Origin of the sequence: Desulfosporosinus cupriresistens (assembly GCF_001707885.1) — a bacterium.
Taxonomy (GTDB): domain Bacteria; phylum Bacillota; class Desulfitobacteriia; order Desulfitobacteriales; family Desulfitobacteriaceae; genus Desulfosporosinus.
Genome location: NZ_MASS01000014.1, coordinates 1 through 57,671 on the forward strand (window position 1 = coordinate 1; position 57,671 = coordinate 57,671).

49 protein-coding genes, 5 tRNA genes and 1 other RNA gene (1 of these 55 running past the window's edge) are annotated in these 57,671 nt (G+C 40.1%); 38 read left to right on the plus strand and 17 right to left on the minus strand.

The window, feature by feature from the left end; genetic code table 11:
• Positions 1–189: 189 nt before the first annotated feature.
• The 3 genes from DSBG_RS07620 to DSBG_RS07630 form a co-directional block, all read right to left on the minus strand.
• Positions 190–1,350, minus strand: coding sequence for an ABC transporter substrate-binding protein (locus DSBG_RS07620; protein WP_068963575.1), 1,161 nt, complete (start codon positions 1,348–1,350; stop codon positions 190–192).
• Positions 1,351–1,596: 246 nt separating this feature from the next.
• Positions 1,597–3,492, minus strand: coding sequence for a selenocysteine-specific translation elongation factor (selB, locus tag DSBG_RS07625; RefSeq protein ID WP_068963576.1), 1,896 nt, complete (start codon positions 3,490–3,492; stop codon positions 1,597–1,599).
• Positions 3,493–3,763: 271 nt separating this feature from the next.
• Positions 3,764–4,795, minus strand: a complete 1,032-nt coding sequence (locus tag DSBG_RS07630) for a YkvI family membrane protein (RefSeq protein ID WP_068963577.1) — start codon at positions 4,793–4,795, stop codon at positions 3,764–3,766.
• 162 nt (positions 4,796–4,957) lie between these two features.
• Between DSBG_RS07630 and yyaC the strand changes: the two genes are divergently transcribed.
• A complete protein-coding gene (gene yyaC / locus DSBG_RS07635) occupies positions 4,958–5,530 on the plus strand; it encodes a spore protease YyaC (protein ID WP_009619716.1) in 573 nt (190 codons plus the stop codon).
• A 4-nt stretch (positions 5,531–5,534) separates the two neighbouring features.
• Here yyaC and DSBG_RS07640 read toward each other — a convergent pair whose 3' ends face one another.
• The 13 genes from DSBG_RS07640 to rpmH all read right to left on the minus strand — a co-directional run bounded on the left by DSBG_RS07640 (position 5,535) and on the right by rpmH (position 17,566).
• A complete protein-coding gene (locus tag DSBG_RS07640; RefSeq protein ID WP_242877471.1) occupies positions 5,535–6,038 on the minus strand; it encodes a DUF4446 family protein in 504 nt (167 codons plus the stop codon).
• A gap of 65 nt (positions 6,039–6,103) precedes the next feature.
• Positions 6,104–6,805: a DUF554 domain-containing protein gene (locus DSBG_RS07645; protein ID WP_068963632.1), complete on the minus strand. Its 702-nt coding sequence runs from the start codon at positions 6,803–6,805 to the stop codon at positions 6,104–6,106.
• A gap of 689 nt (positions 6,806–7,494) precedes the next feature.
• Positions 7,495–8,343: a ParB/RepB/Spo0J family partition protein gene (locus DSBG_RS07650; protein ID WP_068963578.1), complete on the minus strand. Its 849-nt coding sequence runs from the start codon at positions 8,341–8,343 to the stop codon at positions 7,495–7,497.
• Positions 8,336–9,097, minus strand: a complete 762-nt coding sequence (locus tag DSBG_RS07655; protein WP_068963579.1) for a ParA family protein — start codon at positions 9,095–9,097, stop codon at positions 8,336–8,338. The genes DSBG_RS07650 and DSBG_RS07655 overlap by 8 nt, the downstream gene beginning before the upstream one ends.
• 134 nt (positions 9,098–9,231) lie before the next feature.
• Positions 9,232–10,683 (minus strand): VanW family protein, encoded by a 1,452-nt coding sequence (locus DSBG_RS07660; protein ID WP_068963580.1) that lies wholly within the window; start codon positions 10,681–10,683, stop codon positions 9,232–9,234.
• A 151-nt stretch (positions 10,684–10,834) separates the two neighbouring features.
• Entirely contained in the window at positions 10,835–11,575 is a 741-nt protein-coding gene (gene rsmG, locus DSBG_RS07665) for a 16S rRNA (guanine(527)-N(7))-methyltransferase RsmG (protein ID WP_068963581.1), read from the minus strand.
• Positions 11,576–11,578: 3 nt separating this feature from the next.
• Complete coding sequence (gene mnmG / locus DSBG_RS07670) at positions 11,579–13,480, minus strand: tRNA uridine-5-carboxymethylaminomethyl(34) synthesis enzyme MnmG (protein ID WP_068963582.1); 1,902 nt, start codon at positions 13,478–13,480, stop codon at positions 11,579–11,581.
• A gap of 8 nt (positions 13,481–13,488) precedes the next feature.
• A complete protein-coding gene (gene mnmE / locus DSBG_RS07675) occupies positions 13,489–14,853 on the minus strand; it encodes a tRNA uridine-5-carboxymethylaminomethyl(34) synthesis GTPase MnmE (RefSeq protein WP_068963583.1) in 1,365 nt (454 codons plus the stop codon).
• Positions 14,854–15,412: 559 nt separating this feature from the next.
• Positions 15,413–16,039 (minus strand): RNA-binding cell elongation regulator Jag/EloR, encoded by a 627-nt coding sequence (gene jag, locus DSBG_RS07680; protein ID WP_068963584.1) that lies wholly within the window; start codon positions 16,037–16,039, stop codon positions 15,413–15,415.
• A gap of 30 nt (positions 16,040–16,069) precedes the next feature.
• Positions 16,070–16,744: a YidC/Oxa1 family membrane protein insertase gene (locus DSBG_RS07685; protein ID WP_009619736.1), complete on the minus strand. Its 675-nt coding sequence runs from the start codon at positions 16,742–16,744 to the stop codon at positions 16,070–16,072.
• A gap of 11 nt (positions 16,745–16,755) precedes the next feature.
• Positions 16,756–16,962, minus strand: a complete 207-nt coding sequence (gene yidD, locus DSBG_RS07690; protein WP_009619737.1) for a membrane protein insertion efficiency factor YidD — start codon at positions 16,960–16,962, stop codon at positions 16,756–16,758.
• Positions 16,959–17,303 (minus strand): ribonuclease P protein component, encoded by a 345-nt coding sequence (gene rnpA, locus DSBG_RS07695; protein WP_068963585.1) that lies wholly within the window; start codon positions 17,301–17,303, stop codon positions 16,959–16,961. The genes yidD and rnpA overlap by 4 nt, the downstream gene beginning before the upstream one ends.
• 128 nt (positions 17,304–17,431) lie before the next feature.
• Positions 17,432–17,566 carry a 50S ribosomal protein L34 gene (rpmH, locus tag DSBG_RS21725; RefSeq protein WP_083236774.1) on the minus strand — a complete coding sequence of 45 codons (135 nt, stop codon included), beginning with the start codon at positions 17,564–17,566 and terminating at the stop codon, positions 17,432–17,434.
• Between the two features lie 357 nt (positions 17,567–17,923).
• On the opposite strand from rpmH, the gene dnaA reads away from it, so the two are divergent.
• The 19 genes from dnaA to spoIIR all read left to right on the plus strand — a co-directional run bounded on the left by dnaA (position 17,924) and on the right by spoIIR (position 36,185).
• A complete protein-coding gene (dnaA, locus tag DSBG_RS07700; RefSeq protein ID WP_068963586.1) occupies positions 17,924–19,285 on the plus strand; it encodes a chromosomal replication initiator protein DnaA in 1,362 nt (453 codons plus the stop codon).
• Positions 19,286–19,555: 270 nt separating this feature from the next.
• Positions 19,556–20,659 (plus strand): DNA polymerase III subunit beta, encoded by a 1,104-nt coding sequence (gene dnaN / locus DSBG_RS07705; RefSeq protein ID WP_068963587.1) that lies wholly within the window; start codon positions 19,556–19,558, stop codon positions 20,657–20,659.
• Positions 20,660–20,667: 8 nt separating this feature from the next.
• Positions 20,668–21,762, plus strand: a complete 1,095-nt coding sequence (gene recF / locus DSBG_RS07710; RefSeq protein WP_068963588.1) for a DNA replication/repair protein RecF — start codon at positions 20,668–20,670, stop codon at positions 21,760–21,762.
• On the plus strand, positions 21,763–22,020 hold the full coding sequence (remB, locus tag DSBG_RS07715; protein ID WP_009624679.1) for an extracellular matrix regulator RemB: 258 nt from the start codon (positions 21,763–21,765) through the stop codon (positions 22,018–22,020).
• A 212-nt stretch (positions 22,021–22,232) separates the two neighbouring features.
• Positions 22,233–24,167 (plus strand): DNA topoisomerase (ATP-hydrolyzing) subunit B, encoded by a 1,935-nt coding sequence (gene gyrB, locus DSBG_RS07720; protein ID WP_068963589.1) that lies wholly within the window; start codon positions 22,233–22,235, stop codon positions 24,165–24,167.
• A 14-nt stretch (positions 24,168–24,181) separates the two neighbouring features.
• Positions 24,182–26,665 (plus strand): DNA gyrase subunit A, encoded by a 2,484-nt coding sequence (gene gyrA, locus DSBG_RS07725; RefSeq protein WP_068963590.1) that lies wholly within the window; start codon positions 24,182–24,184, stop codon positions 26,663–26,665.
• A gap of 173 nt (positions 26,666–26,838) precedes the next feature.
• Complete coding sequence (pdxS, locus tag DSBG_RS07730) at positions 26,839–27,723, plus strand: pyridoxal 5'-phosphate synthase lyase subunit PdxS (protein WP_009624675.1); 885 nt, start codon at positions 26,839–26,841, stop codon at positions 27,721–27,723.
• A gap of 2 nt (positions 27,724–27,725) precedes the next feature.
• Entirely contained in the window at positions 27,726–28,313 is a 588-nt protein-coding gene (gene pdxT / locus DSBG_RS07735) for a pyridoxal 5'-phosphate synthase glutaminase subunit PdxT (RefSeq protein ID WP_068963591.1), read from the plus strand.
• A gap of 119 nt (positions 28,314–28,432) precedes the next feature.
• Complete coding sequence (locus DSBG_RS22990; RefSeq protein WP_176716219.1) at positions 28,433–28,573, plus strand: hypothetical protein; 141 nt, start codon at positions 28,433–28,435, stop codon at positions 28,571–28,573.
• A 213-nt stretch (positions 28,574–28,786) separates the two neighbouring features.
• A complete protein-coding gene (gene serS / locus DSBG_RS07740) occupies positions 28,787–30,052 on the plus strand; it encodes a serine--tRNA ligase (protein WP_068963592.1) in 1,266 nt (421 codons plus the stop codon).
• A 102-nt stretch (positions 30,053–30,154) separates the two neighbouring features.
• Positions 30,155–30,244: transfer RNA gene (locus DSBG_RS07745), tRNA-Ser, on the plus strand.
• A 70-nt stretch (positions 30,245–30,314) separates the two neighbouring features.
• Positions 30,315–30,391 (plus strand) — tRNA-Arg (locus tag DSBG_RS07750).
• Between the two features lie 121 nt (positions 30,392–30,512).
• Positions 30,513–30,591: transfer RNA gene (locus tag DSBG_RS07755), tRNA-Arg, on the plus strand.
• A gap of 14 nt (positions 30,592–30,605) precedes the next feature.
• Positions 30,606–31,052: a tRNA adenosine(34) deaminase TadA gene (tadA, locus tag DSBG_RS07760; RefSeq protein ID WP_068963593.1), complete on the plus strand. Its 447-nt coding sequence runs from the start codon at positions 30,606–30,608 to the stop codon at positions 31,050–31,052.
• 50 nt (positions 31,053–31,102) lie between these two features.
• Positions 31,103–31,195, plus strand: a tRNA-Ser gene (locus DSBG_RS07765).
• Between the two features lie 154 nt (positions 31,196–31,349).
• Positions 31,350–31,832, plus strand: coding sequence for a hypothetical protein (locus DSBG_RS21730; protein WP_176716220.1), 483 nt, complete (start codon positions 31,350–31,352; stop codon positions 31,830–31,832).
• A 547-nt stretch (positions 31,833–32,379) separates the two neighbouring features.
• Complete coding sequence (locus DSBG_RS07775) at positions 32,380–34,719, plus strand: PAS domain S-box protein (protein ID WP_242877472.1); 2,340 nt, start codon at positions 32,380–32,382, stop codon at positions 34,717–34,719.
• Positions 34,720–34,845: 126 nt separating this feature from the next.
• Positions 34,846–35,322 carry a DinB family protein gene (locus tag DSBG_RS07780; RefSeq protein ID WP_242877474.1) on the plus strand — a complete coding sequence of 159 codons (477 nt, stop codon included), beginning with the start codon at positions 34,846–34,848 and terminating at the stop codon, positions 35,320–35,322.
• Positions 35,323–35,513: 191 nt separating this feature from the next.
• Positions 35,514–36,185 (plus strand): stage II sporulation protein R, encoded by a 672-nt coding sequence (gene spoIIR / locus DSBG_RS07785; RefSeq protein WP_068963595.1) that lies wholly within the window; start codon positions 35,514–35,516, stop codon positions 36,183–36,185.
• 8 nt (positions 36,186–36,193) lie between these two features.
• Here the strand turns inward: spoIIR and speD are convergent, their stop codons facing one another.
• On the minus strand, positions 36,194–37,009 hold the full coding sequence (gene speD / locus DSBG_RS07790; protein ID WP_068963596.1) for an adenosylmethionine decarboxylase: 816 nt from the start codon (positions 37,007–37,009) through the stop codon (positions 36,194–36,196).
• Positions 37,010–37,289: 280 nt separating this feature from the next.
• On the opposite strand from speD, the gene DSBG_RS07795 reads away from it, so the two are divergent.
• The 18 genes from DSBG_RS07795 to DSBG_RS07880 all read left to right on the plus strand — a co-directional run.
• A tRNA-Ser gene (locus tag DSBG_RS07795) sits at positions 37,290–37,381 on the plus strand.
• Positions 37,382–37,473: 92 nt separating this feature from the next.
• Positions 37,474–37,739: signal recognition particle sRNA large type (ffs, locus tag DSBG_RS07800), an RNA gene on the plus strand.
• Positions 37,740–37,818: 79 nt separating this feature from the next.
• The gene (dnaX, locus tag DSBG_RS07805; protein ID WP_068963597.1) at positions 37,819–39,492 is read left to right on the plus strand and encodes a DNA polymerase III subunit gamma/tau; all 1,674 of its coding nucleotides are present in this window, start codon (positions 37,819–37,821) and stop codon (positions 39,490–39,492) included.
• Positions 39,493–39,564: 72 nt separating this feature from the next.
• The gene (locus DSBG_RS07810) at positions 39,565–39,909 is read left to right on the plus strand and encodes a YbaB/EbfC family nucleoid-associated protein (RefSeq protein ID WP_009624684.1); all 345 of its coding nucleotides are present in this window, start codon (positions 39,565–39,567) and stop codon (positions 39,907–39,909) included.
• 7 nt (positions 39,910–39,916) lie between these two features.
• Complete coding sequence (gene recR, locus DSBG_RS07815; RefSeq protein ID WP_068963598.1) at positions 39,917–40,513, plus strand: recombination mediator RecR; 597 nt, start codon at positions 39,917–39,919, stop codon at positions 40,511–40,513.
• Positions 40,514–40,684: 171 nt separating this feature from the next.
• On the plus strand, positions 40,685–40,939 hold the full coding sequence (locus tag DSBG_RS07820) for a pro-sigmaK processing inhibitor BofA family protein (protein WP_068963599.1): 255 nt from the start codon (positions 40,685–40,687) through the stop codon (positions 40,937–40,939).
• Between the two features lie 357 nt (positions 40,940–41,296).
• Complete coding sequence (gene nifJ / locus DSBG_RS07825) at positions 41,297–44,827, plus strand: pyruvate:ferredoxin (flavodoxin) oxidoreductase (RefSeq protein WP_068963600.1); 3,531 nt, start codon at positions 41,297–41,299, stop codon at positions 44,825–44,827.
• A 468-nt stretch (positions 44,828–45,295) separates the two neighbouring features.
• A complete protein-coding gene (nifJ, locus tag DSBG_RS07830; protein WP_068963601.1) occupies positions 45,296–48,826 on the plus strand; it encodes a pyruvate:ferredoxin (flavodoxin) oxidoreductase in 3,531 nt (1,176 codons plus the stop codon).
• A gap of 405 nt (positions 48,827–49,231) precedes the next feature.
• Entirely contained in the window at positions 49,232–49,525 is a 294-nt protein-coding gene (locus tag DSBG_RS07835; protein ID WP_176716221.1) for a hypothetical protein, read from the plus strand.
• Positions 49,526–49,764: 239 nt separating this feature from the next.
• Positions 49,765–51,339, plus strand: coding sequence for a spore germination protein (locus tag DSBG_RS07840; protein ID WP_141694260.1), 1,575 nt, complete (start codon positions 49,765–49,767; stop codon positions 51,337–51,339).
• Position 51,340: 1 nt separating this feature from the next.
• Entirely contained in the window at positions 51,341–52,435 is a 1,095-nt protein-coding gene (locus DSBG_RS07845) for a GerAB/ArcD/ProY family transporter (protein ID WP_068963602.1), read from the plus strand.
• Positions 52,432–53,637, plus strand: coding sequence for a Ger(x)C family spore germination protein (locus tag DSBG_RS07850; protein ID WP_068963603.1), 1,206 nt, complete (start codon positions 52,432–52,434; stop codon positions 53,635–53,637). The genes DSBG_RS07845 and DSBG_RS07850 overlap by 4 nt, the downstream gene beginning before the upstream one ends.
• A 50-nt stretch (positions 53,638–53,687) precedes the next feature.
• Positions 53,688–53,951, plus strand: coding sequence for a sigma factor G inhibitor Gin (locus DSBG_RS07855; RefSeq protein WP_068963604.1), 264 nt, complete (start codon positions 53,688–53,690; stop codon positions 53,949–53,951).
• Between the two features lie 254 nt (positions 53,952–54,205).
• Positions 54,206–55,630, plus strand: coding sequence for an aminotransferase class I/II-fold pyridoxal phosphate-dependent enzyme (locus DSBG_RS07860; protein WP_176716222.1), 1,425 nt, complete (start codon positions 54,206–54,208; stop codon positions 55,628–55,630).
• 9 nt (positions 55,631–55,639) lie between these two features.
• Positions 55,640–55,963: a cyclic-di-AMP receptor gene (locus DSBG_RS07865; RefSeq protein ID WP_282434204.1), complete on the plus strand. Its 324-nt coding sequence runs from the start codon at positions 55,640–55,642 to the stop codon at positions 55,961–55,963.
• Positions 55,964–55,967: 4 nt separating this feature from the next.
• Positions 55,968–56,846 (plus strand): DNA polymerase III subunit, encoded by an 879-nt coding sequence (locus DSBG_RS07870; RefSeq protein ID WP_068963606.1) that lies wholly within the window; start codon positions 55,968–55,970, stop codon positions 56,844–56,846.
• Positions 56,839–57,651: a PSP1 domain-containing protein gene (locus DSBG_RS07875; protein ID WP_068963607.1), complete on the plus strand. Its 813-nt coding sequence runs from the start codon at positions 56,839–56,841 to the stop codon at positions 57,649–57,651. The genes DSBG_RS07870 and DSBG_RS07875 overlap by 8 nt, the downstream gene beginning before the upstream one ends.
• Positions 57,648–57,671 carry the start of an initiation-control protein YabA gene (locus tag DSBG_RS07880; RefSeq protein WP_009624702.1) on the plus strand. 282 nt of this gene lie beyond the right edge of the window, so 24 of the gene's 306 nt are visible here — the first part of the coding sequence; the start codon lies at positions 57,648–57,650; the stop codon falls past the right edge of the window. Before DSBG_RS07875 ends, DSBG_RS07880 begins: the two co-directional genes overlap by 4 nt.

The following is a 57,671-nucleotide window of genomic DNA, read 5'->3' on the forward strand; positions in this document are numbered from 1 at the left end:
TCTTTTATTAAAAGCCCCAGTCAACGCTAAATCTTCGTGACTGGGGCTTCATTGCCTTGTCGAGGAGTATTCAAGACTTAGACTCTAAGTTTGAATAATAATTCAATGCTAAGGATATTTTAGCTTTTGTACATGATTTAGTCAATTAAAATTCTGTTATAACATAATATTTCGTCTGAAATGTTCGAATTATGGATTAACATGAGTGAGCAGGGTCTTCTTGCCGTCAACTAATTTAATAATAACCGCACTCTTCACAGGATTATGTGTTTTTGGATCAACCGTGATGACTCCAGTAACCCCTTGAAAATCCTTGGTGTTTTCTAAGGCTGATCTGAGTTTTTCAGGTTCCGTACTGCCTGAGGTTTTGATTGCTGCAATAAGCATTTCAGCCGCATCATAACCCAATGCTGCTAAAGCATCTGGTTCTGCATTATATTTTGCTTTATAGGCATCTGCGAAAGGTTTTGTAGCCGGATCTTCCGCCCACATATGGTTAACATAATACGTGTTATTTAGATTCGCAGGACCAGCTAACTCTGGTAATTTCTCAGAATCCCAGCCATCTCCTCCAACGAAGGGAACTGTTATTCCTAATTCTCGAGCTTGTTTGACAATCAGTCCCACCTCATTGTAATAGCCAGGGACAAATACAACTTCAGGATTACTAGCTTTGATTCTGGTCAAGGTAGATTTGAAATCCTTATCTCCGCCAACATAATTCTCGGTATCGGTAATAGTTCCTCCAGCACCGGTAAGGACTTTACTAAACTCCGCAGCTAAACCTTTTGAGTAATCATCTTTTTGATCGATAAATACTGCCGCCTTATTTACCTTAAGCGTGTTCATTACGAAATTCGCAGCAACCTTTCCTTGGAAAGGATCTAAAAAGCAGCTTCTGAAAACCCATGAATTCAGTGATCCATCTTTGTTAATTGTAACTTCTGCATTTGTTGCAGTTGGCGTAATCAACGGGATTTTATTGTCCGCAGAAACAGGCACAGCTGCCTTCGTATTTGAACTAGTTACTGCTCCTAGAACAGCTACAACTTTATCTTGAGTGATTAGCTTTGTTATGGCTGACGTGGACTCTCCTGCTTCTGATTTATTATCTGCTGTAATGAATTTGAGTTGTTTTCCCAGGACGCCACCTTTTTTATTTTGATCTTCAAAAGCTAGATTCACTGAATTTAAAACTGATTGACCATAAGTTGCTACGCCACCTGATAATTCAAGGTCGCCACCAATCTTAATTTCCTCAGAAGCGGCTGGTGCTGCTGAACTACCACAACCTGAGATCAAGCCTAACATTATAACTGCTATGCCTAACACGACTTTACTTTTTCTCATTTGTTTACCCCCATCACTAAAATAAAATTCTATGTTGCAGTTTAAATAGAAACTTAAGGAATTACTAACGACACCTCCGCTTCACATATTAAGAATTTACCTTGGTCTAAGCAAAGCTTGATGCCAAAATAAACCCCGCTTAATAGTTATAATACAGATCTCGACACATTTTTGCTTAACAACGATTAATTTTATATCTGTTACACCATTGTGTCAATTAATAAATTCTGTGTCACTACATAGATTTTAGTACAAACGTCTTTTGTCACCAGAGCGCTTAGTTAGCTTCTGATTATCAAAAAATTCTAGTAGGGGAACCGCATATTTTCTTGAAGTACCCCACGTTTCACGCGCCTCTGCGACACCTATTTCACCATGATCCTTTAGAAACTCTGTTAAGAGTTTTTGGGCCTTAGCTAGCTCTTTTTGGCTATAATAAAATTGATCTATATGTACCCATTCTCCAATTTCACACAAGTACTGAGCATACTCTGGCGCTTCAGATTTAGGAATTGCACATTCTTCTGCTGTCATTGCCAAGTCAGGCGGCATAAGTGCAACATTTTGCCATTTAACACGTAATGCTTCTAACCGTTTCAAAATATTCGCAGGAATTTCTGCTCCTTCATTTGTTTGGACTTTACTTCCTGATATATTATAGAAGCCTCGAATAGACCCTTGTTCTAGTATTGTCTGCCAACGTCGATGTGTCCACGATATTCCTAAACGAGTTTTTAGTTCCTCTCGGCTAATTCCTCTGCGCAGAGGATTTACTTTTTCATAAGACTTGACGGTGTCTATCAATTTTGACCGCCAAAGTTCCGCCGGCACTTTTCCCCAGTAGAGCTTTGTTTCATCTTCCATCCAAATTTCCATTCGTCCCAATTGCTCTAGTGATATCAAACTTTCCTCCAGTTCTTCTGAACTGACATGCAGACGTGCAGCTAAATCCTTATCCGTTCGAGGTTCGATCATTTCTTTTTCCAATAGGTCAAGGGGGTCGCCTTGGTCTTTCATCTTCATCTGTGCAAGAACATTTTCTTTAAACCGTTTATTCTTAAACTCTGCCACACCTAGAACTTTTCCGCCTGCAATTGTATGGGCAGGGGAATAGAACCGAAGTACAAAACGATCTCCTGGTACTGCAACAACAGGTTCTTCCAATAGTATCTGGGCGAATCCCTCTTGTCCAGGCACCAGTTCTTCCTGCTCCAGAAGATGAATGCGGCCGAGGATCTCTGTGGTTCCAAGGTGAAAACGAACTCTTTGTCTTTGTATAATAGGTTTATTAGCCGAGAATAGGTTTAAAACCTTCAAGTCTAAGATTTTTCCGACCTTAAACGCATTTGGCATAACAAGTACTGAACCTCGCTCAACTTCAGCAACATCCACCCCAGTTAGATTTATGGCTACTCGTTGCCCAGCCTCTGCAGAATTCACTTTGTTTTTATGAACTTGTAGGGAGCGAACCTTAGTAAGAATATGAGTTGGCTCAATCGCCAGCTCCTGTCCCATTTTCACTGTCCCACTGTGAAGCGTTCCAGTAACAACGGTGCCGAATCCCTGAATACTGAAGACCCGATCAAGTGGCATACGAATAGGTCCGGTCGCTTTTTTTCCCTCAACCTCCGAAAGCAGTCCATCAATGACTTGACGCAAGTTGAGAATCCCTTCACTTGTCAGTGCTGAAACTCGACAAATGGGTGCTTTTTGAAATGCCGTATCATTAAGTTCCTCGCGTATCTCTTCTTCTATCAGTTCAAGCCACTCTTCGTCCACAAGGTCTATTTTATTAATAACAACAATTCCTCGCGGTATACCCAGTAATGTCAAGATGTCCAGATGCTCCTGAGTCTGTGGCATAATCCCTTCATCTGCGGCAATGACGAGTAACACTACATCCATTCCGCTTGCTCCTGCCAGCATTTGGCGGACAAACCGTTCATGCCCAGGAACATCTACAATTCCAACTTGTCGCCCACTGGGCATTGTCATATGAGCAAATCCCAGCTCAATTGAGATTCCCCGTTGCTTCTCCTCTTTTAAACGGTCCGTTTCCATACCTGAAAGAGCATGAATCAGTTGCGTTTTCCCATGATCAACATGTCCTGCTGTACCTACTAAATAGTGTCGTTCACCCATTTTTCTTCCCCTTATTACGTGATTTTGGCCAAAATCTGTCTAGATCATCTTTGCAGGTAGGTTTCTCTTTGTAATTAATAACCCTTCTGTACTCTAAGTATTCATTCGCTTGTTTATTTTGGCCTCTTCTCAAGGTATTTAATCTGTTTTCGTTTCTATCAATCTCATATTCGGCTATTACTACTTCAGATTCTTCCCATAAATTTTCAAGACAAATTTATCTTCAGCCTACCAGCCATTTGAAAACTTCGACAATCAAAGTAAATATCCTTTATGTTCTACGCCAAAAGTATAAAATTGTCGGTAAGAAGACAAGTCCTAAATAACCAAACAAAGGATATACGAACTGTACAATTTGGGAGAATCTTACCCCTGCTATTGGTAACAACAAGAGCAATATTAAGAGTGTGGCATTTCCATAACTCAATTTATTTGTTTGTACCACTCTACTGACAAGACTAAAGCCATTTCCTATCGCTGCTGTGATCATAGTCAACCATAATACGACTACATAGAAAAAGGCTGGCCAATCTCCTAACTTACCTGCAACTGCAACCATTGGTATTTCTAACCCTATTACCTCTGGAAACCTGAGTAATGCAGACCCTATAAAGAAAGCAAATATTCCAAGTGATACACCGCCAAGAACTGCCCCTATGCGTGCTCCTGGCCGTTGGACATCACGGCCAAGTGAAGCGAACACTACCATAGCTAGAGTGAAATTAAACGATACATATAATATAGCTGAGAGAGCCCAATGTTGAACAATTGGGTTAGGCAACACAACAATGCCTTCACCATCTCCAGAAGCTGCAAAAAATACAGCCGCAGTTGCGATACCTAAGCAAATGATAAATTTCAATGGGATTAGGACAGAATTAATCCATAAAACTCCCTCTCCGCGAAACCATAAAGCTAAAGCTATTACAGTTCCTGTCAATATAATACCTAACCACCTGGTGAATCCGAAATATTCGTAAAAGAGTGCCCCGCTGCCCGAAATCATCGCCAGCATTCCTAGAAATAAGAGTATACTTACGAGTCCATCTGCCCATAGACCCCACCTATTCCCTAATAGACGTTTAAAAAACTCTGAATAGGATGTTATCTTCCAGCGCGCCTGCAAATCCAACATACTCCAACCCATAAGTGCAAACAATACTGCACTGACAATAATTCCGACTAAACCCCAACGACCATAGCGAGAAAAAAATTGCTGTATTTCTTGACCTGATGCAAATCCTGCCCCCATAACGGCACCTACGTAAGTTGCGGCAACTTGTAATGTTGTTTTCCAGTTCATAACACTTCCCTCCTCGCCATCATGCTTATGGCTGGAAAAGGAATCTCATGCATAAAAAGGTCAGGAATTGGGAAATATTTATATATATATTATTGAACTGGAATTTACTAGGCGTTTATAAGTTCATAGGTATTCAAGTTCTTAATTCTTAGGGGGTAACTCGTGAGTCTATTTTCTTTATGGACTGAACCTCAAAAAATAAAAGCCCACGTTGATGACTATTCCGCCAAGGCGAAATTAGAAACGCGGCTTTCTGATCTCTTCGTATCAACTCGTAAGCGCCCTGCAGTTATTCTTTGCATTGGAACTGATCGATCTACGGGAGACGCCTTAGGTCCTTTAATAGGAACACATCTTTCGCGCCTTAAACTACCTCAGCTTCATGTCTACGGTACGCTCGATGAACCTGTACATGCTACTAATCTGGGACAAAACATCGAATTCATCAAACAATCCTTCGTGAATCCTTTTATTATTGCAATTGATGCCTGCCTCGGACGTATGGATTCTATAGGGTGTATCATACTAGCTAATGGGCCTTTAAAACCAGGCGCTGGTGTCCATAAACAGCTTCCTGAAGTAGGAGAGGCTCATTTGACCGGAATCGTAAATGTCGGTGGTTTTATGGAATACATGGTATTGCAAAACACCCGCCTTAATCTGGTGTGGCGGATGTCCGAAAATATTAGTTCTCTCATAACGCATTCATATTTAAAAATGCGTTATGAGAAATAAGTTGTTATATTTTCTCTCCTAGCATTGCTTTTCTAATAACTTCAACTTCTTCATCGGTCAATGAATACGAAGACTGCCCTTTAGCAATGGGTTTAGCGTATACTCTTGATTCTTCACGGCTATGAATAGCACTGAGCACAACTCCACTTCCCTCTTGATTCAAAAGCGCAAAGGCAAAACTTAAATCGCTCCCTACGTTATCAAAGGCTCTAAATCGCAACAATTCTGCACGATCAACGGCAGCGCGCAATTTCGCTTCGATCTGTGCAAGCCGTATTTCACAAGTTTTTATTTCCTGATTTTGTTCACCCAGCGTCTCTATATATTTCTGAAGTATTGGTTCAAGTTCGTTCCCTGACATGAATGTTTGTAACGTCACATAAGAAGCTTCAAAGCGTTTCATTCGGCGAAAAAGCAATATAATTATTAGAATAAAAATCAATATAAGTATCGATAAAGCACTGATACCCCACCATATTATAGGCATAATGCTTCCTAGACTTGTCAACCCTTTTGCCTCCTTTTTCAATTAACTAGATACGTTCACTAATGATTATTTACGATTCTACAGTTTTACATACCCAAATGGAGCTTTGTGAATAAAATGGTTATTGGAACTGCTAGAAATATTGCTGGTAGTAGATTGCCTACTTTAATTTCTTTCATTTCCAAGATATTAAATCCTATCCCCAATATAAGCAAACCACCCGTTGCGCCCATTTCTGTGATGACTTGAGAAGACAGTATTCCTTGGAGTAGGCCCGCTGCCATAGTTATAGATCCTTGATATATAAACACAGGTATAGCTGACGCTAATACGCCAATCCCCATCGAAGAGGAGAAAACTATTGCTGATATTCCATCAAGCATAGATTTCATAAAAAGTATATTATGGTTTCCCCTTAAGCCACTCTCAAGTGAGCCCATTATTGCCATTGCTCCGACACAGTAAATTAAGCTTGCTGTTACAAATGCTTTAGTGAATCCAGTTACTTGACCATTTCTAGAAAATTTACCTTCTAACCACTGACCAAAATGTTGTAATCGAAGCTCGATATCTATCCATTCCCCAATTACGCCACCTAACACGAGGCTGGCAATAACAATTAACGGATTCTTAGTTTGCAAAGCCATACTTCCTCCAATTAGTAAGACAGCCAGCCCTATTCCCTGTATGACTGTCCTTTTCATTTTTTCAGGTAAGGCTTGTCCAAACAAAAGTCCTATTAATCCTCCTAAAACAATAGCTGCTGTATTTACAATAGTTCCCAACACTAACATCACCGCCTTCTTTAGGCCTTAAATTCTTTCGGAAAGAATTGTATATTAACACTTTACTTATCAGTGCAAATACACTTTGTTTATTGTCTAAAATTTCGTCATAGCTGACCTATTTTCTGTTTAAACTAAACCTTATGTTCCATGTGGAACATAAATGCATAAATCCATTATTTACAAAGCAAAATATCTTATTCATAATACTGAAATCTAATCTAAGGTTACTGATAATACTTTTGGGTCGCTTCAAATATATATGATTGGACACAGGGTCAAGTAAAATGGTTCAATTGAGATTCCTAGCCGCGAATTACATATTTAATACCAGTAATATACAAAACTATATAAGATACATAGGTAAGTATTAAATACATCATAACCATAGGATAAAAATATCCTCTCTGAGTATAACTTCAGATTGGATATTTTAAATATCTTAATTTTGTTAACACAAAATTAAAAAAATCAAACATTATTATTTTTGAAAACATTTCATTATTAAATGTTCCACGTGGAACAATACTGGAATATATAAATCACTGTGTGTCAAAATTTTTAAATTGGATAGAAATAAATTAGCAATAACTAAAGGTTATTATATATTAATCTATGTTCATATTCCAATCCAATTGCTCATAAAAATGTTAATTTCCTTTCCTAGATTGTTCCACATGGAACATTGATTTTTAATCTATCCGTACGTTCCACAGTTCAAGAAGACGATTTAATTCCTCTTCAGAAAAATATTGTATTTCAATTTTTCCTCGTTTAGAGTCTCCTTTCAACAAGACTTTTGTCTGAAAGCTAGTCTGCAAACGTTCTTCAACGTTATGAAGAAGAAGAGAATGTTCGCGAGTAGGTTTACTTTTCTCAACTTTTCCTGAAACTCTGTTCAAAAGTTCTTCAGTCTCCCGCACAGATAACTTTTCCTTTGCAGCCTTTTGAGCTATCAAAACTTGCAAGGATGTATCTTTAACACTAAGCAACACTTTAGCATGCCCTAAAGAAATATCTTCATTTCTTAGCAATTGAAGAATAATTTCAGGTAACAAAATCACACGTAGGAGATTAGCTACAGTTGTTCGCGCTTTTCCAACGCGTTGGGCGACTTGTTCTTGAGTTAAACTGTATTCTTCAATCAGTTTTTTATAAGCCATTCCTTCATCAATAGGGGATAAATCTGCGCGTTGAATATTTTCAACAAGTGCCCTTTCAGCCATTTCTTGATCATTGCACAATTGAACAATACATTCAATATTAGAAAACCCAGCAATTTTAGCCGCTCGTAATCGTCGTTCACCAGCAATAATATAATATCGCTCACCTTCTGGTCTGACCAAAATAGGTTGAAGCAAACCGTGCTCTTGCAGAGAATTCGCTAATTCATTTAATGAATCAAGATCAAAATCTCTTCTAGGTTGATCGGGGTTCGGATCAATATCCGAGACAGGTATTTCTTTAATACTATGGTTATCACTTAACTCATCAGATAGTAACGCTTGAAGGCCTCGGCCAAGTCCCTTTTTACTAGACACGATCTAAAACCTCCTTAGCCAATTCTCGATAAACTTCAGCTCCTCTAGAGCGAGTATCATAAGCATTAATCGGTTTCCCATGACTTGGAGCTTCGCTGAGGCGAACATTGCGGGAAATAATCGTTTTGAAGACTTTCTGTGGAAAGTACTTTTTTACCTCATCCACTACTTGTATAGCTAAATTTGTTCGAGCATCAAACATAGTTAACAGAGCTCCTAATATATTTAGGTTTGGATTGAGATGTTTGCGAACTCTTTCCAATGTGCTCATTAAGAGTGTTAGGCCTTCAAGTGCATAGTACTCACATTGAATAGGAATTAAAACGTCCGTGGCAGCAGTTAAAGCGTTTATCGTCAGTAGTCCAAGTGATGGTGGGCAATCTATGAATACAAAATCGTAACTATCCTTTATGTTTTCAAAGGCAATTCTCAATTTGCCTTCACGTGAAATCTGAGAAACTAATTCAATTTCTGCCCCAGCCAACTGAATTCGAGCAGGGACAACTTTTAGATTCTTTTGATCCGTTTTCTGAATCACCTGTTCAAGAGGGACATCATTGATCAATACATCATAGATACAACGCGAAAGCTTATGTTTTGCAAGCCCCATACCGCTGGTTGCATTTCCCTGCGGGTCAAGATCTACAAGAAGAACCTTTTTCCCAAGTTCGGCTAAACAAGCACTTAAATTTATCGCTGTCGTCGTCTTAGCAACACCACCTTTTTGATTGGCAATAGCGATTACTTTGGTCATCAATGAGCACACACTTCCTTCTATATCGAATAGAAAATTATTACGATTACTTATACTCTAGATAGTATCAAACCCCTCCCAATAAAAAAAGCGTTATAAACGCTTTTTTTAAATAAATTAAATATTTTTCATAGTTATGACCCAATTGCAAAGATTTTAGGTAATGCCTTATAAACACTTTTTTGAAGTGGCTCACTACTCACAAATTTTCCATTTAACTTTACATTACGAACAGACTTTACAATGTAGCCTGGTTGTCCTAATTGCTTAAGAACCGATACTCCATGGGCAAGTGTTTCATCAACTAAATGTTGTACTTCAGGGGGAATCGTAGATTCAACGGTATTAGAGATTGTCACCTCTTGTCCTAGCTTAACCTTACCATACAAATCGATTGTAAGAGTATTCGAAGTAGTCCTAGTTCGAATAAGGAGGTATCCTCCAGTATTATTATTAAATTTTAGATCAAGACTTGGGTAAGCAACTGTCGCATCCTGTCCAAGCGGAACATATGAAATAGCTAAGTCATGGTTAGAGCGTTGAACTACAGCTAAATTTGCTAATAAACCACTATTGTATAAAGTACTGGAAACTTGACATATTCCACCAGCTAGTCCAGGGACAAACTGACCATTAACGATAATATAAGCATCCTTATATCCTCCTTCTACTGTCCTTTCACCAACGATCTGATTAAAAGATAACGTATCCCCAGGCTTAACGACCGCCATATCTAAAGCCTTGGCAGCTAAACGTACATTTTCAGTCCTCGCAGCCTGTGAAGAATCAAACCGGGTAGTATAACTGGCTAATAGACCAGTAATTTTCTGGTTTTCTAACTGAGCTGCAGTCAGAGCAGGTGGAAGATCTTTAAATTCAACTTTTAGTTCTGAAACAGGCTTAAGTATATTAAGCCCCTTGATCTGAGAAATAAGTGCATTCATGTCAAAGGTTGTACCGATATGTTCACCATGAATCTTCATGGTATTAAAACTAGTTATCTCATAAGAAGCATCCGTTGCAGGATTAGAAAACTCTTTCAAGGTTCGATTAAGGCACTCCTTCATTTTTTGTTCATCCCATTTTTCGGTCAATTGAAAGTTTATCCCTTTCGCCGCTTCCATTTTTGATACAACCTTTTTTCGGAATGAACCTTCCCTACTAATATCATAAGCTTCCTGTACTGCTATATCTCCATTTATGGAAAGACCTAAATCTTCTAACTTAACCTCAGAAGATTTCTTGTCTGCATTTAATTTCACCGTTTGACTCATTAAACGCTGAATTTCCTTATCGATTGTTTCTTTAGCCTGATCCTGAGTTAAATTACTAACATTAATCCCAGATATTGTAACTCCTTCAACAATTGTATGTTGATCCCAGGTATAGACCATGATTGAAGTTGCAGCTAAAATTAATGTAATTAAAAGGACTCCAATAGCAATAGAGAAAGATCTATTTCTCTGAAGACGATTTAGACTAGTTCGACGCCTTTTTGTAGTATGTTTATATTTTTTGCCATATAAATCGATAGCTTCACCTTCCCCAATTCGTTGCCTAGCTCTTTGATCAAATGACTCGTCCAAATCGCACCCCCCTAATCAATCTATCCTGATAAATAATTGATACATATATCACAATTCGACGTTCTTCTCATATATCCTTCACTATAAGTATAAAAAAGAGCCTTACTATTTAAAGTAAAGCCCTGAAGAAATGGAAAACCAGGCTCATACACTATCCCTTTTTCATTTTGAAATAACAAATAGGGTCTTTGGTAGGAATTCCAGCTTGACGTGGGTACTGGATAGGTGTTTCTTTAACCTTTCGAATTAACACGACAGCACGGTGCTCTGCACCTTCACCCAGACTAAAATGTTCAACACTTTCTACAACACCACCCAATAATTTCAAAGCCTTTTGAGATTCTGCTAACTCATCATCAACCTGCGATCCTTTTGGGGCAAGGAACAGTCCATTGATCTTAAGAACTGGTAGGGTATACTCTAATAAAACAGGAAGACGAGCTACAGCACGTGAACTTACGTTGTCAAAGTAATTTCTATATTGCACATCTTGTCCAAAATTCTCGGCTCGAGCATGGACGGTATTAATTTCATGTAGATTTAAATCTTTAATAACGATATCAAGAAAATTAAGCCGTTTTTTAAGAGAATCCATTAGAATGATCGTTAACTCTGGACGTATTATCTTTAGTGGAATCCCAGGAAAACCAGCGCCTGTTCCAATGTCTGCAAAGGATACTCCCGAGATATATTTAGAAAGGACCATTGAATCAATAAAATGTTTTAAGATTACTTCATGAGGATCAGTGATTCTCGTTAAATTTAATCGTTTGTTCCAATCAAGCAAGAGATCACCAAATTGACAAAGTTGACTAACTTGTAAATCAGATAATTCGTAGCCAATAAGCTTATAAGTTGACTCTTGTAGAAAAGATGAGAATTCTCTAAACATTATTTACTTCCCCCCTCTCCGTTGTTGTTCTAAATATACGAGTAAGACGGAAATATCAGCAGGGCTGACCCCTGTGATACGTGAAGCCTGCCCAACATTTAGAGGTTTTACTTCCATTAGACGTTGTCTACCTTCCGTAGATAAACCACGAATATTTTCATATTCAAGATTATGATTAAGAGAACGTGACTCTAACTTTGAAAACTTCTCGATCTCAATCCATTGTTTTTCAATATACCCAGCATATTTCGTTTCAATCTCAGCTTCTTCTAAGACTTCTAAATCAAAATGTTCCAATTCCGGTAGAAGTCTAACTAAATGGACAATAGTAATCTCAGGTCTACGGATTAAATCTTGGGCACTTATTCCCCCACGAATCGGAGTCGATTTAGCCTCAACCATAACCTGTTGTAAGTCCTCTCTCAATGGAGAGAAAACAGTGGATTTCCAGAGTCCAAGAATATGTTGAAAGTCTTCCTTTTTTTCTTGAAAACGTTTCCAGCGTTCTTCGTTAACCAAGCCAACAGCATGTCCTTTTTCGGTTAACCTTAAATCAGCATTATCCTGACGAAGAACAAGGCGGTACTCCGCTCGTGAAGTTAATAAACGATAAGGTTCCTTAACACCCTTTGTGACCAAATCATCAATTAAGACACCTAAATATCCATCCGAACGTCTAAGCACAAACGGATCCTTTCCCAAAACTCGACGTGCTGCATTAATTCCAGCCATTAACCCTTGCGCAGCAGCTTCTTCATATCCAGAAGTCCCATTAATTTGGCCTGCTGTGAATAATCCTGGCAGCTGCCTTACTTCTAAACCAAGCGAAAGTTGATGGGGCAAAACATAATCATATTCAATCGCATATCCCTGCCGCAACATTCTTACATGTTCCAATCCTGGGATACTCTTTAATATTTTAACTTGAACATCCTCTGGCATACTTGTTGATAAACCTGCCACATAAAGTTCGTCGCTTTGCCAGCCTTCTGGCTCCAAAAATATTTGATGTGCTTCTCGTGAAGCAAAGCGCACTACTTTATCTTCAATTGAAGGGCAATATCGAGGACCGATCCCCTCTATCTTTCCAGAATACAAAGGCGCACGATAAAGGTTCTCTCGAATAATCTCATGCGTTTGATTAGCTGTATATCCTAACCAACAAGCAACTTGATTAGATGTATCCTTATGCCAGAATTGGCTTTCAGTAGCCAGAAATGAAAAACGCCAGGGTGTATCATCACCAGGTTGAATGCGGAATTTTGAATAGTCCACAGACTGGCGATGAATTCGCGGCGGAGTCCCTGTTTTAAACCTGCCTAGTTCAATTCCAAATTCTTTAAGTGAAGCTGAAAGATTCATAGCAGGAATCTGGCCATTAGGCCCACCTTCATACATAGAATCCCCAATAATAATTTTTCCCCGCAGATACGTGCCACTTGTCAATACAATATTTTCTGATTCAAAGCGCGCACCTGTTCGAGTAACGATACCGGTCAGACCACTATTGTCAACAACTAGACGCTCGACCAGCCCTTGAATTACAGTTAATCTGTCCTGTTCCAATAAAACATCACGCATTCGATTTTGATAAGCCTGTTTATCTGATTGAATGCGTAAAGCATGAACAGCGGGCCCCTTACCAGTATTTAACATCTTTACTTGTAGAGAAGTCTCGTCAGCAACAATTCCCATTTGTCCACCTAAGGCATCAATTTCTCTAACTAAATGCCCCTTGGCAGGTCCACCTAGTGAAGGGTTACATGGCATATGAGCGATCGTATCCAAGTTTAAGGTGAGTAAAAGTGTTTCACACCCTAATCGCGCAGCAGCAAGAGCGGCTTCACAGCCCGCATGTCCTGCACCAATCACAATCACATCATATTTCCCAGCAAAATATTCCAAAGTACATCCTACTTTCCAATACAAAATCGAGAGAAAATATCATCTAAGAGAGTTTCTTGAACATTATGTCCGGTAATTTCAGAAACATATTGTAGGGCTTCTCGAATATCAATGGACAGAATATCCCAAGGCAAACCATTCTGTATGCTTAATAATGCTTGAGACAAAGCAGTGTAACAATGCTCTAAAGATGAAATCTGTCGAACATTGGAGAGAAGAGGGTCAGATTCAAGAACAGCCTCTCCCTGAAAAACTCTATTCCTTATTTCAACTTCAAGTTCTTGAAAACCTTTATGCTGAATTACAGAAAAAGGTATCCAAGACCCTTTTTGATTAAGTTTCTCAATATGATAATCATCGTCCATCAAATCTATTTTATTTACAATAACAATTACTTTAGCAGCATAAGTCTTTAAAATGTGATACTCATCTTCAGTCAACGGAATGTTGGCTTGAACTACAAGCAAAATAAGCTCGGCAGTTTTTAACGCATTCCACGTTCTCTCAATTCCAAGACGTTCCACAAAATCTTCAGTTTCACAAATTCCTGCGGTATCCATCAGTTGTAAAAGAATTCCCCCTACACTGACTGATTCTCTTATTATATCGCGTGTCGTACCCGGAATATCAGTCACTATAGCCCGTTCTTCATGTAATAGTGAATTAAGTAAACTCGATTTGCCAACATTAGGTCGGCCAACAATAACTGTAAGTAATCCTTCTCTCAATATTTTACCTGTCTTACTACCATCTAATAGATTCTTGGTGTCAACAAAAGCCTTATCTATTTTAGATTCAAGAGTTTCTCTATCCAGATTTTCAACATCATCTTCAGGAAAATCAATACTTGCTTCAATAAAGGCAAGTATCTCTAAAATTTCTTCCCGCAATTTAATAATTGTATCTGAAAGTCCGCCACCTAATTGAGCTAAAGCCAAGTTTGCAGATGTCTCAGTACGTGAACTAATTAAATCAATTACCGCCTCTGCCTGAACTAAATCAAGTTTTCCATTCAAAAAAGCCCGCTTAGAAAATTCACCCGGTTCCGCAAGATTCGCACCATGTCTAATACAGGCTTGCAAAATTCTTTGAGCAACAAACGGGCCACCATGACAATTGATTTCAAAAACATCTTCACCTGTATAGGAGTAAGGAGTCAACATTCTACCAACGAGTACTTGATCAAGAACTTTACCTTCATCATGAAAAACCCCAAGATTTAAGGTATAGTTTTCTCTAGTTAACCAGCGCTCTTTATTCTGAGGTTTAAAGCAATCCTCAATTATTGTTCCCGCTTTAAGGCCGCTCAATCTTATGATATGAATACCTGCTTCACCCTTAGCAGTTGCCATCGCCACGATAGTATCATCCAAATCTTATCATCTCCATAAAATAAGTAAGAAATTATTTTGACATTTCATCTAAGATCTATAATAAACTCTGCTTGTGGAAAGTCTCTGCAACGGTAAGAGCCATAGTTGCGCTTCAGCGCTCGCCAAGACTCGAACAGGATATCCACAAGGTTAGTGTGCCACCGTGACTCGAACAGGACGATCGAGGTTAGAGTTAGAGCACCACTATGGATGGCAAGGCGCCGTGACGGCTAGATGGGACCTTCCAGAAAGTATGGAACTAAAAGTTATACGTTCTGACTAGTATAAAGAAAACTTGGCTGGGGCCCGCGAAGACACCGTCTTCGCACGTATTAGCCTTCTTGCAGACACTGTCTTCGCACGTGTTAACCTTCTTGCAAGCCTCTGGCGAATGCGGCCGCCCTGTTGCCCTTATGCTCCAGACGAAGACACTGTCTTCGCACGTATTAGCCCTTCTTGCAGTATATAACGTAAGTTTATACTTTCTGTTAGTATAAAAAAAGAGGGGGTTCCCCCCCTCTCCCTAATCAAAGAAATCTATGTTGTTTCTAAAAATAGATTACCCTCTTCTTAAAGATATGACAACACGTCGATTTGGGTCATCACCCTCACTAAATGTCGATATCCTAGCTTCATCTTGTAAAGATGTATGGATAATCCTTCGCTCATGAGGATTCATCGGCTCTAAGACTATTCTTGTACCTGTCCTTTTTACCTTTTCAGATAATCGTTTTGCTAGACGCACAAGTGTCTCTTCACGACGTAGTCTATACCCTTCCACATCAACAACAATACGTACACGTTCTGACAAAATTTTAGCAACCGCTAAATTTGTTAAGTATTGAAGTGCATCTAAAGTATCACCACGTCTGCCTATAAGTATTCCAAGCTCTGGCCCATTAATATCAACATGCCAGTGTTCTCCGTCCTTACTCACTTGAGTATCCGCTTTAACACCCATCGCTATACATACTTTATGAATAAATTCCGAAGCTAAAATACCTGGATTATCTTCATAAGACACTCGAACTCTAGCCAGCCGTGTTCCAAAGAGACCGAATAAACCTTTCTTCGTAGGCTCAACAATAACCTCAACTTTAACATGCTCTCGATCAACGGCTAAATCTAGAACCCCAGCGGTGATCGCTTCTTCAACCGTTTTTCCGGTTTTCTCTACAACCCTCATTAACGATCCTCCTCACGTCTTCCGCGATATTTATGCCGCGTTATTTTTTTGGCTCGTCAATCTACGATTAATATAAAGCTGTTGTAGAATTGAAACGCAGTTCATCGTTACCCAGTATAATGCTAAACCTGCAGGTACCGTGGCACTGATATAAGCAAAAAAGACTGGCATTATGTATAACATAGTTTTTTGAGTTGGGTCTGTTGAAGCATTTGGATTTGTAACTTTGGTTTGTAAAAATGTTGTAGCTGCAGCAAAGATAGGCAAAATAATATGATATGAAGGTGTAAATCCATAAATTTTGGTCAGATCAAAACCTAAAAACCAATGCGCCGCTGCTGCAGAATTTCCATATGGAAATTTACGCAGCGTACTATAAAGAGCCCAAAAAATAGGCAACTGAACAACGATAGGTAGGCAACCACCCATAGGGTTAACATTATGTTCTTTGTATAACTCCATGACTGCTGTATTAATTTTTTCTTTGTCGTTCTTATACTTTGCTTGAATAGCTTTAATCTTCGGCTGTAGATCGACAGTTTTTCGCATGGAAGCCATCTGTTTATAAGTTAAGGGGTAAATAAGCGTTTTAATCAAAATAGTCAAGATTATAATTGCTACACCGTAGTTGGGGAGACCAATAGCAGCAGAAAGATTATATAGTATATTTAATAGATAAGTCATCCCTTGAACAATAATATTCACAAAAGCCCTCCTTAAACTGGGTCATTTCCTCCAGGATGAAATGGATGACATTTTAAAATCCTAACTAATGATTTCCAACTTCCTTTTACAAGACCGTATTTCTGCAAAGCCTGAACAGAATACTCAGAACAAGTTGGGTAAAAACGACACGTTTGTCCCTTTAAAGGAGAAATAAATTTTTGGTATAGGCCAATCAAAAGAACAAGCAAACGTTTCATAGCTTTTGCACTTTTTTTAAGGCATTTGCCTTCTTTAACATATTCATTATAGACTTTTCGACTTCCATATAGGAAACTCCTTTGATATTTGCCCTAGCAATAAGAATTATTTGTATATCATTTCTAATTTCAGACAAATGAAGACGTATAACTTCACGCATAAGCCTTCTTGCACGATTTCTCTGAACTGAATTACCCACTTTCTTGGAGGCAATAAAACCAAATCGTTTAGGGCCTTTAAGTACATAAATGGCAACGTGTTTTACAGAATAGTTTTTCCCATCCGCAAATACCGCCTGATAGCTAGATTTTTTGCGTAAGCGAAATATTCTTTTTAACATAATTCCTCCAGGCTTACATACCTTAGATTCTATAATATTCTAACTCTCCAAGACTAAGTTTAAACCTATACAGGAAATAGTTTTAGAAAGAAAAAATTTATTTAAAAAAAGGCCACATATTTGCGGCCTTAAACTGATAATTTCTTCCGACCTTTTAATCGACGGCGTTTTATTACATTTCGCCCCGTTGGCGTGCTCATCCGATTCAAAAAACCGTGAACTCGCTTATGACGCCTATTCTTCGGTTGATACGTTCTCTTCAATTCAACGACACCTCCTTTTATTTCAACGAAAAAAGCATTCGAAGCAATCAAACTTACTTAGAGATTATACTCTAATAATTTTTAATCTGTCAAGCGAAGGTATCTGATAAGATGTGGATAACATTCGACCGTAAAAGTTATCCACTGTGAATAATTTAGGCAAACTCATTATCTTCCTGTTGATAACCCTTCGAAAACTTGATATTATGTTTGAGTACCACCTTACGACAACTATATATCATATAATTTTTATACACATCACGTAATTTGACTGAGTTATCCACAAATGTGCATAAGTTTGTGTATAACTTTTTTATTGTCATAATTCTTACATACTTAGACAAGGGAGGTCCGTCCATGCCACCACAGTCAATCTCACCTCAATTATTGTGGCAGGAAACTCTAGAAAAATTGAAAAATGAACTTTCTAAGCCGAGCTTTGAAACTTGGTTAAGTTCCACCCGGCTTCTTCATATTGATGGTGATACACTTGTTATCAGTGTTCCCAATGAATTTGCAAAGGATTGGTTGGAAAGTCGTTATGCACCGCTGATTCGATCTTCAGTTCAATCAGTTCTAGGACATTCTGTTAGCCTCCGTTTTATCATACCCACTCCAGAAGGATCCTACGGAGAAGATCTAAATCTCTCAGTCTCAATTTCTCCGATAACTCCTATAGAAGATGAACCAATTCCTAATTCTCTTAATAATAAATATACCTTTGACACCTTCGTCATTGGAAACAGTAATCGCTTTGCCCATGCTGCTTCATTAGCAGTCGCCGAATCACCGGCTAAATCCTACAATCCTCTATTTATTTATGGAGGAGTTGGTTTAGGGAAAACCCACCTTATGCATGCTATTGGTCATCATGTCCTTCAGCGATCACCAAATACGAAGGTTCTTTATGTTTCTAGTGAGAAGTTTACGAATGAATTGATTGATTCTATCAGAGACGAAAACTCCATTGAGTTTCGTAATCATTACCGAAACGTGGATATCCTCCTTATTGACGATATTCAATTTTTAGCCGGCAAAGAACGAACTCAAGAAGAGTTCTTTCATACATTTAACGCACTACATGAAGCAAATAAGCAAATTATTATTTCTTCAGACCGACCTCCTAAAGAGATTCCAACCTTAGAAGACCGTTTGCGTTCTCGTTTTGAATGGGGTCTAATCACAGATATTCAGGCCCCAGATTTAGAAACCAGAATTGCCATTCTAAGAAAGAAAGCTAAGATGGAAAACTTACAAGTACCTAACGAAGTAATGGTATATATAGCTGATAAAATTCATTCCAACATTCGTGAGCTCGAAGGAGCACTCATCCGAGTCATGGCATTTGCCTCCCTTAGTTCAATACCCATAAACACTGAAGTTGCAGTGGAAGCATTGAAAGACATTATTCCGGTTAATAACACAAAACAAATAACCATTGAAATGATTCAGCAATCCGTAGCAAATTATTTTCACCTATCGTTAAGTGAGTTCAAAGCTAAGAAAAGAACTCGTGCCGTTGCTTTTCCCAGACAAATTGCCATGTATCTGTCACGTCAATTGACGGACTCTTCATTGCCAAAGATCGGAGACGAATTTGGTGGAAGAGATCATACCACTGTTATGCATGCGCACGATAAAATATTGCAGGCATTACGTAATGACCCATTACTAGAAAAAAAGGTTAACGAAATAATTCAACATATTCAATCCGATTGAAACTAAAATTGATAAATATATTCGTAATGTGTATAACCTGTTAGTATTATATGAATAAAAAAAGCGTTGTTTATTACTTGTGGGCATGTGGATAACATCAATCCGTTTGTCCACACCTTTTTCAACATAGGTTTTATCAGTATTCTAGCACTACTAATCAATTTATCCACATGTTGACAAGTAATACTACTATAACTACTATCTAATATCTTATTATTAATAAACGAATTAAGAACTATGAGGATAAAATTTTAGGAGGATTCGATTCATATGAAAATCTTCTGCTCAAAAGACGCACTGCTTTCAGGTGTAAATGCTGTTCAACGGGCTGTATCTGGTAAAAGCACTTTACCTGTTCTTCAAGGGATTTTAATAGTAGCCGAACAACAGTCTTTACAATTTGCAGCGACTGATCTTGAAATGGGGATTCGTTGTGAAGTACCTGCCCAGGTTACTGAAGAAGGCACAGTGGTCGTACCCGCTAAACTCTTTTCGGAAGTTGTACGTAAATTACCGGAAACAACTATTACATTAGAAGAACGGGACAAAACAATTACCATTTATTATCATCAATCTGAGATAACCTTAAATGGCTACGATCCAGATGAATTCCCCTTGTTACCGGACCTGATGGATCCTATTTCATTTACTTTGCCTACTACGATTTTTAAAAATATGATTAGACAAACCGTATTTTCTTGTGCTATAGAGGAAAATAGACCAGTTTTTACGGGAACCCTCTTACAAATTGAAGGATCAAGTATTCGTTTAGTTGCAACCGATACTCATCGTTTAGCTTATAGCATTGCTGAAATGCCTAATCCCTCAGAATTACAGTTTAGTGGAATTATTCCCGCTAAAACTTTGTCAGAAATTTATCGTCTCTTGCATGAGGAGGATGAAATTTTGACTATCAGTTCTAGTGATACTCAAGTGGTATTCCAATTTGGAGCCATTTATTTAGTTTCTCGTCTTATCGAAGGTCAATTTCCCAACTATAAACAAGTTATACCTCAGACATGTGAAACTAAAGTAAATTTATCCTTAAAAAGCTTCTTAGAAGCCGTAGAACGGGCATCGTTACTTTCTCGTGATAAAAGTGGAGCCAATATTATTAGGATAAATGTAGAAAAAACCGAATTAAGGATTGACCAAACGTCTGAATTAGGTAAAATATCGGAGCAAATAGAAATAAAAATGGAAGGAAAAGATGTGATGATTGCTTTCAATGCTAAGTTTCTTATTGATGCGTTGAAAGTCATTGATAGCGAACAAATTATGTTTGAACTTTCCGGTCCATTTAGTCCAGGAGTTATGCGTCCTTTAGATAATCCAAATTATCTGTATCTTGTACTACCGGTTCGAACATCTTAATTTAAATTATGATGATTAATAAATTACGTCTACAAAATTTTCGTAATTATCAGGATCAAATAGTACAGTTCATGCCTGGAACTAATATATTAGTTGGAGATAATGGCCAAGGAAAAACTAACTTAATCGAAGGAATATATTACCTTCTTACAGGCAAATCTTATCGGGTACAACGCGAACAAGAACTCTTGCGCTGGGAAGAAAGTGAATTCCATCTTTATGGCGACTTCTTACTAGCTCACCATAAAATTTTTTTGGAGAGCCACTATCGAGATAAAAAGAAAATGGTCAAAATAAATCATATACCTTGTCAACGTTTATCTGATTTTGTTGGAACGATAAATGTAATTTTCTTTTCTCCAGATGACCTTGTGATGATAAAAGGAGGTCCTTCAGAAAGACGGAGATTTTTAGACTTGCATATTGCCCAAATGCGTCCAGGTCACGTAAGTATTCTTAATGCTTACAATAAAGTCTTACAGCAAAAAAGTGCACTCTTGAAAACATATGTTGAAAAATCACTTAAATATTCTCAATTGCAACTTTGGAATCAACAAATAATCGAATTAGGAGAGAAAATAATTCGCAATCGTACGGATCTGACGCTACGAATACAAGATGTAGCTGATCAAATCTATGCCGACCTGAGTTCTCAGAAAGAAAAAATGGAGGTTATTTATATAGCTTTGGGTAAGAAAAATATAGATGAAGCTATCTCTGAATTTCCTCAATTACTTAATGATAAGCTAGAACAAGAAATAGAACGTCAAATGGTACTCGTTGGTCCACATCGTGACGATGTGCAAATTCTTTTAAATGATAAACCAGCACGGCTCTTTGCTTCACAAGGGCAACAAAGATCGTTAGTTTTAAGTTTGAAACTTGCTGAATTAGAAATTATTCATCAGGAAAAAAGAGAATACCCCCTCCTCTTACTTGATGATGTATTGTCTGAATTAGATAGCTTTAGGAGAGACTACTTAATAAAATTTATTGAATCATCGAGTATTCAAACCTTATTAACTATGACAAGTGCTGAACCGAATCTTGATTCAGGCGCAATATACCATGTAGAGCAAGGACATATAAGGAGGAAACCGTAAATGTATTTACATCTTGGTGGTGATATTCTGGTTAAAAAGGATAAAGTAGTTGCTATCATCGACTTAGAAACTGCTACAGAAGGTAAAAATAATGAAAAATTCTTAGATAATATCAAAAAAAATAAAAATATTAATTACATTTCTGCACCAGGGAAGGAGAAAACATTAATTATTACGTCTCAAGAATATTTTTTATCACCTATTTCTTCTATAACTCTATTCAAGCGTTCTTCTCTTAATATGGGAGAACTTGTGTGATATAGTGCTCGGTCTCAAGATGTAGAGCAAACTAGCAGGACTCTATGCGCTACCCATATCCATGATCGATTGCTTTCAAAGAGTTTGCTGATTTTACTTACGTAAGATGTCTTTTTCGTGTCACACTGCGTCCCGCAGGCTTGAAAATTGAAACAGATAACTATTTAGTGTACAATAATAAGGTTGAAGGTATTTATTGGGAGGAAACAGCTTTGCAAGAAGACAAAGACAAACAAATTCAGGACCCTAGTGATAGTTATAATGCAGGGCAAATCGAAGTTCTTGAAGGACTAGAGGCTGTTCGTAAACGTCCCGGAATGTATATTGGTACGACGAGTAGCAGAGGCCTTCATCATCTTGTATATGAAATAGTCGATAACAGTATTGACGAAGCTTTAGCCGGTTTTTGTAATCAAATTGATGTCTTTATTCATGTAGACAATAGCATCACCGTTGTAGATAATGGTCGTGGAATTCCAGTAGATATACATCCTAAAACAGGTTTACCCGCTGTTGAAGTTGCTTTAACGGTATTACACGCTGGTGGAAAATTCGGTGGAAGTGAAAGTGCTTATAAAGTTTCTGGAGGTTTACATGGAGTAGGCTTAAGTGTTGTGAATGCTTTATCAAAATGGTTGGTTGTAGAGGTATCTAAAGGCGGACATGTCTATCATCAGGAGTATGCGATTGGAAAACCAACGTCGAATTTGGTTAATATCGGAATTACTGAAAGCTGTGGGACAAAGATATCTTTTGTTCCAGATGCAGATATTTTTGAAGATACAGTTTATGATTTTGATATTCTAGCGCATCGCCTAAGAGAACTGTCTTTTCTAAATAAAAGTGTAACAATTAACTTAACGGATGAAAGGACTAACGTTAAAGAAACGTTTTTACATACAGGTGGAATTCAGGATTTTGTTCGTTATCTTAATAAAAACAAAGATTGCCTACATCCTCAACCAATATTTATTGAAACAATTAAGGATTATGTTCAGGTTGAAGTCAGTATGCAATATAATGACGGGTATGCTGAAAATCTATTTTCGTATGCTAATAATATTAATACCCAAGAAGGTGGAACGCATGAAGCTGGCTTTAAATCTGCTTTAACGCGTGTGGTTAATGATTACGCCCGTAAAAATAATATCATTAAAGCCGCTGATTCTAATCTGACCGGAGATGACATCCGGGAAGGATTAACTGCCGTGATTTCTGTCAAAGTGCCTGACCCTCAGTTTGAAGGGCAAACAAAGACAAAACTGGGGAACAGTGAAATACGTGGTATTGTGGACTCTGCAACGGGAGAAGGATTAAGTACTTTTCTTGAGGAGAACCCAGCGATCGCCAGAAAATTTATTGATAAATCTGTTCAAGCAGCCCGAGCGCGTGATGCTGCCCGTAAAGCACGGGAATTGACACGACGTAAGAGTGCTTTAGAGGGAACTTCTCTACCTGGTAAACTTGCGGATTGTTCATGGAAAGAACCGGATCTGTGTGAAATGTACCTCGTCGAGGGTGACAGCGCAGGTGGTTCTGCCAAACAAGGACGAGATCGACGGTTCCAGGCCATATTGCCTCTACGTGGGAAAATTATCAATGTGGAAAAGGCAAGACTGGATAAAATATTGGAAAATGCAGAAATACGAGCCATGATTACCGCAATGGGCACAGGAATTTCCGATGAGTTTGATATAGAAAAAGCGCGTTATAATAAGTTGATCATTATGACAGATGCTGATGTTGACGGCGCCCATATACGGACACTCTTACTAACCTTCTTTTATCGCTATATGCGGCCTTTAATCGAAAACCATTATGTTTATATTGCGCAACCCCCTCTTTTTAAGGTAAAGAAGGGGAGAGATATTCAATATGCTTATTCGGATTTCGAACTTGGTAAAATTCTTGAGAAAATTGGTAAAGATAAAGTTGAAATCCAGCGTTATAAAGGCTTGGGAGAAATGAATCCAGAACAGTTGTGGGAAACAACAATGGACCCAGCGAAGCGCACGATCTTACAGGTAACGATGGAAGACGCTATTAGGTCTGAAGAAATGTTTACGGTATTAATGGGAGACAAAGTCGAACCGCGCCGAGACTTTATTAATCTCCATGCTAAAGATGTACGCAATATAGATGCTTAAAGGAGTGCTCATTCATGTCGGATGAAATACTGGGAGGAAAAGTTCTTCCTGTTGAAATTGCTGATGAAATGCGAAAATCGTTTATTGAGTATTCGATGAGCGTTATAGTTAGCCGTGCTTTGCCCGATGTTCGAGACGGGCTCAAACCGGTGCATCGCAGAATATTATATACCCTTCATGAGATGGGTCTGACTCCTAATAAACCCTATAGTAAGTCAGCACGTCTTGTCGGGGATTGTATGGGTCAATTTCACCCTCACGGGGATAGCTCAATTTATGATGCTGTGGTACGAATGGAGCAGGACTGGGCTAGTCGTTATCCGCTCATTGATGGACATGGAAACTTTGGTTCTATTGATGGAGACTCTGCGGCTGCTATGCGTTATACTGAGCTTCGTATGGCGAAAATTGCGTCCTATATGTTGGCTGATATTGATAAGGATACCGTCGATTTTACCCCTAACTATGATGAGAAACAAGATGAACCGACTGTATTACCTGCTAAATTTCCCAATTTGCTTGTTAATGGTTCATCAGGGATTGCAGTAGGAATGGCAACGAATATTCCTCCTCATAATTTAAATGAAGTTATCGAAGCGACTATTGCCCTACTTGATAACCCAGAGTTATCAATTGATGAATTGATGAACTATGTCAAAGGTCCCGACTTTCCAACTGGTGGAACAATTATGGGTTATGAAGGGATTAGGTCTGCCTATACGACAGGAAGAGGTTCGATTAAAACACGAGCAAAGGCATATATTGAACCTATGGAGAAAACAGGGAAAAATCGAATTGTCGTGACAGAAATCCCCTTTATGGTCAATAAAGCTAGAATGGTTGAGAAAATAGCTGAACTTGTGCGTGATAAAAGACTAGATGGTATTACTGATTTGAGAGATGAATCAGATCGATCAGGGATGCGTATTGTGATTGAATTAAGGCGTGATGTCAATCCGCAAGTTATTTTGAATCAACTCTATAAACATACTCAGTTAGAAGATACGTTTGGCGTAAATATGCTTGCTTTGGTAAATGGGCAGCCGAGGACTCTTACACTTAAAGATATGATTCATTATTTTATAGAACACCAAAAGAACGTTATTGTTCGGAGAACCCAATTTGAACTTAATAAAGCGGAAGCAGAAGCGCATATTATCGAAGGATTGCGCATTGCACTTGACCATATTGATGAGGTTATAGAAACCATTCGTTCTTCCGCTGACGAGGCGACTGCTCGAGAAAATCTTACAATTCGTTTTGGTTTGAGTGAAAAGCAGGCTCAAGCTATAGTTGATATGAGGTTAAAGCGTTTAACTGGGCTTGAACGAGAAAAATTAGAAAACCAATATCAAGAACTGATGAATACCATTGCCTATTTAAAAGCGGTTCTTGCCTCGGAAAGTATGGTAATTGGGATAATTAAAACTGAACTGACTGAAATCAATCATAAATTTGGCGACGAACGAAGGACACGCATCACGGTTGATGTCAGCAAGATGGATATAGAAGATCTCATTGCTGTAGAAGACGTAGTAGTAACAGTAACCCATTATGGGTATATTAAGCGATTGCCTCTGAATACTTATAAGAGTCAGAACAGAGGGGGCAAAGGTGTCCACGGGATGGCTACAAAAGAACTAGATTTTGTGGAACATCTTTTTACGACAACAACGCATCATCATATTCTATTCTTTACATCTCAGGGTAAAGTGTACCGTTTAAAGGCTCATGAAATTCCAGAGGCTAGTAGAATTGGCAAAGGAACTGCGGTTATAAATCTTCTGAATTTAAGCCAGCATGAGATGATTACGGCAGTCATGGCGATAAAAGAATATAGTTCCGATTATTTTCTAATTACCGCTACGAAAAAGGGTATAATGAAGAAGACTGCTCTGAAAGAGTACGATTCATCACGGCGTGATGGACTAATTGCTTTAACCCTTGATGAAGGTGATGAACTTATTGGTGTTAAACTAACCCAGGGGTTAGATGATATTCTTCTTGCTACACGAAATGGAATAGCGATTCGCTTTGCGGAATCTGACGTACGATACATGGGACGTACAGCCCGAGGGGTAAAAGGGATTACACTTGATGAAAACGACGTGGTTGTCGGTATGGATGTAATCGGCGATGAAGGCGAGCTCTTGACCATGAGTGAAAACGGGTTTGCTAAACGTACCTATCTCAATGAATTCCGTGTTCAAGGACGTGGAGGCAAGGGAATCATTGGTATGAAATTGAATGAGAAGACAGGTTCATTGGTTGGAATCAAGGTTGTTCAAGTAGAAGATGAATTGATGGTCATTACGAATAACGGTATTATGCTCCGGATTCAGGTTTCAAGTATCTCTAATCAAGGTCGTTCCGCACAAGGGGTGTTGGCCATGAGAACCGGCACAAGTACTGTTGTAGCGATGGCCAAGGTTTTGATGAAAGATGAAGAAGAAATTGATGAGACCGAAGATCTGGATGGCTCTGAAGAAGAGGATTAAATTGACAAAATTCGAGCTAAGTGTTACCATGTCGAAGGTAAGAACCAGACATTGACTGATAAAATAATGGTACAGGCATAAGTTGACATATTCTCCCTAAAAAGCAAACCATACTTAAGATGAAGTTTAAGTTACAATAATCTTAACTGTTTTAAAATAAGGAGGAAATAAAATTGACTGATATTAGTTCTTTGAAGGTCAAAACAGGGCTCGCAGAAATGCTAAAAGGTGGCGTCATCATGGATGTGACGACTCCTGAACAAGCTATTATAGCAGAAGAGGCTGGAGCATGTGCCGTAATGGCTTTAGAGCGTGTCCCTTCGGATATTCGAGCTGAAGGTGGAGTAGCCCGCATGGCAGATCCTTCAATCATACAAAGTATCATGGCAGTGGTTACTATTCCTGTCATGGCGAAAGCACGCATAGGGCATTTTGTAGAAGCCCAAATTTTAGAAGCATTAGGTGCTGATTACATTGATGAATCTGAAGTATTAACACCTGCAGATGATGCTTATCATATTAATAAGCATGACTTCAAAGTGCCCTTTGTTTGTGGGTGTCGTAATCTAGGAGAAGCCTTGCGTCGAATTGGAGAAGGGGCTGCAATGATTCGTACTAAAGGAGAACCTGGAACTGGTAATGTTATTGAAGCTGTTCGACATATGCGTACAGTTATGACCGATATACGTTCGTTAACCTTAATGCCAAAAGAAGAACTGATGACAGCTGCCAAAAATATGGGCGCGCCTTATGAATTGGTTTTATATGTCGCTGAACACGGAAAATTACCAGTTGTTAACTTTGCTGCAGGTGGTATTGCTACGCCAGCTGATGCCGCACTGATGATGCACCTTGGAGTAGATGGTATTTTTGTTGGTTCTGGAATCTTTAAGTCCGGTGATCCTAAAGCACGTGCTAAGGCAATTGTCTTAGCAACAACACACTATAAGGATGCAAAACTTCTTGCAGAAATTTCTAAAGATTTAGGACAGCCCATGTCAGGAATTGAAATTTCTACTTTGGCTGATTCTCAGCGTATGCAAGAACGGGGTTGGTAAAAATGAAAAAGTGTGTTGGCGTTTTGGCGCTGCAAGGCGCTTTCCGCGAGCACCGGCAGGTTTTAGAGCAATTGGGTTGTGATGTTGTTGAAATACGAAAAACAAGCGATCTTGAAGGAATTCATGGACTGATTATTCCAGGTGGGGAAAGTACGACTATTGGTAAACTGTTAATGATCGATGAACTAGGTGAAAAGATCAAGGAGCTTGGCGCTAAGGATTTACCTATTTTTGGGACATGCGCAGGCATGATCCTCCTTAGTAAAACTATTATTAACAGTGATCAATATTCATTGAACCTTATGGATACCGTTGTAGAACGAAATGCGTTTGGTAGGCAAGTAGCAAGCTTTGAAACCGATCTTTTTGTTCCTGCCATGGGCTCTAGTTCTTTACGGGCAGTATTTATTCGAGCTCCTTATCTGCAGGAAGTAGCACCAAATGTGGGTATTTTGGCGGAGTATGAGGGCAAGATAGTTTTTGCCCGACAGGGAAATCTATTAGCGAGTGCTTTTCATCCAGAACTTACCCCAGACCAAAGGGTTCATAAATACTTTTTGGACATGATTGATGAACATTGGACGAAGTAAAAACGTTTTATAACTGCATCTAAGTTCAACTAAGACTACGCTAGCGCCCGTGGGTCCTTTCTGGCCGTCACGTCGCCTTGCCATCACGACACCTAGCCATCCTGCAAGAAGGCTAATACGTGCGAAGACAGTGTCTTCGGGCGGTGTTTTTATACCTTGAACAACTTTGTTTGAGTCTTGGCGGCGCTCTAAATCGGATGTCCTGTCAAGTCATGGCTTCAGGGACACTCGGCCATCCTTGGCCAGCGCTTTGGCGCTAGCCAAGTTTTTTTTATACTAATCCGAAAGTAAACTTTTCGTTCGATACTTTCAGGAAACAGAAGTACAACTAAGGCTGCCGCCTTTGCTAAAGCTTGCAAGAAGGTTAACACGTGTGAAGACAGGTGTCTGCAAGAAGGCTAATACGTGCGAAGACATTGTTTCGCGCGGGCGCCAGCCGAGTTTTCTCTATTGGCATGGGAGGTTTTTTTAACATGTTGGATCTTAAGTTTGTTCGTAACAACCCTGAAGTGGTTAAGGAAGCTTTGGAAAAGCGTCACGTATCAATTAGTTTAGACCACTTCTTAAGACAAGAAGAAGATAGACGCAAATTGCTTTTTGAAGTTGAGACTTTAAAAGCCCGTCGCAATACAGTCTCTGAAGAAGTTGGGCGCTTGAAAAGGACCGGGGAAAATGCGGAAAGTCTTGTTTTAGAAATGCGTGAGGTAGGTCAAACTATTAAAGATTTGGAACTAAAATCAGCAGACATTGTGCAAGAGATGGAAAGAGTGCTCTATGAGATTCCGAACATCCCTCATGCTTCGGTACCAATTGGTCCAGACGAAAACTCTAATGTTCAAGTTCGTTCATGGGGAACTCCTCGCCATTTTGAATTCGAGCCAAAAGCTCATTATGAGATCGGCGAAAAATTGGATGTTTTAGATTTCGTCAGAGCAGCTAAAGTCACAGGTGCACGCTTTACCTTTTATAAAGGTTTAGGTGCTAAGCTTGAACGTTCCCTTATATCGTTTATGCTTGATCGACACACCTCAAAGGGATATACAGAAATACTTCCACCATACTTGGTTAATCGCACTTCAATGATTGGTACAGGTCAACTTCCAAAATTTGAGGACGACGCATTTAAAGTTGCCGGGACAGAGTATTTCTTGATTCCTACGGCAGAAGTGCCTGTCACAAACCTATATCGTGAAGAAATCTTAGACGGAAGTCAATTGCCGATTCATCACTGTGCCTATAGTTCATGTTTTCGTTCTGAGGCTGGTTCTGCAGGACGGGATACCAGAGGATTGATTCGCCAACACCAATTTAATAAAGTAGAGCTAGTTAAGTTCTGTTTACCTGAGAATTCCTATGAAGAACTTGAATTGTTGACTAGAGATGCTGAAAGTATTCTTCAAGAATTAGAACTTCCTTATCGTGTTATGGCGTTATCAACAGGTGATCTCGGGTTTACTTCGGCGAAGACATATGATTTGGAAGTGTGGCTACCGAGCTTCAATACCTATAGAGAAATCTCTTCTTGTAGTAACTTTGAAGATTTCCAAGCTCGTCGCGCTAACATCCGTTTTAGAAGAGGTCCTAAAGATAAACCAGAGTATCCGCATACTTTAAATGGCAGCGGATTAGCCATTGGGCGTACAGTTGCTGCTATTATGGAGAACTACCAGGATGATGATGGTAAGGTGCGTGTTCCTAAAGCACTACGGCCTTATATGGGCGTTGAATATATTGGATAATGGGTTGGATGATTTACCCATTTGATAAATACAGTGATGTACCAGAAACTTAGTTGTATTTATCTAATATATATGATATACTAATTTTCGGTTGTTTAACTTGGAGGGGTGTCCGAGCGGTTTAAGGAGCCGGTCTTGAAAACCGGTGACTTCGTAAGGGGTCCGTGGGTTCGAATCCCACCCCCTCCGCCAATTTCGAAAATCGATGTTCGAAGCTCGGTGTTCGAGTCAATGTGCTTCCTATGGATTTTTAACTATTTTTGCGCTTGTAGTTCAGCTGGATAGAGCGTCAGACTTCGAATCTGAATGTCGGGGGTTCGAATCCCTCCGAGCGCACCATTTAATCAATGTTATGTGCGATATTCGAGGATCGAAAATCGCACATTTAGCGACTTGTAGGCGATTTTTACCTACCTTACCTCAGATGATTATCTAAATTAATTTTCTTTGACAATCACAAGGCCTCGTAGCTCAGGCGGATAGAGCGGGGGTTTCCTAAACCCTGTCTTGCGGAGGTTCGACTCCTCCCGGGGTCACCAAAATCGAGGTATATATGTTTCATCAAGATTGGATGCATCTTGCACTCGTGCAAGCTCAGATGGCTTTTGAACAAGGAGAAGTTCCGATCGGAGCAATTATTGTTCATGATGGTCAAGTAATCGCCGCAGCTCATAACGAAAAGGAGCAGAGAAACGATCCAACAGCTCATGCTGAGGTCTTAGTGATTCAACGAGCGACTGAAGTATTAGGGAGTTGGCGTTTATCCGATGCTGTCTTATATGTAACGTTAGAACCTTGTCCGATGTGTGCTGGAGCAATCCTACAGTCCCGTTTAAAGCAACTTGTTTATGGCGCGATGGATCTAAAAGGCGGAGCTACAGGTTCAGTAATGAATGTATTGGACTACAAGCTATGGAACCACCGCGTAGATATTGTCGCAGGTGTTCTGGAAGAAGAATGTGTTGATATCTTAAGAATGTTTTTCAGGAAATTGCGTTGAATCAGTTATCGGAGCATGAAGGCTAGGCGTAAGCCAAGTTTTCTATATATGGAGAGATGGTTGAGTTGGTCGAAGGCGCTCGACTCGAAATCGAGTAGGGCCTGTGAGGGCTCTCGTGGGTTCGAATCCCACTCTCTCCGCCAATTACATAGAAATAAAGGGTCTTTGTGGATTTACGCAAAGATCCTTTTATTATTAAGATCATTTCCATTACATAAAATAATTTCCAGAGTAGAAAACGTAATGGCCGGGTAAATAAAGATAGTAATAATGAAAATTGGAAGGAGGTCGTCAGTAATGGGTTTTACAAAATATATTATTATAAGTAAATTGTCGGGAATTAGAAATATATGGAGTGTAGTTAATCGAGGAATTAAACTAAAGGATTCCTTGATAATAAGTCTTTTAGGGGGTCTAATAGGCACAATAGCAATGGATATATCTAATCTCTTACTATGGAGAACCAATAAGACTGATATGCTTTATGGACATCTTTCAGGTTCCATAATTATGAGGGGCTTCAGAACGAACCGCACAGAGAATTTTGCGCTTGGACAGATTCTACACATGGTTACAGGTGCGGCACTTGGGATACCGATCTATCAAATGCTCAAACGCACAGGAAAAGATCACCATATTATTAAGGGCGCCTTTGCCGGCACGATGGCTTGGGGCATTTTATATAATTTTGGTCAACGGGCCAAACTTTTTTCAAGTAAACCACATATGACAAGAAGTCACTTTAGTGTGCCTTGTGGCATAATATTCTCTATGGCATAACTACTGCTCAAGCAGTCGTTTCGTTGTCTGATTCATCATTGTTAACTCAAAATGTTCAAATAGCTCAAGACCAGAATACATCCCAAGATCAATTAGATACTTCATGGGCTAATGCTAATATTTCAGATCAAAATACGAATGACTATTCAAATCCTGTAATACAACATTAATGGAAACTATTAATTCAGTGAAATTCCTTGGTGGGAGGAGAATAACATATAATAAGGGGGTCTTCGCCAAGGCGAAGGCCTTTCTTTTATATTAAAATTTTGTGAGAGTAAAAGAAGTAAAGGTACTGGTGATGCTCACGATTAGCAGTCAAAATATAAAAATATAGGTTAAAATTTAAAGTGGTTAATAAGAGAAAACTTGTTCTTCTTTTAGGAGTTGCTATCTTAAATTACATAAATTGATATGAACTAATGTTTGCAATGTAATCTTTGACATATGAAGCTAAGTTATTACAAATTATCATTGAAAAATTATTGTTATACGACAAATTTCTGCCAGTAGTGGAGGTACAATTGAAATAGTTAACTTATATTAATTGTTAAAGGGAGGCTTGTATTTGTATTACAACTTTGTTACTAATGTTCTAGTGGTCTTATTTTTTTGCGGCTTTACTATTTGGACAGACCTATCACTCAAGAAGAAATACTCGCCTTACATACTAGGTATTATGTTTGGTCTGATTACGATTTTTGTAATGCACGGTAGAATAACGGTTGTCGAAGGCCGATTTTATGACTTTAGACATGTTACCATGACTATGGCTGGTTTTATAGGTGGTCCAGTAACTGCATTGATAGCTGCTTTAATTAGTTGTCTATACCGGTATAATGTGGGCGGAAGTGGTTCGATGGGCGGTATTGCGAGCATTACCACTTTTGCTTGTTTTGGAAGTATCTTAGGTAGATATTTAAGGAACAACCAGAATGGAAAGAAAGTATTGTTTTGGTTGGTAATCGGCATTGTCATGGCGTTTGTTTTAATATTCATTATTGCCTTTATACCTCCATGGAAGAGTAATTTGGCAAAGATTCTTGGAGTTGTTGCTGCTCCGTATCTAATTATAACTCCGTTGGCAACGACCATAATATTTAACTTCTATTTCTGGACCTATGAATTTTTTGCTAAAGCAGCAATGCTGAACGCTATAGTAAACTGCAGTCCGTTAAATATAATAATTTTTGATGGCCTTGGCCCCATATTGTCCAGTAAAAATACAAAGACTCAACTCCAGTGTTACCCTTATATTAAACACCCCAATCTATTACTGGACTCCGATTCAACTTGGTTGGATACAACAAAACAACAACACAAAGAAATTACGACAGAAGACGGAAGACACTTTACTGCTGACTTGTCTAATTTTCAGATGCCTAGTAGTAAATACGCATGTGTAGCAATTGTTAACGATGTTACTGAAATAAAACGAATGCAAACAGAAAGGGTTGAACAACTCAGTAAACACTTAAAATTAGAAGCAGAACTTTCTCGAAGTAACCAGCTTATTGCAGATATTATCAATAATATGCCTGATGGGTTCTATGCTCTGGATAATCAATGGCGTTTTACATTTGTTAATAAAAAGGCAGAGGAGTTATTATTAAAAAAAAGAGAAGAGCTTTTGGGTAAAGTTTTAGGGGATGTAATCCCTCAAGTCCAGGGATCTATACTCGAACTGAATTATCAGAATTCAAAGAATAATTACCTACCCATGACGTTTGAATATCTTAGCTTCTTACATCAAGACACATGGTACCAAGTTAATGTATATCCCTCTTCGCTTGGAGTGTCAGTTTATTATACAGACGTTACTGAACGAAAATTAGCACACGAAAAGTTGATTAAATCTCAAGATGCAATGACCTCTATTCTAGAAAGTATGACAGACTGTTTTTATGCTATTAATAGAGATTGGCAGTTCTCCTATATTAATCGTGCAGGAGAAATAGTTTTTGGTAAATCTCGTAATGAATTGTTGGGCAAAAAAATGACCGAAGTATTTAAGGTCAATGATGCCGCCCTATTACGTTACCAGGAAGTAATGAACGAGAATAAATCGGTTAATTTCGAAATTATTTCTGAGGCTCTAGGCAATAAATGGTTTGAGGTAAATGCTTACCCTACAGAAACTGGAATGACATGTTATTTCCGAGATATCACAAGCCGTAAGAGAACAGAAATCGAAATTGCTAGACTTGATCGACTCAACCTTGTGGGGCAATTAGCCGCCGGAATAGGACATGAAATAAGGAATCCGATTACTACTGTGCGTGGTTATATCCAACTGTTAAGTTTAAAACCTGATTATGAAGCTCAGAAATCTACTTTTGAGCTAATGATTTCGGAACTAGATCGTGCAAACTCAATTATTACGGAATTTCTCTCTCTGGCGCAAACAAAACAAACTGAGTTGAAATCCCAAAACCTTAACCATATTTTCGATAATTTATATCCTCTTTTAGAAGCCGATGCTTTTAACCAAAATAAACAAATCTGTTACATTCCAGCTGAGGTTCCCAACCTAGAACTAAATACCAAAGAGATTTCCCAACTGATTCTTAATTTAACCCGCAATGGACTGGAAGCAATGCAGGAGAGAGGTTGTCTAACTGTTAAAATCTATTCACATGAAGGCAAGGTTGTGCTTGCAATTGCCGATGAGGGCAGTGGAATTTCGCAAGAAAATATTAGTAAACTAGGAACTCCCTTTTTCACGACGAAAGAAAATGGAACTGGGTTGGGGTTGGCAACATGCTATAAAATTGCAGACTCTCATAACGCTAAGATCCACATTGACTCTACTCCTAGAGGGACAACATTTTTTATACTATTTCCTATTCCAAATAAGGAGCAGGAACAAAACGAAAGGATCGCCTAGTAGGGATTCTCGACCATCTGTGGCCCAACGTATCTAGGTAACTAAGTTACATTCGCCCTAGGGTTTAGGAAATAGCCGAGTTTCATGTGATACTTGATTATAATTTGATATAATAATCTTGGAGGTGTGATAGATTTGAAAGATTTTTTATTTAATCAACTAAAGGTCGTACGAACTAACACAATTAACGCAGTGAAGGAACTCAGTGAAAGCCAAGTGGATTCTGTACCTGAAGGGTTTAGCAATAACATCCGTTGGAATCTAGGTCATGTTTATCTAGTTCAAGAACGATTTGCCTTCGGCTTCACACAAGAACCAATACAAATGCCGGACGGATTTACAGATTTGTTTGGAAAGGACACTAAACCCTCTGAGTGGAAGATACAACCACCAACATTGTCGGAGTTAATTAAGTTATTAGACGATCAAACAAATCGAATCAAAGAAAAATTACTTAATCGGTTGGATGAAGCTGTTGTCAACCCATTAACCATGCCTTCAGGTTTGACCTTAAAGACGATTGGCGAGTTTCTTACATTTTCTATGTATCATGAAGGTATGCACGTTCAAACTATTAAAATGTTGAAAAAGTTTAGCTCATAAAGCTGCACACTATTGTGTAGAAAAAATCCCTAGCTTTCCTTAACTTTAAATGAGGAGCTAGGGATTTTAATTCGCTACCTTGTTTAAATCTTCACATTCCTGTACAGACTATTATTAGAGTAAAAGATGCCTTAAAGAAACTCTAATAAAGAGAGCAAATACAGATGTTCAGGAGAGAGAGGTTTAGGCTTATGAAAATAGTACGGATTATAGTAATTTTAATTGGAATTTTAGCAATTGGATCTTTCTGGAGGCCTATCAGTGAAGGACGTGCGATAGAGCTCTCTAATATCAATGAAACTTCTGATGAAGAGACACTCGCTTCAACACCAGATCAATTGATTCGGTTTCATGTTCTCGCGAATTCGGATAGTGAACAGGATCAAGCATTGAAGCGAGCTGTTAGAGATGCCATTCTAAAAGCGGTTTCTCCTCAGTTAGCAGTTTCTAAATCATTAGATGAATCACGGCAAATTCTTAAAAAAATTAGACCAAATATGGAGGATATTGGACGTTCGGTAGTGAAGGCTTGGGGTAAGGATTATTTGGTGCATACACAGTATGGTCATTTTAGCTTTCCTACGAAATCCTATGGTTCATTGGTGCTACCAGCTGGAGACTATGAAGCATTACGTGTTGTGATAGGAGAAGGGCGAGGATCGAACTGGTGGTGCGTGCTTTTCCCTCCTCTTTGCTTTATTGATATTGATCATTCTACGGCTGTTCAAGTTGATGGAAAGCCGGGTACTCCAATTAATAACAAATCAATAGATCAACCGCTAAAACGAACAGCAAGCTCCACATTAGGTACACCAAAGGTACGTTTTTATTTCTGGGAAATGATCAATCGAATTTTAGGCTGATATACGCATTACACTTTCGGGATGTTTTTGCCATGATAGATTTCTGCCATTTCTTTGTTTAATCGTTGTTTAATTTTTTTCTTTTCTCGAGGCAGGAGCTCTTTCTTGGCCATGCCGAACAAGTAATTATCCAAATCAAAGTCCTTTAACATCATCTTAGTGTGAAAGATATTTTCCTGATAGACATTAACATCAATCATTTGATATAGGTCTCTCTGTTCTGTGGACAGATAGTTTTGAATGGAACTTATTTTATGGTCAATAAAAAATTTCTTACCATTCAGATCTCGAGTAAATCCTCGAACTCGGTAGTCAACAATAGCAATATCTGGAGAGAAACTATCGACGAGGTAATTTAGCGTTGTTAGGGGAGAAATTTTACCACAAGTGGAGACATCGATGTCTGCTCTAAAGGAACTAATCCCTTTATTAGGGTGACTTTCTGGATAAGTGTGAACGGTGATATGGCTTTTATCTAGATGAGCAACAACAGCCGTAGGCAAGGGACCCGTTAGATCTAGTGCTTGAGCTCCAGATAGAGGCTCTTTCTCTTGTTCCTCAGAAATAAGCATAGTGACACTTGCCCCTTGAGGATCATAATCCTGCTTAGCTATATTTAGGATATGTGCTCCAACGATATCAGCTACATCAGTAAGAATCCGGGCAAGACGGTCTGAATTGTATTCTTCATCAATGTATTCAATATAGGCTTGACGGTGCTCGGTTGATTTCGCATAGCAGATATCATACATGTTAAAACTTAGGGTTTTTGTAAGATTATTAAAACCATATAGTTTGAGTTCCTTTAGTGGTTTAATTTCCATTGTGCCCTCCAAAAATTGATTGAACTATTTGATTAAAAGGAGATATACAGGATACTCTACGATAATTAAGGTAAAAATATTCAGTATCGTCTTAGATGCACTTAAAACAGCTATAATTTTTAAGATAAAAATTCAGAATGGCTTGTAATATTAAGCAACATTGAAATTAACATATATTTACATTAGATTAACTATTGACGAACCTGTAACTTTACGATATAATCTCTCTTGTTCACTAAATTAGCGAAATATTAATAGTGTTTTAAGATTTGAGGGACATGGAGAGGTGGCTGAGTGGTCGAAGGCGCCCGCCTGGAAAGCGGGTACATTGGGCAACCGGTGTCGAGGGTTCAAATCCCTCTCTCTCCGCCATTTTAAAAGATTTAGGTGCAACTAAGGCGACCGCCGTCGCCTGTGGGCTTGGCGCTAGCCAAGTCTTCTATATTTTGCTATAATTGATTTAGCCGTACTAGATGGGGAGGTAGCGGTTCCCTGTAACTTGCAGTCCGCTCTAGCAAGGTGGAATTCCCGCGATAGGTCCTCGCCTGTGAAGCTGTCTTTGGTTGGCGGCGATGAGATTTTGGTCTTACGCAACAGGACACTCCGAACCGTGTCAGATCTTGACGGAAGCAGCACTAAGGAGAGCGTTTTGTGTGCCGTAAGGTTGCCTGAATCGAGTTTGCTGACCAAGGTAACGTTCGGAGGCGATGGTTCGATCAAGGGTGTACGGCTATTTATGAATAAGATAAAGGTGGTCAACGTACCATCTTTTTTGGTATATGGCACACTCTATGCATGAGGGTGAAAGTATGGCTTATTTGGCACTTTATCGTGAATGGCGTCCAAGGAAGTTTAAAGACATCGTAGGGCAAGGGCATATTACAAAAACATTGGTTAATGCTCTAAAACAAGAAAAGATTGCGCATGCGTACTTATTCAGTGGACCAAGAGGTACTGGTAAAACAACTGCTGCGAAAATCCTAGCAAAAGCCTTGAATTGTGAAGAGCGGGATGGGGAGGAACCTTGCAATCATTGTGTTTCCTGCCTCAGTATTGACCATGGTTCAGCCATGGAAGTTTTTGAGATTGATGCCGCTTCAAACCGTGGAATTGATGAGATTCGCGATCTGCGTGAAAATGTTAAATTAAGTGCGATACAAGGTAAACATAAAGTTTATATTATTGATGAAGTACATATGTTAACAACAGAGGCTTTCAACGCCTTGCTAAAGACACTAGAAGAGCCTCCTGCACAGGTTGTTTTTATCTTAGCAACAACTGAGGTTCAGAAAATACCTTTGACAATTCTCTCGCGTGTACAACGTTTTGAATTTCATCGAATCTCTATAGAAAATATCCAAAAACGATTGCTTGAAGTATGCATGTCTCTAAATCGGCAGGTCAATCCCAGTGCCTTAGTGGTAATTGCTCAAAAATCAGAAGGAGGCCTTCGGGATGCCTTAAGTATTCTAGACCAATGTCTCCTTCAGAATGACCCGATTGGGGTGGAAGAAGTGTATCAGGTACTGGGGATGGTCGGTGAGACCTTTAGTGCTCAGTTAGTTGAAGCGCTAATCACCTCTGATTACGCTAAGAGTTTGAACTTTTTAACAGAAGGTATTCAACAAGGTCGTGATCCTCGGCAGATTATCAGAGAACTCTTGGATTATCTTCGTCAAATGCTCTTAACCGGTGCTACAGGAAAAATACCTTTGGTTGCACCCCATATTAAGGACCAGCTGGTTAAACAGAGCCAACTGGTTGGAATCTCTCGAATGTTGCGTTGGATCTCCATTCTATTACAAGGAGAAGGTCAGCTCAAATATGCGTCTAACGCTCGGTTGGCTGCCGAACTCTTATTAGTTCAGACCATTCATGAAAGTGAACCAACGTCGACTAGTGGCCAGGAAGCAATTTTAAAGCGATTATCAGACATGGAACAACAGATCCATGGGGCACGTTTAGTACGCGAAGTAATTCCTGAAAGGAAATCTCCTGTCAGCTCTAAAATAAATCCAACTCCGAACAATCTAAGCCCGTCTCCAAAGACACCCAAAGCAGAGGTCAAAACAGTTGATTCAGGTAACACCGCGGAAGAGGCCAAACCCAACCTAAGAATAGAGGAGATTCAAGGGCGCTGGAATGACGTTTTGGAACAAGTCAAAAAGCGCAAGAAATCAACTCAGGCTTTTTTGCTGGAAGGAAAACCGATTCAACTTGAGGGTAATACCTTGACGATACTCTTTCGCGAGGGATGTTCCTTTCATAAGGACAAAGTAAGCCAAATCGAAAATCGACAGACGATTGAAGATGTCCTAAAACAGGTATTCGGAATTTCCTTAACCTTGCAGAATTTTATGGAAAATGAGTTCCAAAGCAAGGATACACCTGATAGCCAAGAGTTGAAGACTCAAGAACAGACCTTGATTAATAAAGCCAAGGACATGTTCGGAGCGGATCTAGTGGTTGTCAAAGAGGAATAATATTAAAATAGTTTAGGGGCTTTTATCATAGATAAAGTAAACGATAAAATAGTGGATAGGATGTGTGTTAAAATGGCAGGTTTAAAAGGAATGGGCGGCGGAATGGGTGGCAATATGAGCCAAATGTTAAAGCAGGCTCAAAAGATGCAAGAGGATATGGCAAGAGTACAGGAAGAACTTCAGACTAAAACAGTCGATGCCTCCTCTGGCGGTGGAATGGTTCAGGTCGTCGTGAGTGGGAAAATGGAATTAGTTGAGTTGAAAATTAAACCTGAAGCCGTTGATCCAGAGGATGTAGAAATGTTGGAAGATCTGATTAAAGCAGCTTTAAACGAAGGGTTTAGAAAGGCCCAAGAAATGGCTAGCAATGAAATGGGTAAACTGACCGGTGGCTTAAAGATCCCCGGATTGTTCTAGGCGATCTATGGATTTCTTACAATACCCACAACCTTTGGCAGACCTTATTAGTAGTTTGGCTCGCCTCCCGGGAATTGGACCTAAAACAGCAGGGCGGTTGGCCTTTTACCTCATTCAACAACCCCGAATTTCAGAGGATTTAGCACAGGCAATCGTTGTAGCTAACCGAGATATTAAGAAGTGTTCCATATGTTCGAACTTTACTGATCAAGACCCTTGTGGACTCTGTCAGAATACGCAAAGGGATCAAACATTGCTCTGTGTTGTTGAGCATCCGCGAGATGTTGTGTCCTTAGAGAAAACTAGAGAATTTAAAGGTCTTTATCATGTTCTTCATGGTGTCCTCTCGCCAATGGATGGTATTGGGCCGGAGCAATTAACCGTCAGCTTACTCCTGAAACGTTTAGACGGAATAGGAGAAGTCGTCATGGCCCTGAATCCTACGGTAGAAGGAGAGGCAACGGCCTTATATTTGGCTCGCTTGCTAAAACCTTTGGGAATTAAAGTAACTCGGATCGCACATGGTTTACCCGTGGGTGGAGATCTGGAATATGCCGATGAGGTAACCATTGCCCGGGCTTTAGAGGGACGAAGACAACTCTAATCCGGTCATTAATAAAAAGCGTGTTCACTGATAAGTAAAGAATTCAGTGAGCACGCTTTTGTTCTTTTGGTTCTAGCTAGATATTCGTTAGAAACTTTTATCTAACTTAGAGTTCTTCTTTGTCCAACGAGTGCATATTTATGGACTAGCACGGGACGAGGAGGAAAATGCATGACCCTGATCTTTCTTGGTCTGCTTATCTTGCTAATAGGATTAGTTGTTCGTTCTACTCTTGGTAGGCCTAATTTATTTTTGAAGATTGTTATTCATATGTTAGGAGGAATCGTCGGCCTTTGGTTGTTCGATTTTCTGCTTAGTATTCTTGGATTTGCAGTGCCCATTAATTTATTTACGATTACCTTGGTTGGGCTTTTAGGGTTTCCTGGAGTTTTGGCCTTAGTTGTGCTGCAGTTTTTAGGAATCTGATTATGTAGATCTTTCAGTGCTGCTTAGGGGTAAGGAAATTGGAAGTGAAGCGTATCTGACTTATAATACTTGACAAAATATGTATTCACAGGTTATATTAATTATGTATATTGGCACTATTCAGAATTGGACTGAATTAGGTGCCATAATTTTTTCTTATGCCATTGATTTTTTGGCGATTTTGTGAGATAAGGCGAGTTATAAACCAGATAGCTTGTTGTAGAAGTGCTGCTGTTATGCTATGCTGTTATAAGACAGGGAAGACGGATGATTGATAATATTCTGAAATAACAGAAGGGAATCATCCTACATAATCCCAAAAATTAAAATAAGCACATGATTAGGAGGATAAAAATAATGGCAAAAATGAAAACCATGGATGGTAACGAAGCGGCCGCTCACGCGTCGTACGCGTTTACGGAAGTCGCCGCAATCTTCCCGATCACTCCCTCCTCGACAATGGCTGAATTGGTCGATGAATGGGCTGCTTTTGGGAGAAAAAATGTATTTGGACAAACGGTTAAGGTTGTGGAGATGCAATCCGAGGGGGGGGCTGCTGGTGCAGTACACGGTTCACTCCAAGGCGGGTCTTTAACTTCCACTTACACAGCTTCACAAGGCTTATTACTAATGATTCCTAACATGTATAAAATTGCTGGTGAGCTTCTACCCTGCGTATTTCATGTGAGCGCTCGTGCCTTGGCAACCCATGCACTTTCAATTTTTGGTGATCATCAGGATGTTATGTCTGTGCGGGCGACTGGTTTCGCTGAGCTTGCTTCAAATAACGTGCAAGAAGCTATGGACCTAGCTTTTATCGCTCACCTCACCACGATTAAAGCTCGTGTACCGTTTCTTCATTTCTTTGACGGATTTCGTACTTCTCATGAAATTCAAAAAATTGAAGTTCCTGAGTATGAGGATGTTGCTCAACTATTAGATTGGGAGGCTCTTCAAGGTTTCCGTGACCGTGCTTTGAATCCAGAGCATCCGGTATTGCGTGGATCAGCTCAAAATCCTGACATCTACTTTCAAGGCCGTGAAGCTTGCAATCCTTTCTATGCTGCAATTCCTGATTTGGTTGAACATTATATGCAGGAGTATAAGAAACTTACTGGACGCGAATATCATCCTTTCCAATACTATGGTGCCGAGGATGCAGAGTATGTCATTGTGACAATGGGTTCGATTTGTGACACGGTTGAGGAAACCATTGATTACCTCTTGGCCAGAGGGGAAAAGGTTGGGGTTGTTAAAGTTCACCTGTACCGTCCGTTCTCCAGTGAATACTTCTTCAAAGTGTTGCCAACAACGGTTAAGAAGATTGCAGTGTTAGAGCGCACCAAAGAACCAGGCTCATTAGGTGAACCTCTTTATTTAGACATTAAAGAAATTTTCTACACTAACGAGATTAAACCAGTAATTGTTGGAGGCCGTTATGGTTTAGGTTCTAAAGATACGACTCCTTCTCAAGTACTGGCTGTATACAAGAACCTCAAGTCTGAAAGTCCTAAAAATGGCTTTACCATTGGGATTGTAGATGATGTTACCCATACTTCCTTAGCTGAAGACGAAATCATTGACACTGCCCCGGAAGGAACAATTTCCTGCAAGTTCTGGGGTCTGGGTTCAGACGGAACTGTTGGAGCTAATAAGCAAGCCATTAAAATTATTGGAGATCACACTGAACTTTATTCTCAAGCATATTTCCAATATGACAGTAAGAAATCCGGCGGAAACACGATTTCCCACCTCCGCTTTGGTAAGAAACCTATTAAATCTCCCTATTATGTTACTGGCACAAATTATATTGCTTGTTCCAATCAAACGTATGTTTATAAATACGATCTTTTAAAAGGCCTTAAGAAAAATGGCATTTTTGTCCTGAATTGTAACTGGTCGGCTGAAGAACTGGCTGAAAAACTTCCAGTCGCTATGAAGCAATCCATTGCCAAAAACAATGTCAATTTCTACATTATTGATGCAATAGCAATTGCTAATAAACTTGGTCTCGGTTCGCACATTAACATGATCATGCAAGCGGCTTTCTTTAAATTGGCAAACGTGATTCCTGTCGAAGAAGCTATCAATTATCTGAAAGCTTCGGTCGTAAAGGCCTATGGCAAAAGCGGTCAAAGCGTGGTGGATATGAACATTGCAGCAATTGACCAGGGTGTGTCTGCCTTTGTAAAGGTTGAAGTACCAGCGTCATGGGCTGATGCAGACAATGCTCAAGCTCAAGCTGCTGCGGCAGTCGAAGAGCCTGCTTACATTAAGAATTTTGTTCGTCCAGTTAGTGCTTTAGAAGGCGATAGCCTTCCGGTCAGCATATTCTCAGGCAGTGAGGACGGAACGGTACCGCTGGGAACTTCTGCTTACGAAAAACGTGGTATCGCTGTCATCGTCCCAGAGTGGCAGGTAGAAGTATGTGTCCAATGCAATCAGTGCTCTTTCGTTTGCCCTCACGCGGCGATTCGTCCGTTCTTAATGAACGAGGAAGAAGTTAAAAACGTTCCGGAAACATTCGCAACCAAGAAAGCAACGGGTAAAGGGACTGAAGGCCTCCAGTTCCGTGTTCAAGTGAGTCCTCTGGACTGCACTGGGTGTGGTAATTGTGCAGAAGTTTGTCCGGCTAAAGGAAAGGCCCTTATCATGAAGCCAGCGGATGAGCAAACTGAACTTCAAGCTAAAAATTGGGAGTATGCTACGACCATACCAAATAAGGGTAAGTATTTCGAACTCAGTTCAGTTAAAAACAGCCAGTTTGCTCAGCCTTTACTTGAATTTAGCGGAGCATGCCCAGGCTGTGGTGAGACTCCATATATTAAACTTATCACCCAACTCCACGGTGATCGCATGATGATTGCTAATGCAACGGGCTGTACTTCTATTTGGACTGGAAGTGCCCCTGCAGTTCCCTATACGACCAATGCGGAAGGTAAAGGACCCGCTTGGGCCAATTCGTTGTTTGAGGACAACGCCGAGTTTGGTTATGGTATGTACGTGGGCGTTAGCCAACTCCGCGAAAAACTTGTCAGTTTGATGGAGCAAGCATTAGAGATGGATATTGATGGCCAGTTGAAAGAGGCTTTCCAAGAATGGCTCAGCGGCTGGAATGACGCAGAGGCCTCTAAAGCAGCAGCAGCTAAGATCCTTGCCGCTCTTCAAGGATACGCTGGGGACAACAAAGTCCTCGCTGAAATCTTGGTTAAAAAAGATTATCTCATTAAAAAATCTCAGTGGATTATCGGTGGAGATGGCTGGGCGTATGACATCGGATTTGGAGGATTAGACCACGTCTTAGCATCCGGGGAAGATGTGAATGTGCTTGTCGTTGATACGGAAGTCTATTCTAATACTGGCGGACAATCCTCCAAAGCGACGCCATGTGCCGCTGTAGCTAAGTTTGCGGCAGCAGGTAAGAAGATCCGTAAGAAGGATCTTGGTGTAATTGCTATGAGTTATGGTTATGTTTATGTGGCGCAAATCGCCTTGGGCGCGGACATGGCTCATACCCTCAAAGTTATGAAGGAAGCAGAGGCTTATAAAGGACCTTCTTTAATCATTGCTTATGCTCCATGCATAAATCATGGTATTAAAGCGGGAATGACTAAGAGCGTACAAGAGGCAAAGAAAGCGGTTGAGTCCGGTTACTGGCATCTCTATCGTTTCAACCCGGATTTGATAGATCAAGGCAAGAATCCATTTAGCCTCGATTCTAAAGAACCTACGAGTTCCTTCCGTGATTTCATTATGGGTGAGGTTCGTTACTCTTCCTTGCAGAGTGCCTTCCCAGAAAGTGCTGAGGATCTCTTTGTGGGTGCCGAAAAATATGCCAAGATTCGCTATGAATCTTACAAACGTCTTGCTGACCAAAAGTGGGACTAAAATCTAGTTGAGAAACAATTTAATAGATTTGTTTAAAAGAGCAGGGTAACCTGCTCTTTTTGCATTAGAATATGGTTATAAAGAATAAGTAAAAATTACCAAATCTTTAAATTATGATCATTGACGAATAAAACAATAAAGGATATACTAATGTCTTCGCAGGGAGGACTCCTTGGAAAGAACTAAGGAGTTCCCACGGTCTATTCTTATACTATTTATTAAGCTATTCTGTTTGTGCGAACGGTATAAAAGATATAGATTGTGAATTATATTTTTTTTGTAGAAATGCGAATGTTATGCTATGCTATATAAGAGAACGGTCAGGTGGTCAGACCATTGATCCTCAACCAAATTGTTTAACTTTTCACAAACTAAATTCTAACACTTGGACTTGGGGAATAGAGCGGGGATCACCGTCCACAAAGTCTCAAAGTTAAATTAATTACATAATTAGGAGGGTACGAAATAATGGCAAAAATGAAGACTATGGATGGTAATGAAGCGGCTGCCCACGCGTCGTACGCGTTTACGGAAGTTGCCGCAATTTTCCCGATAACCCCCTCTTCGACGATGGCTGAATTAGTCGATGAATGGGCTGCTCATGGAAGAAAAAATGTATTTGGACAAACTGTTAAAGTGGTAGAGATGCAATCTGAAGCTGGTGCTGCTGGTGCAGTACATGGTTCACTCCAGGCTGGAGCGTTAACTACTACTTATACAGCGTCACAAGGCTTACTTCTAATGATCCCTAATATGTATAAAATTGCTGGTGAACTTCTGCCGTGCGTATTCCATGTGAGCGCTCGTGCCTTGGCAACCCACGCACTTTCGATTTTCGGCGATCACCAGGATGTTATGTCAGTGCGGGCGACTGGTTTTGCTGAGCTTTCATCAAATAGTGTTCAAGAGGCATTAGATCTAGGCTTTATTGCCCACTTAGCCACGATCAAGTCTCGCGTGCCTTTCCTTCATTTCTTTGACGGATTCCGCACTTCTCATGAAATTCAAAAAATAGAAGTGCCAGAATATGAAGAAGTTGCTCAATTAGTCGACATGGAGGCAGTTCAAGCCTTCCGTGATCGTTCTTTAAATCCTGAGCGTCCAGTTCTCCGCGGAACAGCTCAAAACCCTGACATCTATTTCCAAGGCCGTGAAGCATCCAATCCTTTCTATGATGCGATTCCTGACATGGTCGAGCATTATATGCAAGAATATAAGAAACTCACTGGTCGAGAATATCACCCCTTCCAATATTATGGCGCTGAAGATGCAGAGTATGTTATCGTGGCGATGGGTTCAATTTGCGACACGATTGAGGAAACCATTGATTACCTGGTAGCCAAAGGAGAGAAGGTTGGGGTCGTTAAAGTTCACCTGTACCGTCCGTTCTCTAGTGATTACTTCTTCAAAGTGTTGCCCAAAACCGTTAAGAAAATTGCGGTTCTTGATCGTACCAAAGAATCAGGTTCCTCGGGTGAACCACTCTATTTAGATATTAATGAAATTTTCTATGCGAGCGATATAAAACCGGTAATTGTCGGTGGTCGTTATGGCTTAGGATCTAAAGATACAACTCCTTCTCAAGTGCTGGCTGTCTACAAAAACCTCATGTCTGAAAGCCCGAAAAATAGCTTTACTATCGGGATCGTGGATGATGTAACCCATACCTCCTTAGTTGAAGACGTAACGATTGATACCGCTCCCGAAGGAACAATTTCCTGTAAGTTCTGGGGACTCGGTTCAGACGGTACTGTCGGTGCCAACAAGCAAGCGATTAAGATAATTGGTGATCATACAAAGCTTTATGTACAAGCTTATTTCCAATACGACAGTAAGAAATCTGGCGGAATTACGATTTCCCACCTTCGTTTTGGCAAGAAAGAAATTAAATCACCTTATTATGTGACAGGTACAAATTATATTGCCTGCTCAAACCAATCCTATGTTTACAAATATGACCTATTAAAAGGTCTTAAAAAGAATGGCATTTTTGTTTTGAATTGTCAGTGGACAATGGAAGAATTGGAAGAAAAACTTCCAGCTGCCATGAAACAATTTATTGCTAGAAATAATGTCAACTTCTATATTATCGATGCTGTATCAATTGCTGGCAAAATTGGACTCCGTACTCGCACTAACATGATTATGCAAGCTGCTTTCTTTAAACTTTCCAATGTTATTCCTGTTGAAGAGGCCATCGACTATCTAAAAGCTTCTGTTGTGAAGTCCTATGGTAAGAAGGGCCAAAACATTGTGGACATGAACATTGCGGCGGTTGATCAAGGAGTGTCTTCCTTTGTTAAAGTCGAAGTACCTGCTTCCTGGGCTAATGCAGACAATGCGCAAGCTCAAGCTGCTGCAACGGTTAACGAGCCTGCTTACGTAACTGATATTCTTCGTCCAGTGAATGCTATGGAGGGAGACAATCTCCCAGTTAGTACTTTCGTTGGCCGTGAAGATGGAACAGTACCGTTGGGAACTGCTGCTTACGAAAAACGGGGCATTGCTGTCATTGTTCCAGAGTGGCAGATGGATAAATGTATTCAGTGTAACCAATGTTCTTATGTTTGTCCACACGCAGCGATTCGCCCGTTCCTATTGAACGAGGAAGAAGTCAAAAACGCTCCGGAAACCTTCGCAGTTAAGAAAGCGACTGGCAAAGAGGCGACTGGTCTGCAATTCCGTGTTCAAGTAAGTCCCTTAGATTGCACAGGTTGTGGCAATTGCGCAGAGGTTTGTCCGGCTAAAGAAAAGGCTCTCGTCATGGAACCAGCAGCTGAACAAGTCGAACGTCAAGCTGGAAACTGGGAGTATGCAGTTACTCTTACAAATAAGAGCAACCTGTTTAACTTGACGACAGTTAAAGCTAGCCAATTTGTTCAGCCTTTACTGGAGTTCAATGGAGCCTGCCCAGGTTGTGGGGAGACTGCTTATATCAAACTTATTACCCAACTTTATGGCGACCGTATGATGATTGCTAATGCTACGGGTTGTACTTCTATCTGGTCTGGAAGCGCTCCTGCAGTTCCCTATACAACCAACGAAGAAGGCAAAGGCCCGACTTGGGCTAACTCCTTATTTGAAGACAATGCCGAGTTTGGTTATGGTATGTCCGTGGGCGTTAGTCAACAACGTGGAAAACTAGCTGATCTGATGAATCAAGCGCTAGAACTTGAAATTAGTTCTGAGCTCAAAGCTGCTTTCCAAGAATGGCTCGAAGGTTCCGATGATGCAGATGTCTCCAAGGCGGCAACCACAAAGATTCTGGCGGGTCTCAAAGGATACGCTGGCGATAACAAAGTCCTTGCTGAAATTGCAGCGAAGAAAGATCATCTCATCAAAAAATCTCAGTGGATTATCGGTGGAGATGGTTGGGCGTATGATATCGGATTCGGGGGATTAGACCACGTCTTAGCTTCCGGAGAAGATGTGAATGTGCTAGTTGTTGACACTGAAGTTTACTCTAATACTGGTGGACAATCCTCTAAATCTACGCCTTGTGCTGCAGTAGCTAAGTTTGCGGCAGCAGGCAAGAAGATTCGTAAAAAAGACCTAGGTGTTATTGCCATGAGTTATGGTTATGTTTATGTAGCCCAAATCGCTTTAGGTGCAGATATGGCTCATACTCTTAAAGTTATGAAAGAAGCAGAAGCCTATAAAGGACCTTCTTTGATCATTGCTTATGCTCCCTGTATTAACCATGGTCTCAAGGCAGGAATGACTAAGAGTGTCCAAGAGGCTAAGAAAGCGGTCGAATCCGGTTACTGGCATCTTTATCGTTTCAACCCAGACTTGATGGAACAAGGTAAGAATCCATTTAGCCTCGATTCCAAAGAACCTACGACTTCCTTCCGTGAGTTTATTATGGGCGAAGTACGTTACTCTTCCTTGCTAAATACCTTCCCGGAAAGTGCAGAGGAACTCTTTGTGGGGGCTGAAAAATACGCTAAGATGCGTTATGATTCCTACAAACGTCTTGCTGACCAAAAGTGGGACTAAAAATTTAATCAACTAGTTTTCATAGATATTGATTTGGAAGAGCAGCTAACCCTGCTCTTTCTTTTATTTTGCCAAGCATAAACTAGCAATTTAGGGGGACACTCGGGCATCCATTGGTTTCCATGAATCACATTAGGGGCATAAATATTTGGAGCACCTCATCCGCTATTGTTCTATGCACGACGAACAAATGGTTTATGAAAGAGCGCGCTATTTTTAAGCAAGCTGGATTTTACCCTAAAGAGGCTATCTTATTATATTTTAGAGAAACCAGCAGATTAGCAGTATAGAATAGGATTAAGTACCAGAAAATAAAAGGTAAATCCTGTTCTATTCTATAATCTATCGGATCGATGATCTATAGTTAGAAGTACAGAAAGTAATGTGGGGATGAGATGTATCATTATGGGAAACTTTTTTTGGTCTAATACAATCTGGTATATATTACTGAGTTGTTTAACAGTTGTGGAATTAATCGTTGTTTTTGTCAGGCAAGAAAAGCGAAAGTTTGTTTTAGCTTATTACTTAACTTTAACTGGAACAACCCTATTTTTTGAAACTATTCTTTTCATCGTATTTAGAGCTTATTATTACTACCCGATGATAATACAAACCTCATCATTTGATGATGCCCTTGCGGGTAATCTTTTTTCACAGTTTTCTCTTGGAGCGACAGCATTGTTACTTCGCCTTTTCTAAACTTGTACAAATATATGTGCAGGTTATTATCATTTTGTCATTAAATTTTATTATGATTGCCTTTTGTAATATTTTGGAGAGTGTTTCACACACAGTAGTAGTGAAATGCTCTTATTTTATTGTCCTGTAACTGCTAATGGACTTAGGGGTTAGGTTTTTTCTAATGGTGAAGAGGGCCAAAGACTTGCGCATAATCAACTTGTTGTCGGACAAAATAAACTTGATAAGGAGGGGAAAAGGTGCCCAGTTGGTTAAAAATGATTAAAGAACTCACTATTCGCCCTAAGGTACAGCAGGTACGAAAATCTCCCGAGTATTCTTTTGACGAGGATATGAATAAGCCTTTATCAGGGCAAACAGTGAAGGAAATCTTATCGAAGAGTAGCGATGTTGTATTCCGGGAATTTTTCCTCCAAGGAAAAGAGCGTATTCCTTGTATGCTAACAGCAGTCGATGGGCTGGTGGATAAAAATCAACTTGATTTCTTTGTTTTAAAGACACTGATGGTGGATTTGGCAGGACATCCCGAAATGGCCCAACTGACAATAGCAAATGTCGTTGATAAAACACTCCAGAGTATTCTTCCAGGCCTTGAATTTAGAAAAGTTTCTAAAATGGGAGAAGCAATTAATGCGATTTTGTCCGGAGATGCGGTTATTTTCTTCGGAGAGTCTAAAGAAGCGCTCGTTTTTGGGGCCAGAGGGTGGGCTAATTCTGGCATTAATGAACCCGTCGCGGAATCGGTGATCAAAGGGCCGCATGAAGGATTTACAGAGACGCTCCGAATTAATACTTCTCTATTGCGGCGCAAGATTAAACACCCATCTTTACGTTTAATTTCTTTAAAAATAGGTGATTTAACGAATACTGATCTTGTGGTTGCCTATATGGATAAAATCGCAAGTCCGGATATTGTTTCAGAGGTTCTGAGGAGATTGAGCAGGATTAAAATGGATGGGGTTATAGGGAATGGATATATTGAAGAAATGATTGAAGATTCTCCCTATTCTCCCTTTCCACAGATTGCCTATACAGAGCGCCCAGATGTCTTAGCAGGAAAGCTTCTCGAAGGGAAAGTAGGTATTATTCTTGATGGAACCCCTATTGTATTAGTGCTACCAGCAATTCTAACTCAGTTTTTAAATGTGAATGAAGATTACTACCAACGAGCCATGACAGCAATTCTTTTTCGTTTTGTTCGTTATGTTGGCGCAATGGTTGCCGTCTTGGCCCCTAGCGTCTATATTGCAGTTACGACGTTTCATCAGGAAATTATACCGACAGATCTCTTGATGAGTATATCGGCAGGTCGTCAAGGAGTGCCTTTTCCGGCCCTATTAGAGGCCTTAATTATGACAGTTGTTTTAGAAATATTACAAGAAGCGGGGCTCCGTTTACCAAAACCGATTGGACAGACAATTGGTATTGTCGGAGCACTTATCATGGGAGATGCGGCAGTGAAGGCCAGTTTGGTGAGTCCTTTGATGGTTATCGTCATTGGTATTACAGCTGTAGCAAGCTATGCTATCCCCTACTACGATTTAAGTCTGGCCGTTCGGCTCACTCGCTTTCCATTAATGATTCTAGCAGGAATTCTTGGTTTTTTTGGAGTATCTGTCGGTCTTTATGCAGGCTTAATTCATCTCCTAAGTCTCCGTTCTTTTGGAGTGCCGTATACTAGCCCGTTTGCCCCGTTGCGAATCCGAGCTTTATTGCAAGATACGTTTGTACGGGCACCATGGTGGGCAATGAAACGTCGTCCTCAACTTCTAGATGTTGACGAGCCCAAATCAGGAGGGAAAGGTAAAGGGTAACATGGAAAGAATCTCTCCGCACCAATTCATGATTTTAGGGTCAGCCGTCCTCCTGGGTACAACGTTTCTTCCAATAGCGTCATTGGTTACCGGAGTCAGTGGCAGAGACGGCTGGATGACTGTTTTGCCGGGATTCGCCGTGGCAATACCTTACGCTTTAATGGTCTTTTCCCTTCTATTCCAATATCCAAGCAAAAATTTGTTGCAGATTTCAGAAATACTTTTTGGCAAATGGATCGGTAAAATTATTGGCATTATATATATTTTAATTACGGGTTATTTTGGTGGTTTGTTACTGGCTCAAGCGGGGGATATTTATGAGCGTTCCGTAATGCCCTTAACTCCCATCGGGTTGTTTTACTTAGGCGGAGTATTACTTGTATTTTATTTGGTTAATTCTGGAATCGAAGTATTTGCGCGCTTTTCTGAGGTAATCTTTCCAGGAATCGTGATTGCGCTAATTTTGAATCTTAGTCTTTCTATACCGCGGGTTGAACAGGGGGAACTTCTGCCTATTTTAAGCGAGGGATTAGGACCGCTTTTTGAAGGGGGGGTCAAAGTTTCCCCATTTGCAATGGAATATATTCTTTTTTTAGGAGGACTCCTTACCTTTCTGCCTACCGGTAGGAAAGAGCTTGGACAATTAAAGACAGGCGTCTGGCGAGCTGTTTTCTTGGTAGGAATTTTAAACATGTTAGTTGTCCTAATGCAAATTCTCATCTTTGGACCCACGGAAACAATTCGAATGACTTATGGTTTACTTGTATTAGGGAAGATGGTGGAAATTAGTCGGACAGTTGCTGGCGTTGAGTCCTTATTTTTAGGTGTTTGGTTTGGCTCACTAGTCATCAAGGTCAGCGCCTTTTTCTTCACAGTGACTTGGGGCTTAGAAACTGTTTTTAACTTGAAAGGATTGAAATGGAATGTCGCAATTTCTGTGGTATTCATGGGGATTGCTTTCGGGTTTGTAAGGGGAGCTTCTTTATTAGTTGAAATTGGGTTCATTGATAATTACCTCATTTTGCCGTTTACATCTGTTTGGATACTTACCCTTTGGGGAGTCTCGCGTTGGAAGAAGGGAGCAGGTGTTCAATGAAAAGTAAAAGAAACGCAAAACGTAATCTAGGGCTAATATTGAGCCTGATTATCTGTCTGTTGTCTTTATCGGGATGCTGGGGAAAGACGGAAGTCGAGGAATTGGCTCCCCTCATTGGGGTAGGCTTGGATCTGGGGAAAAAACCAGGGACTTATCTGATTACTCAACAATTAGCAAGGCCGAAACAAGGTGGGACAACTGCGGCAGAAGTTGAAGACCGGACATTTAGTATTGAGGCCTCGAGCGCCAGAGAAGCGTATGAGGAGGTTTATAAAATCTCAAATCGCATTCCGTTTATGGGTTCCTTGAAGGTGATTGTTATTGGTGAGGATGCCGCAAAAGCTGGGTTCAATGATATCTTGGATTTTACTCAACGTTATTCTGAATTTCGTCGGACAATGTTCTTGGTTTTAGTCAAAGGAAAAGCGCAAAGTTTCTTGAATTTGAAATTGCGCAACGGACAACTGCCTGCCATGAGTATAAAAAATCACATGGAGCAAGGGGAAAACTTATCGACGTTTCCGACAGTTCGTTTAGGACATTATCTTACCGTTTTAGGGACAAAAATTACGGCCCCAATTATCCCGGTAGTTAGCAGTCTAAAGTCAGGAGAAGGAGGTATTGAATACAAAGATGGAAAGGAGGGTGAAGAGATACATATCCAAGGTGCGGGGGTTTTAAAAGGAGATCGTCTGGTCGATTTTCTTACGGATAAAGAAACTAAAGGGTATATGTGGCTTGAGAACAATGTTGTACATCGCTTAATTAACACGGTAGGTATGGGAGAAAGTGAGGTTAACTTTGGAGGGCAAGTCCTGAAATCAACAACAAAGTATAAAGTAAAAGATAATAATGGAACAAAAGTGTTTCAATATCAGATCAAAGCAAGCATTACGGTTGATGAAGTTATGGGTTTAAAGAAACAGCTTTCAGAAGCGGAATGGATAGATCTCATGAAAGTGGCAGAAAAGAGTTTTGCTAAAGAGATCGAGGAAGAATGTATGCTTTCTCTTAAGAAACAAAGAGAATTGGGACTTGACTTTTTAGGAATTGGCCGACACATCGAACAGAAAAATTCTGCGTATTGGAAGACAGTGAAAGAGCAGTGGCAGGAGAAGATTGTGGATTTCCCAATATCGCTAGATGTGCAAGTCACAATACATCATGCGGGAATGTCAAGCAGCAATGCGATGACTAATTAAAATGGAGAGAGGTAAGACTAGGAGTAGAAGTAAATAGGGGGAATATCAAGATGATTAAGACGATCAATACACAGTTGCCAAGCCCTACAGAGATTGATGGAAAAATTAATGCTCAGGAAATTGTTCTGAACGAGGGAAAAGTTCTGCCAGTGTGTTATCGCTGTGCACAGGTTCCTAAAAATGGGCTATATGATGGGTTTCGGGTAGAGGGGATGTTTTTCTGTTCAGATTGTCAGCACGAGCTGTTCACCGCTGAACAAGACTCTCCCGAATATCAAGAATTTTTATGTTTAGTTAAAGGGCTTCTTTTTTAATTTAAGTTTTCGACTTTGAGCCTATTTATAGTCTCATACATGTTATTTAGTAATTGATGGACAGGGGGATCTTTAAATATAAACTATGCCCCCAAACTCCTATAATGTATCACATTGGATAAACCCGGGATGTTAGATATATCGCGGGTTAACCAATGTGGATGAAAAATTTCCTAACTTATGATAAAATGGATGGAATACCATGTGTAGACTATATTATTAGCGTGGCAGATCAGGTGAATGGGGGTTCATTGGTGGGTGATCTTGGAGAGGGATTGAGTCGTTATCAAAAACAAGGATTTTGCTCTTTCCATACTCCTGGCCATAAAGGTCGACAGGAGTTTTTTAATGGCATAGATTTTTTAGGTTTTGACTTAACCGAGCTTCCGGGACTCGATATGCTTCATTCACCAAGTGGGATAATTGCTGAGGCACAAAGACAGGCGGCGGGTATCTTCGGGGCGGAGGAAACATTTTTCCTTATTAATGGGGGAACGGTCGGAAATCAAGCAATGTTTCTCGCTTTAGAGGACACAGCAGATAAACGTGTTGTCGTGGAGAGAAGTTCCCATCGTTCCGTTATGTCGGCATTGGTCTTAAGCGGATTGAAACCAGACTATGTTATGCCTACAATTCATCCGGATTTTAACCTTCCATTAGGGCTAAACTTAGAGAAGCAACAGATTCCTTGGCAAACGGTTTCTGCTTGTCATGTCACGTATCCCAGTTATTATGGAACAGCCTTTGAGTTAAACCAACTATTAGATGAAAGAATGCGTTTGGGGTTTAGTACACCGATTCTTGTTGATCAAGCACACGGGTCGCATTTTCTGGGGCCGCTATTTCCCCCAAGTGCTTTAACGCTTGGCGCAGATCTTGTCTTACATAGTTGTCATAAAACGTTAAGTGCTTTGACTCAGTCAGCTATGCTGCATGTTCAAGGGCATAGAGTCTCTCGTAGCCATTTAAGGCAAAGTCTTGAACTCCTGCAATCCTCAAGCCCGAGTTATTTACTTCTGGCCTCGTTGGAACGGGCCGGAGAATTTGCTCTGGATTTTGAACGTTGGAGGTGTCTTAAAGAAGAAGTTGAAGTGTTACATCGAAAAGTGGAGAACCGCCTCCGTATTCTCTCTGAAAAAGATGTTGGGTCTTATGGTATTGATAAGGTAGATTGGTCAAAAATTTTGATTAATACGTCAGGGTTGGGTGTTTCTGCCCCTCGCTGTGTGGAATATCTGAGAGAAGGTTACGGTATTGAACCAGAGTTATGGGATGAGGAAAACATTCTCTTCATGTTAGGAATCGGGAACATGCCGGAGGATATCCGATGGCTCACGAAGGGGTTAGAAAGTTTAGTAAGTTTTGCTCATTCGGTTCATTCTGCTGAATCAAGAGAGCGAATGGGAAACGATAAGTTTATAATTCCACCTTTGCCTCATTTGGTGCTTTCTCCACGGGACGCTTTTTTTGCACATAAACGTCAAATCCCTCTTCAGGAAAGTTTAGGTCATATTGTTGGAGAAACGATCTCACTTTATCCACCGGGGATTCCGGTCATTGTGATGGGTGAACAAATGACCCACGAAGTGCTGAGTACGCTACTCGCTGTGAGAGAGGGGCGATGGCAAGGTTGGGACGGTTTTGCAAGCCAAACAATTTGGGTTGTAGAGGAGGGGTAAAGGGTGAAGATGGTGATTGCGATTGTTCAGGACAAAGATGTCGGTGGACTTCTGCAATGTGTGACACGAGAGGGATTGCGGGCAACGCGTCTGGCAAGTTCGGGGGGGTTTCTGCGTTCGGGTAATACGACGTTGCTCTTTGGGGTTGAGGAGCAACGATTAGAAGGCCTCCTATCGATGATCCGCGAGACCTGTCACCAACGTGAGGAGATCTTGACGCAGGCCCAGCCTATCATGGGGCCAGTGGATACCCATATTCCTTTTCCGATAGAAGTCCCAGTCGGTGGAGCTACAGTATTTGTTTTGGATGTTGAACAGTTTTTTAAGGTGTGACGATATGAATCTACAGTTAGCACTTTTAGAAAAGGCGGCACGTGAAAACCGATTAGCACATCTCTTACTGTTTCATGGAGGAAGTGCTTTGCATCAGAGGAAGGTGGCTCTACGGTTAGCGCAGACTTTAAACTGTAGTCAGCCTTCAGCGGAGGGGCCGTGCAGGAGTTGTTCAGCTTGTCGTAAGATTCTCAGCGGAAACCATCCGGATGTTTTATGGTTAAAACCGCTTAAAACGACGATCGGGATTGAGCAGGTCCTTACTTGGCAAGAAAAGGTATACCGTAAGCATTATGAGGGAAACTATAAAGTTTCTATAATTGAGCATGCTGATTCAGTGACGCTGCCAGCTGCAAATGCACTGTTAAAGGTCATTGAAGAACCCCCGGAACGGACGATTATTATTTTAAGTGCCGAAAATGCGGAAGGAATTTTGCCCACAATACAGAGTCGTGCACAGCTTGTTTATTTTCCTAATCTTTCCGAAGAAAATTGGCTGACGGGATTAGGAGAAGTGGATCAACAAGAAGCTATTCAGGCTTTTCGTTTAAGTGGGAAAAATCAGAATCTAGCGACTGCTATTCTTGAGCAGGGTGTACCCATGGTGCAAGAATGGGTCGAGAAGTTTCGAACTGCGATAGAAGAAAGAGATTTCCTTCAACTCTTTTCTCTTTTCCCGATTGATAAGAATCAAGCCGTTCTTTATTTGCAAGTCATGGCAGTACAGACACAAGAGGGTATTCAAAAAGGTACTATTCGTCCTTTTGAGCTTTTGGCGATCGGAAAAGCTACAGATGTACTACGACAACAAGTAAATCCGAGACTTGTGATTGAAGTGTTAGCATTAGAATTATTTCAACAAGGAGGGGCTCTCTGTGATTGAGGTTGTAGGCGTTCGCTTTAAACACGCTGGGAAAATATATTATTTCTCTCCGGGAGACCTTACACTTGCTGCATCTGATAAGGTAATTGTTGAAACAGCAAGGGGTATTGAATTTGGGGAATTGGTCATTTCCCCTCGTCAAGTTGCTGACGAAGAAGTGGTTCTACCATTGAAACAGGTCATGCGTAAGGCAACAACGGCGGATGAACAGTTTGTAGAACAAAATAAAACTAAAGAAAAAGAAGCTTTTCAAATCTGTTTAAAGAAAATTTCAGAACATCAGTTGCCAATGAAATTGGTTGATGTCGAATACACGTTTGATGGAAATAAGATTATCTTTTCTTTTACGGCAGAGGGACGAGTTGACTTCAGAGAATTGGTGAAGGATTTAGCGGCAATATTTAGGACGCGGATAGAGCTCCGTCAAATTGGAGTACGTGACGAAGCCAAAATGCTCGGGGGAGTCGGTTCTTGCGGACGAATTCTTTGTTGTACTTCCTTCTTAGGAGACTTTGAGCCAGTTTCGATAAGAATGGCTAAAGATCAAAAACTCTCGCTTAATCCAACTAAGATTTCCGGAATTTGTGGTCGACTCATGTGTTGCCTTAAGTATGAAAATGGTTGTTACAAATCTGAAGATAAGGAGCATTGCGCACGTCATAACGCTCAAGATGGGGAAAAGATGCTTGAAGCTTCGGATGACCTGAACCCTCGTGCGGAAAGCGCCTTCTCGGCTAAACCCGACGGGAAAGTGCAACGCAATAGGAAAGGGGAAAAGCCCAAAGGAAAGAGTGAGAGAGTATGAGTCAGTTGACCCAGGCCCTT

Excerpts from the sequence above, each read along its gene's own strand:
- DSBG_RS07655 (WP_068963579.1), bottom strand. The coding sequence starts at position 9,097 with ATGACCAAAGTAATCGCTATTGCCAATCAAAAAGGTGGTGTTGCTAAG.
- pdxT (WP_068963591.1), top strand. The coding sequence starts at position 27,726 with ATGAAAAAGTGTGTTGGCGTTTTGGCGCTGCAAGGCGCTTTCCGCGAG.
- recR (WP_068963598.1), top strand. The coding sequence starts at position 39,917 with ATGGATTTCTTACAATACCCACAACCTTTGGCAGACCTTATTAGTAGT.
- DSBG_RS07620 (WP_068963575.1), bottom strand. The coding sequence starts at position 1,350 with ATGAGAAAAAGTAAAGTCGTGTTAGGCATAGCAGTTATAATGTTAGGC.
- nifJ (WP_068963600.1), top strand. The coding sequence starts at position 41,297 with ATGGCAAAAATGAAAACCATGGATGGTAACGAAGCGGCCGCTCACGCG.
- DSBG_RS07870 (WP_068963606.1), top strand. The coding sequence starts at position 55,968 with ATGAATCTACAGTTAGCACTTTTAGAAAAGGCGGCACGTGAAAACCGA.
- DSBG_RS07850 (WP_068963603.1), top strand. The coding sequence starts at position 52,432 with ATGAAAAGTAAAAGAAACGCAAAACGTAATCTAGGGCTAATATTGAGC.
- nifJ (WP_068963601.1), top strand. The coding sequence starts at position 45,296 with ATGGCAAAAATGAAGACTATGGATGGTAATGAAGCGGCTGCCCACGCG.
- spoIIR (WP_068963595.1), top strand. The coding sequence starts at position 35,514 with ATGAAAATAGTACGGATTATAGTAATTTTAATTGGAATTTTAGCAATT.
- jag (WP_068963584.1), bottom strand. The coding sequence starts at position 16,039 with ATGAGGGTTGTAGAGAAAACCGGAAAAACGGTTGAAGAAGCGATCACC.
- DSBG_RS07845 (WP_068963602.1), top strand. The coding sequence starts at position 51,341 with ATGGAAAGAATCTCTCCGCACCAATTCATGATTTTAGGGTCAGCCGTC.
- DSBG_RS07835 (WP_176716221.1), top strand. The coding sequence starts at position 49,232 with ATGGGAAACTTTTTTTGGTCTAATACAATCTGGTATATATTACTGAGT.
- DSBG_RS07865 (WP_282434204.1), top strand. The coding sequence starts at position 55,640 with ATGGTGATTGCGATTGTTCAGGACAAAGATGTCGGTGGACTTCTGCAA.
- selB (WP_068963576.1), bottom strand. The coding sequence starts at position 3,492 with ATGGGTGAACGACACTATTTAGTAGGTACAGCAGGACATGTTGATCAT.
- tadA (WP_068963593.1), top strand. The coding sequence starts at position 30,606 with ATGTTTCATCAAGATTGGATGCATCTTGCACTCGTGCAAGCTCAGATG.
- serS (WP_068963592.1), top strand. The coding sequence starts at position 28,787 with ATGTTGGATCTTAAGTTTGTTCGTAACAACCCTGAAGTGGTTAAGGAA.
- DSBG_RS07820 (WP_068963599.1), top strand. The coding sequence starts at position 40,685 with ATGACCCTGATCTTTCTTGGTCTGCTTATCTTGCTAATAGGATTAGTT.
- speD (WP_068963596.1), bottom strand. The coding sequence starts at position 37,009 with ATGGAAATTAAACCACTAAAGGAACTCAAACTATATGGTTTTAATAAT.
- dnaN (WP_068963587.1), top strand. The coding sequence starts at position 19,556 with ATGAAAATCTTCTGCTCAAAAGACGCACTGCTTTCAGGTGTAAATGCT.
- rnpA (WP_068963585.1), bottom strand. The coding sequence starts at position 17,303 with ATGTTAAAAAGAATATTTCGCTTACGCAAAAAATCTAGCTATCAGGCG.
- dnaA (WP_068963586.1), top strand. The coding sequence starts at position 17,924 with ATGCCACCACAGTCAATCTCACCTCAATTATTGTGGCAGGAAACTCTA.
- gyrA (WP_068963590.1), top strand. The coding sequence starts at position 24,182 with ATGTCGGATGAAATACTGGGAGGAAAAGTTCTTCCTGTTGAAATTGCT.
- dnaX (WP_068963597.1), top strand. The coding sequence starts at position 37,819 with ATGGCTTATTTGGCACTTTATCGTGAATGGCGTCCAAGGAAGTTTAAA.
- DSBG_RS07630 (WP_068963577.1), bottom strand. The coding sequence starts at position 4,795 with ATGAACTGGAAAACAACATTACAAGTTGCCGCAACTTACGTAGGTGCC.
- rsmG (WP_068963581.1), bottom strand. The coding sequence starts at position 11,575 with ATGTTTAGAGAATTCTCATCTTTTCTACAAGAGTCAACTTATAAGCTT.
- DSBG_RS07855 (WP_068963604.1), top strand. The coding sequence starts at position 53,688 with ATGATTAAGACGATCAATACACAGTTGCCAAGCCCTACAGAGATTGAT.
- DSBG_RS07810 (WP_009624684.1), top strand. The coding sequence starts at position 39,565 with ATGGCAGGTTTAAAAGGAATGGGCGGCGGAATGGGTGGCAATATGAGC.
- remB (WP_009624679.1), top strand. The coding sequence starts at position 21,763 with ATGTATTTACATCTTGGTGGTGATATTCTGGTTAAAAAGGATAAAGTA.
- DSBG_RS21730 (WP_176716220.1), top strand. The coding sequence starts at position 31,350 with ATGGGTTTTACAAAATATATTATTATAAGTAAATTGTCGGGAATTAGA.
- recF (WP_068963588.1), top strand. The coding sequence starts at position 20,668 with ATGATGATTAATAAATTACGTCTACAAAATTTTCGTAATTATCAGGAT.
- yidD (WP_009619737.1), bottom strand. The coding sequence starts at position 16,962 with ATGAAACGTTTGCTTGTTCTTTTGATTGGCCTATACCAAAAATTTATT.